This window comes from Pseudomonas sp. HLMP, from assembly GCF_046365545.1.
Taxonomy (GTDB): Bacteria; Pseudomonadota; Gammaproteobacteria; order Pseudomonadales; family Pseudomonadaceae; genus Aquipseudomonas; species Aquipseudomonas guariconensis_B.
Window position 1 is genome coordinate 4,459,057 of the sequence record NZ_JBDLLR010000001.1, and the last position, 56,084, is coordinate 4,515,140.

General features: G+C 65.4%; 52 protein-coding genes, 11 tRNA genes and 1 pseudogene (2 of these 64 only partly in view). 10 read left to right on the forward strand and 54 right to left on the reverse strand.

Annotated elements, in window-relative coordinates:
* A protein-coding gene (locus ABFA30_RS20535; protein ID WP_410046062.1) for an acetoacetate decarboxylase (ADC) crosses the window boundary here: on the forward strand, positions 1-802 show its 3' portion. Its footprint begins 167 nt before the window's first position; the window shows 802 of its 969 coding nt (coding positions 168-969); its start codon lies off the left edge, out of view; the stop codon is at positions 800-802.
* Between the two features lie 39 nt (positions 803-841).
* Here ABFA30_RS20535 and ABFA30_RS20540 read toward each other — a convergent pair whose 3' ends face one another.
* Complete coding sequence (locus tag ABFA30_RS20540) at positions 842-1,306, reverse strand: MerR family transcriptional regulator (protein ID WP_225787012.1); 465 nt, start codon at positions 1,304-1,306, stop codon at positions 842-844.
* A gap of 146 nt (positions 1,307-1,452) precedes the next feature.
* Between ABFA30_RS20540 and ABFA30_RS20545 the strand changes: the two are divergent.
* The 3 genes and pseudogenes from ABFA30_RS20545 to ABFA30_RS20555 all read left to right on the forward strand — a co-directional run.
* Positions 1,453-1,790, forward strand: a pseudogene (locus ABFA30_RS20545) (alpha/beta fold hydrolase); the annotation flags it as partial.
* 272 nt (positions 1,791-2,062) lie between these two features.
* Positions 2,063-3,184 carry a carbon-nitrogen hydrolase family protein gene (locus ABFA30_RS20550; RefSeq protein WP_225787013.1) on the forward strand — a complete coding sequence of 374 codons (1,122 nt, stop codon included), beginning with the start codon at positions 2,063-2,065 and terminating at the stop codon, positions 3,182-3,184.
* Positions 3,185-3,188: 4 nt separating this feature from the next.
* Positions 3,189-4,232 carry an AraC family transcriptional regulator gene (locus ABFA30_RS20555; RefSeq protein WP_253080974.1) on the forward strand — a complete coding sequence of 348 codons (1,044 nt, stop codon included), beginning with the start codon at positions 3,189-3,191 and terminating at the stop codon, positions 4,230-4,232.
* Positions 4,233-4,467: 235 nt separating this feature from the next.
* Here ABFA30_RS20555 and ABFA30_RS20560 read toward each other — a convergent pair whose 3' ends face one another.
* From ABFA30_RS20560 to leuC, 20 genes are all read right to left on the reverse strand, one after another.
* The gene (locus ABFA30_RS20560) at positions 4,468-5,388 is read right to left on the reverse strand and encodes a DUF2242 domain-containing protein (RefSeq protein ID WP_410045853.1); all 921 of its coding nucleotides are present in this window, start codon (positions 5,386-5,388) and stop codon (positions 4,468-4,470) included.
* 200 nt (positions 5,389-5,588) lie between these two features.
* A tRNA-Asp gene (locus tag ABFA30_RS20565) sits at positions 5,589-5,665 on the reverse strand.
* A gap of 139 nt (positions 5,666-5,804) precedes the next feature.
* Positions 5,805-5,881 (reverse strand) — tRNA-Asp (locus tag ABFA30_RS20570).
* Positions 5,882-5,983: 102 nt separating this feature from the next.
* Positions 5,984-6,060 (reverse strand) — tRNA-Asp (locus ABFA30_RS20575).
* 79 nt (positions 6,061-6,139) lie between these two features.
* A tRNA-Val gene (locus ABFA30_RS20580) sits at positions 6,140-6,215 on the reverse strand.
* A 198-nt stretch (positions 6,216-6,413) separates the two neighbouring features.
* Complete coding sequence (locus ABFA30_RS20585) at positions 6,414-7,187, reverse strand: SDR family oxidoreductase (protein WP_225787016.1); 774 nt, start codon at positions 7,185-7,187, stop codon at positions 6,414-6,416.
* Positions 7,184-8,395 (reverse strand): O-succinylhomoserine sulfhydrylase, encoded by a 1,212-nt coding sequence (locus tag ABFA30_RS20590; protein ID WP_253080972.1) that lies wholly within the window; start codon positions 8,393-8,395, stop codon positions 7,184-7,186. The genes ABFA30_RS20585 and ABFA30_RS20590 overlap by 4 nt, the downstream gene beginning before the upstream one ends.
* 15 nt (positions 8,396-8,410) lie before the next feature.
* Entirely contained in the window at positions 8,411-9,916 is a 1,506-nt protein-coding gene (gene purF, locus ABFA30_RS20595; RefSeq protein ID WP_253080971.1) for an amidophosphoribosyltransferase, read from the reverse strand.
* Between the two features lie 42 nt (positions 9,917-9,958).
* Positions 9,959-10,513 (reverse strand): CvpA family protein, encoded by a 555-nt coding sequence (locus ABFA30_RS20600; protein WP_225787019.1) that lies wholly within the window; start codon positions 10,511-10,513, stop codon positions 9,959-9,961.
* 172 nt (positions 10,514-10,685) lie between these two features.
* Entirely contained in the window at positions 10,686-11,339 is a 654-nt protein-coding gene (locus tag ABFA30_RS20605) for an SPOR domain-containing protein (RefSeq protein WP_225787020.1), read from the reverse strand.
* Positions 11,323-12,630 carry a bifunctional tetrahydrofolate synthase/dihydrofolate synthase gene (folC, locus tag ABFA30_RS20610; RefSeq protein ID WP_410045854.1) on the reverse strand — a complete coding sequence of 436 codons (1,308 nt, stop codon included), beginning with the start codon at positions 12,628-12,630 and terminating at the stop codon, positions 11,323-11,325. The genes ABFA30_RS20605 and folC overlap by 17 nt, the downstream gene beginning before the upstream one ends.
* Entirely contained in the window at positions 12,630-13,523 is an 894-nt protein-coding gene (accD, locus tag ABFA30_RS20615) for an acetyl-CoA carboxylase, carboxyltransferase subunit beta (protein WP_225787022.1), read from the reverse strand. The genes folC and accD overlap by 1 nt, the downstream gene beginning before the upstream one ends.
* A gap of 252 nt (positions 13,524-13,775) precedes the next feature.
* A complete protein-coding gene (locus tag ABFA30_RS20620) occupies positions 13,776-14,396 on the reverse strand; it encodes a phosphoribosylanthranilate isomerase (protein WP_225787023.1) in 621 nt (206 codons plus the stop codon).
* A 60-nt stretch (positions 14,397-14,456) separates the two neighbouring features.
* Positions 14,457-15,311, reverse strand: coding sequence for a tRNA pseudouridine(38-40) synthase TruA (gene truA, locus ABFA30_RS20625; protein WP_253080968.1), 855 nt, complete (start codon positions 15,309-15,311; stop codon positions 14,457-14,459).
* Positions 15,312-15,582: 271 nt separating this feature from the next.
* Entirely contained in the window at positions 15,583-18,249 is a 2,667-nt protein-coding gene (locus tag ABFA30_RS20630; RefSeq protein WP_253080967.1) for a FimV/HubP family polar landmark protein, read from the reverse strand.
* A gap of 70 nt (positions 18,250-18,319) precedes the next feature.
* On the reverse strand, positions 18,320-19,324 hold the full coding sequence (locus ABFA30_RS20635; protein WP_410045855.1) for an aspartate-semialdehyde dehydrogenase: 1,005 nt from the start codon (positions 19,322-19,324) through the stop codon (positions 18,320-18,322).
* A 138-nt stretch (positions 19,325-19,462) separates the two neighbouring features.
* A complete protein-coding gene (gene asd, locus ABFA30_RS20640) occupies positions 19,463-20,575 on the reverse strand; it encodes an aspartate-semialdehyde dehydrogenase (RefSeq protein WP_225787027.1) in 1,113 nt (370 codons plus the stop codon).
* A gap of 63 nt (positions 20,576-20,638) precedes the next feature.
* On the reverse strand, positions 20,639-21,721 hold the full coding sequence (leuB, locus tag ABFA30_RS20645; RefSeq protein ID WP_225787028.1) for a 3-isopropylmalate dehydrogenase: 1,083 nt from the start codon (positions 21,719-21,721) through the stop codon (positions 20,639-20,641).
* Between the two features lie 195 nt (positions 21,722-21,916).
* The gene (gene leuD, locus ABFA30_RS20650; RefSeq protein ID WP_225787029.1) at positions 21,917-22,561 is read right to left on the reverse strand and encodes a 3-isopropylmalate dehydratase small subunit; all 645 of its coding nucleotides are present in this window, start codon (positions 22,559-22,561) and stop codon (positions 21,917-21,919) included.
* Positions 22,558-23,991: a 3-isopropylmalate dehydratase large subunit gene (gene leuC / locus ABFA30_RS20655; protein ID WP_225787030.1), complete on the reverse strand. Its 1,434-nt coding sequence runs from the start codon at positions 23,989-23,991 to the stop codon at positions 22,558-22,560. The genes leuD and leuC overlap by 4 nt, the downstream gene beginning before the upstream one ends.
* Positions 23,992-24,124: 133 nt before the next feature.
* Between leuC and ABFA30_RS20660 the strand changes: the two genes are divergently transcribed.
* Both ABFA30_RS20660 and ABFA30_RS20665 read left to right on the forward strand, forming a co-directional pair.
* The gene (locus ABFA30_RS20660) at positions 24,125-25,003 is read left to right on the forward strand and encodes a LysR family transcriptional regulator (RefSeq protein WP_225787031.1); all 879 of its coding nucleotides are present in this window, start codon (positions 24,125-24,127) and stop codon (positions 25,001-25,003) included.
* A 61-nt stretch (positions 25,004-25,064) separates the two neighbouring features.
* Positions 25,065-28,361, forward strand: a complete 3,297-nt coding sequence (locus tag ABFA30_RS20665; RefSeq protein WP_225787032.1) for a PAS domain S-box protein — start codon at positions 25,065-25,067, stop codon at positions 28,359-28,361.
* 127 nt (positions 28,362-28,488) lie between these two features.
* Here the strand turns inward: ABFA30_RS20665 and ABFA30_RS20670 are convergent, their stop codons facing one another.
* From ABFA30_RS20670 to uvrB, 13 genes are all read right to left on the reverse strand, one after another.
* Entirely contained in the window at positions 28,489-28,932 is a 444-nt protein-coding gene (locus ABFA30_RS20670) for an Hsp20 family protein (RefSeq protein ID WP_225787033.1), read from the reverse strand.
* Positions 28,933-29,156: 224 nt separating this feature from the next.
* Positions 29,157-30,137 carry a tRNA dihydrouridine synthase gene (locus ABFA30_RS20675; protein WP_410045856.1) on the reverse strand — a complete coding sequence of 327 codons (981 nt, stop codon included), beginning with the start codon at positions 30,135-30,137 and terminating at the stop codon, positions 29,157-29,159.
* Between the two features lie 50 nt (positions 30,138-30,187).
* The gene (locus ABFA30_RS20680; RefSeq protein WP_225787035.1) at positions 30,188-30,622 is read right to left on the reverse strand and encodes an acyl-CoA thioesterase; all 435 of its coding nucleotides are present in this window, start codon (positions 30,620-30,622) and stop codon (positions 30,188-30,190) included.
* Positions 30,623-30,667: 45 nt separating this feature from the next.
* Positions 30,668-31,501, reverse strand: a complete 834-nt coding sequence (locus ABFA30_RS20685) for an alpha/beta fold hydrolase (RefSeq protein WP_410045857.1) — start codon at positions 31,499-31,501, stop codon at positions 30,668-30,670.
* A gap of 25 nt (positions 31,502-31,526) precedes the next feature.
* Entirely contained in the window at positions 31,527-32,066 is a 540-nt protein-coding gene (locus ABFA30_RS20690) for a TetR/AcrR family transcriptional regulator (protein WP_225787037.1), read from the reverse strand.
* A 164-nt stretch (positions 32,067-32,230) separates the two neighbouring features.
* A tRNA-Glu gene (locus ABFA30_RS20695) sits at positions 32,231-32,306 on the reverse strand.
* A 43-nt stretch (positions 32,307-32,349) separates the two neighbouring features.
* Positions 32,350-32,425: transfer RNA gene (locus tag ABFA30_RS20700), tRNA-Ala, on the reverse strand.
* A 69-nt stretch (positions 32,426-32,494) separates the two neighbouring features.
* A tRNA-Glu gene (locus ABFA30_RS20705) sits at positions 32,495-32,570 on the reverse strand.
* A gap of 42 nt (positions 32,571-32,612) precedes the next feature.
* A tRNA-Ala gene (locus tag ABFA30_RS20710) sits at positions 32,613-32,688 on the reverse strand.
* Positions 32,689-32,741: 53 nt separating this feature from the next.
* A tRNA-Glu gene (locus ABFA30_RS20715) sits at positions 32,742-32,817 on the reverse strand.
* A 79-nt stretch (positions 32,818-32,896) separates the two neighbouring features.
* Positions 32,897-32,972: transfer RNA gene (locus ABFA30_RS20720), tRNA-Ala, on the reverse strand.
* Between the two features lie 312 nt (positions 32,973-33,284).
* Entirely contained in the window at positions 33,285-34,766 is a 1,482-nt protein-coding gene (gene gltX, locus ABFA30_RS20725; protein ID WP_225787038.1) for a glutamate--tRNA ligase, read from the reverse strand.
* 146 nt (positions 34,767-34,912) lie between these two features.
* Complete coding sequence (gene uvrB, locus ABFA30_RS20730; RefSeq protein ID WP_410045858.1) at positions 34,913-36,928, reverse strand: excinuclease ABC subunit UvrB; 2,016 nt, start codon at positions 36,926-36,928, stop codon at positions 34,913-34,915.
* Between the two features lie 288 nt (positions 36,929-37,216).
* Here uvrB and ABFA30_RS20735 point away from each other — a divergent pair, with 288 nt between their 5' ends.
* Positions 37,217-38,413, forward strand: coding sequence for an amino acid aminotransferase (locus ABFA30_RS20735; RefSeq protein ID WP_225787040.1), 1,197 nt, complete (start codon positions 37,217-37,219; stop codon positions 38,411-38,413).
* A 61-nt stretch (positions 38,414-38,474) separates the two neighbouring features.
* A tRNA-Asn gene (locus ABFA30_RS20740) sits at positions 38,475-38,550 on the forward strand.
* 41 nt (positions 38,551-38,591) lie between these two features.
* Here the strand turns inward: ABFA30_RS20740 and ABFA30_RS20745 are convergent.
* The 5 genes from ABFA30_RS20745 to ABFA30_RS20765 form a co-directional block, all read right to left on the reverse strand.
* The gene (locus tag ABFA30_RS20745) at positions 38,592-39,005 is read right to left on the reverse strand and encodes a cupin domain-containing protein (RefSeq protein ID WP_410045859.1); all 414 of its coding nucleotides are present in this window, start codon (positions 39,003-39,005) and stop codon (positions 38,592-38,594) included.
* Between the two features lie 127 nt (positions 39,006-39,132).
* Positions 39,133-39,690 (reverse strand): DUF1285 domain-containing protein, encoded by a 558-nt coding sequence (locus tag ABFA30_RS20750; protein ID WP_368815727.1) that lies wholly within the window; start codon positions 39,688-39,690, stop codon positions 39,133-39,135.
* A 10-nt stretch (positions 39,691-39,700) separates the two neighbouring features.
* Positions 39,701-40,306: a DUF4823 domain-containing protein gene (locus ABFA30_RS20755; protein WP_225787043.1), complete on the reverse strand. Its 606-nt coding sequence runs from the start codon at positions 40,304-40,306 to the stop codon at positions 39,701-39,703.
* 65 nt (positions 40,307-40,371) lie between these two features.
* Positions 40,372-41,340, reverse strand: a complete 969-nt coding sequence (locus tag ABFA30_RS20760) for a GTP 3',8-cyclase MoaA (RefSeq protein WP_253103130.1) — start codon at positions 41,338-41,340, stop codon at positions 40,372-40,374.
* A 106-nt stretch (positions 41,341-41,446) separates the two neighbouring features.
* On the reverse strand, positions 41,447-42,082 hold the full coding sequence (locus ABFA30_RS20765; RefSeq protein ID WP_225787045.1) for a TetR/AcrR family transcriptional regulator: 636 nt from the start codon (positions 42,080-42,082) through the stop codon (positions 41,447-41,449).
* Between the two features lie 72 nt (positions 42,083-42,154).
* Between ABFA30_RS20765 and ABFA30_RS20770 the strand changes: the two genes are divergently transcribed.
* On the forward strand, positions 42,155-43,288 hold the full coding sequence (locus ABFA30_RS20770) for an aminotransferase class V-fold PLP-dependent enzyme (protein WP_253080436.1): 1,134 nt from the start codon (positions 42,155-42,157) through the stop codon (positions 43,286-43,288).
* 304 nt (positions 43,289-43,592) lie between these two features.
* Here ABFA30_RS20770 and ABFA30_RS20775 read toward each other — a convergent pair whose 3' ends face one another.
* From ABFA30_RS20775 to ABFA30_RS20830, 12 genes are all read right to left on the reverse strand, one after another.
* Entirely contained in the window at positions 43,593-44,378 is a 786-nt protein-coding gene (locus ABFA30_RS20775; protein ID WP_225787047.1) for a TatD family hydrolase, read from the reverse strand.
* 37 nt (positions 44,379-44,415) lie between these two features.
* A complete protein-coding gene (locus tag ABFA30_RS20780; protein WP_410045860.1) occupies positions 44,416-45,402 on the reverse strand; it encodes a DNA polymerase III subunit delta' in 987 nt (328 codons plus the stop codon).
* Positions 45,395-46,027, reverse strand: a complete 633-nt coding sequence (gene tmk / locus ABFA30_RS20785) for a dTMP kinase (RefSeq protein WP_225787049.1) — start codon at positions 46,025-46,027, stop codon at positions 45,395-45,397. The genes ABFA30_RS20780 and tmk overlap by 8 nt, the downstream gene beginning before the upstream one ends.
* A gap of 9 nt (positions 46,028-46,036) precedes the next feature.
* A complete protein-coding gene (mltG, locus tag ABFA30_RS20790; RefSeq protein ID WP_225787050.1) occupies positions 46,037-47,221 on the reverse strand; it encodes an endolytic transglycosylase MltG in 1,185 nt (394 codons plus the stop codon).
* A 4-nt stretch (positions 47,222-47,225) separates the two neighbouring features.
* Positions 47,226-48,047 carry an aminodeoxychorismate lyase gene (pabC, locus tag ABFA30_RS20795; RefSeq protein WP_225787051.1) on the reverse strand — a complete coding sequence of 274 codons (822 nt, stop codon included), beginning with the start codon at positions 48,045-48,047 and terminating at the stop codon, positions 47,226-47,228.
* Positions 48,047-49,291: a beta-ketoacyl-ACP synthase II gene (fabF, locus tag ABFA30_RS20800; protein WP_225787052.1), complete on the reverse strand. Its 1,245-nt coding sequence runs from the start codon at positions 49,289-49,291 to the stop codon at positions 48,047-48,049. The genes pabC and fabF overlap by 1 nt, the downstream gene beginning before the upstream one ends.
* Positions 49,292-49,445: 154 nt before the next feature.
* Positions 49,446-49,682 (reverse strand): acyl carrier protein, encoded by a 237-nt coding sequence (acpP, locus tag ABFA30_RS20805; RefSeq protein WP_043214413.1) that lies wholly within the window; start codon positions 49,680-49,682, stop codon positions 49,446-49,448.
* A 203-nt stretch (positions 49,683-49,885) separates the two neighbouring features.
* A complete protein-coding gene (gene fabG / locus ABFA30_RS20810; protein WP_225787053.1) occupies positions 49,886-50,626 on the reverse strand; it encodes a 3-oxoacyl-ACP reductase FabG in 741 nt (246 codons plus the stop codon).
* Between the two features lie 16 nt (positions 50,627-50,642).
* On the reverse strand, positions 50,643-51,581 hold the full coding sequence (gene fabD, locus ABFA30_RS20815) for an ACP S-malonyltransferase (protein ID WP_253080438.1): 939 nt from the start codon (positions 51,579-51,581) through the stop codon (positions 50,643-50,645).
* Between the two features lie 124 nt (positions 51,582-51,705).
* Entirely contained in the window at positions 51,706-52,716 is a 1,011-nt protein-coding gene (plsX, locus tag ABFA30_RS20820; RefSeq protein ID WP_262923643.1) for a phosphate acyltransferase PlsX, read from the reverse strand.
* 3 nt (positions 52,717-52,719) lie between these two features.
* A complete protein-coding gene (gene rpmF, locus ABFA30_RS20825) occupies positions 52,720-52,902 on the reverse strand; it encodes a 50S ribosomal protein L32 (RefSeq protein ID WP_008096416.1) in 183 nt (60 codons plus the stop codon).
* A 13-nt stretch (positions 52,903-52,915) separates the two neighbouring features.
* Positions 52,916-53,443, reverse strand: coding sequence for a YceD family protein (locus ABFA30_RS20830; RefSeq protein WP_225787055.1), 528 nt, complete (start codon positions 53,441-53,443; stop codon positions 52,916-52,918).
* A 95-nt stretch (positions 53,444-53,538) separates the two neighbouring features.
* Between ABFA30_RS20830 and ABFA30_RS20835 the strand changes: the two genes are divergently transcribed.
* Entirely contained in the window at positions 53,539-54,117 is a 579-nt protein-coding gene (locus tag ABFA30_RS20835) for a Maf family protein (RefSeq protein WP_225787056.1), read from the forward strand.
* Between the two features lie 89 nt (positions 54,118-54,206).
* Here ABFA30_RS20835 and ABFA30_RS20840 read toward each other — a convergent pair whose 3' ends face one another.
* The 3 genes in view from ABFA30_RS20840 to rluC are tightly spaced (at most 6 nt apart) and all read right to left on the reverse strand, a layout consistent with a single transcriptional unit that may run on beyond the window.
* Positions 54,207-55,190: a S49 family peptidase gene (locus ABFA30_RS20840; RefSeq protein ID WP_253080440.1), complete on the reverse strand. Its 984-nt coding sequence runs from the start codon at positions 55,188-55,190 to the stop codon at positions 54,207-54,209.
* On the reverse strand, positions 55,183-55,872 hold the full coding sequence (locus ABFA30_RS20845; protein ID WP_225787058.1) for an HAD family hydrolase: 690 nt from the start codon (positions 55,870-55,872) through the stop codon (positions 55,183-55,185). The genes ABFA30_RS20840 and ABFA30_RS20845 overlap by 8 nt, the downstream gene beginning before the upstream one ends.
* Before the next feature lie 6 nt (positions 55,873-55,878).
* Positions 55,879-56,084, reverse strand: the end of a protein-coding gene (gene rluC / locus ABFA30_RS20850) for a 23S rRNA pseudouridine(955/2504/2580) synthase RluC (protein WP_225787059.1). It continues 751 nt past the right edge of the window; the window shows 206 of its 957 coding nt (coding positions 752-957); its start codon lies off the right edge, out of view — the gene reads right to left on this strand; its stop codon occupies positions 55,879-55,881.

Below are 56,084 nucleotides of genomic sequence, written 5' to 3' on the forward strand. Positions count from 1 at the left end.
AGGCATGGACTTGAGCTGGTTCAAAGGCCTGGAAAGAACCAAGGTCGATATGGGGTTCGAGTCCTACTCGCCGAACTTCTACTACCAGAACAGCCGCGTGACCGCTGTCTACACGGCCGATCTCGAACGCCTGCGCGCATTGATACCGGCCCAGGTGCTGGAGCAGGTGCAGCCCCTGCAGGTATGGCCGGGGCGGGGCCTGGTGGCGTTCACGGCCTACACCTACGACTACTGCGACAACGACAGCTACAACGAAATCGCGCTGTCGATCATCACCAACAAACCTGGCAAAGCGAATCTCGGGCCCTTCACCCTGATCGGGCAGTCGCTGTCGAAAGACTTCTGGGGTTACGTACTCAAGCTCCCAGTGAACACGGAGCTCGCACGTGTGCGGGGTGTGGTGGGCTACAACCTGCCGAAATGGCTGACGGACATCAACCGCCGAGAGGAAGCCGCGACGGTCTCGTACGACCTCTTCGACGACCAGACCGGCAAGGTCGATGTGACCTTCAAGGCGAAGAAACTCGACGGCCTGTCCCATGAAGCCGACCTGGTGACGAACAGCTTCACCAACCTCGACCACGACGGCCAGTTGACCTACGGCTATGCAACGTCCAGGCAGACCCGCCATGCATCGAGCATGAGCGCGGACTCGGCAGAGCTGGTGCTCGGTGAAGGCAGCCTGTCGACCTACATCCGCTCGTTGAAGCTGGGCAAGCTGGTGAAATACGAATACGTGCCCGAGTTCCAGAGCGCCCTGTATGCGCCCAAGCCACTGGCAGCGCTGAACGCGGGCAAGTGATGACGATGCAGGCGGCGACAGCCCGCGTCGACGCCCGCCCTACTTCAGCGCCCTGCCAGCTTGCTCATGTGCAGGCGCAACGCTCGCCTTGCCCAGGGCGATCTCTTCGCGCAGCCGATTCAACACCCGCTGGGTATTGTCCACGCACGGCATGCCCTCGGGCTTGCTCTGGATGACATCGATCACCAGCAGCAGCTGCTCCTTGTTGTGTGCCAGGCGCTGTTGCAGCACTTCGATTTCCTCGACCTTGCGCTTGAGCCCCTGGAGCAGTTCGTCATGCTGCCAACCGTTCGAATCGACCGGCAACAGGTGGCGGATCTCTTCCAGGGAAAACCCGGCCGCCTGGGCACTGGTGATCATCTCCAGCACCCACACCGCGTCGGCCGAATAATCGCGGTAGCCGTTGGCCTTGCGCGCGACCGACTGGATCAGCCCGCTCGCCTCGTAGAAGCGGATGCGCGAAGGGGCCAGGCCGGTGATCCTGGCCAGCTCTCCGATTCTCATGGGACACACCTTCTGAAATGGATTGACCTTAAAGTGCACTTTAATCCTAGAGTCCTGCAGAGCCAAGGGGCGAAGTGGCTGAAGCCACCCACCCCCGACCCGCGCTGGACCACGCTGCACTTAGCTCATAACAAGGCTGTGGTCGCCCGTTCCATGGCTATAACCGCCCAGGCGCCAAAGCGGACCAGGGCGTGATCCTCAACTGGCGGCGCCAGGGCATGATGAGCTGTGCCATCGCGCACTACGACGGGATCGTCGCCTTCTCCCAGACCGACTTCACCGAAAGCCTGAAAAGCGTGACGGTGCCGGTGCTGGTGATGCATGGCGATGACGACCAGATCGTGCCCTATGACAACTCAGGCCCGCTCTGCGCCAAGCTGCTGCGTAACGGCACACTCAAGACCTACGCCGGCTTCCCCACGACATGCCGACCACTAACGCCGACGAGATAAACGCCGACCTGCTGGCCTTCATCCGTAGCTGAACCCTGCGGTGCGAGTGCAAGCCGCCCACTCCAGCCTTTTAAGCGCCCAGGCCACTGGCATTGACCCAGGTCCAAACCCTATCATCGACCAGGCTTATCCTTTACCCTTCCATAACCCTGCAGCCCCTGGTGCATCAGTCGTTTTCAGGTGTTGAACAGGGCCATCGTTCGAGATTCAATGCATCGAGCGCCCGAGGTTTCGTGGAAAAATGCCCAGTATCCGTTCGATTTTCCACGTGGCCATTCCCGTTCCCAGCGAAAACTAAAGCTTCATGCGAAAACTCCTGGCAGGCGCCCTGGCGCTGGTGATGATCGCCGCCCTCTGCGGCTATGGTTTCTGGACCCAGCAACGCCCGGAAGGCCATTACCTTTCCGACCTGCGCATCGAGCTGGCGCTCAACCACGGGGTGCCGGGCGAACAGGGCAACCTGCTGGGCATCGAGCCGTTGCTCTACCCCAGCGACTACCAGAACCTGCAACGCCTGCACCGCAAGCTTTCCGCCTACCTGGAACAGGCCCGCGCCCTGGGGCTGGTCGGCCCGCGCACCGTGGTGGTGCTGCCGGAGCATATCGGCACCTGGCTGTGGGCCCGGGGCGAGAAGAACGAGCTGTACCAGGTCACCCAGCGCCGCGAGGCGTGGCAGTGGCTGGAGCTGAGCAACCCGCTGCGCTACGGCCTGGCCATGCTCGGCGCCACCGGTGACGACCGCCGCTCCGACGCCCACCTGCGCATGAAGGCGCAGCAGATGGCCGCCGACTACCAGCAGTTGTTCGGCGGCCTGGCCAAGGAATTCGGCGTGACGTTGGTGGCCGGCTCCATCGTGCTGCCCGCCCCTCATGTCGAACACGGCGTGCTGCGCACCGGCAGAGGCCCGTTGTTCAACAGCAGCCTGGTCTTCGCCAGCGACGGCTCGGTGCTCGGCCAGCCGCAGCGCCAGCAGTACCCGGACAGCGAGATGCGCCGCTATGTCCAGGACGGACGCCAGCATCCCCTGCAAGTGCTGCAGACCCCCGCAGGGCGTCTCGGCGTGCTGGTGGGCAGCGACAGCTGGTATCCAGAAAACCATCGGCAGCTGGCCCGTCAGTCGGTGGAGCTGATCGCCAACCCGGCATTCCTCAGTGGCAAGGACAGCTGGAGCGCCCCCTGGCGTGGCAATCGCCACCAGCGAGCCGCGGCCGAGCTGCCGTTGCAGCGCGGCGAGGTCAGCGAGCAGACGGCCTGGCAGCAATTGACCCTGGGCGCCACCCATGCCGGGGCCACCAGCATGAGCGTGTTCCTGCGTGGCCAGTTCTGGGAGCTGGGCAGCGATGGGCAGGGCTTTGCCAACCATGCCGGCGAGCAGTTGGCCGGCAACCCGAGCCACGGCGCCCGCCTGCTCAACCTGTGGCTGTGACGCGATGCCACGCCCCCGCGTACGCCTGGGTGATCTCTCGGTAGGCTTCGTCCAGCCCTTGGACGAGGCGCTGCGCCAGCTCGGCCACGACCCGGCGCCCTTGCTGCTCCGCTATGGGCTGGATGCCGCGCGCCTGGGCGAGGCCGGCGCACGCCTGTCGATCCCGCGCTACATGCACCTGGGCCATGCCGCCATCGAGCGCTGTGGCGATCCGGCCCTGGGGCTACGCATGGGCAGCCTGAGCCGCCTGGCCCAAGCCGGCCTTGCCGGCGTCACCGCGGCCCAGGCGCCCTGCCTGGGCGAGGCGGCACGCACCCTGCTGCGCTTCGAACCGCTGTACGCGGCCAACTACCGAGGCCGTTCGAGCTTCATCGAAGACGCCCAGGGCGCCTGGCTGCGCTTTTATTCCATCAGCCCCTACAACGCCTACAACCGCTTCGTGGTCGACTCGCTGCTGGCCGGCTGGCTGGCGCAACTGTCGGGCCTGGCCGGCGTGCCGGTGCAGGCCGAGCGCATGGAAATCGAGTTCGAGGCGCCCGCCTATGCCGCCCAGTACCAGGCCTTGTGCTGCGCGCCGGTGCAGTTCGGCGCCGCCAACAACCAACTGCGCCTGAGCCGGGCCACCCTGGAACGCGCCAACCCGCAGCATTGCCCAAGCACGTGGCAGCACCTGTTGCAGCTGTGCGAAGCGGAACTGGCCCAGCGCACCCGCATCCGCAGCCTGGGCGAACGCATCACCCACCTGCTCGGCCCCTTGCTCAACGGCGGGCGGGAACCGAGCCTGGAAGAAGTGGCGCAGCGCCTGCAGTTACCGAGCTGGACCTTGCGCCGCAAGCTGGCCGAGGAAGGCACCCGCTTTCGCGACCTGCTCAACGACACGCGACGCGACCTGGCCGAGACCTACATCCGCGATACGGAGCTGGCCTTTGGCGAGATCGCCTATCTGTTGGGGTTCGCCTCGGCAGAGGCCTTCCAGCGCGCCTTCAAGCGCTGGACCGGCCTGACGCCGGGGGCGTTTCGCCGCAACCAGCGGCGGGCGGGCACTTAGAGCTCGGTGGCGTCGTCCGCCGGCTCGGGGGTATCCAGTTGGTATGCCTGGTCTTCGAGCAGCTCTTCCTGATACTCATCCATAGGCCTGCGTCCTCTTCACTCGTTTGCACTCTCGGGTCATGCCGCCACCCTAGGCTGGCCAGGTGAAGGAATCATGACAACTCCATGAGTGGTAAACGTAGCAGGCCTCCTGGAAGTTATCCCATCGCACCTGTAACAGCGGATGAGCGCAGCTACAGGGGATCAGGCGAGGCTTGCGGGGCGGGTTCCGCCTCGGTTGCCGGCAGCTCCTGCTGCACCTGGATCGGCGCCGGATCGCTGGGGGGTGCTATCGGCTGGGAGCCTTGGCTGTCGTCCACCGTGGGCGCCGTCGGCACCTCGCTGGCCGGCGCCGCGGCCTGTGCTTCAGCCGCGCCAGGTTCCACGGCCTCGCTCGCGCTGGGCTGGGCAGGCGCTGGCTCGGCCAGGGAAGGTGCGGCTGGTGCCGAGGGGACAGTCTGGGCTGCCACCGGCATGGCCGCCGGCGGGGCAACCGGGGCCTGCACCTGCTCCGGCAAGCCAAGGTCGGCAGCCGGCTTCTCGGCCTTGGGCGCCTCGGCCTTGGGCTTTGCCTTCTTCGCCAGTTTGGGTTTGGGCAGGTAGCTCTCCACCAGGGCGAAATAGCGATCGTAGAACTGCGGTGCCGTCACCGTCTCGCTGGCCACCTTGACCATGGAGTCGTCGGTCGAGCCGATCGGCATCGACACCGAACCGAGCACACCTACGCCCAGACTGGCCGAGGTATTGGATTTTTTCAGGGTGTAGCGGTCCTGCAGCGCGTTGGCGAACATGGTCGAACCCTGCTCGTCGTTGCTGTCGGGGGCGCAGGTGACGTTGAAGCTGATCTGCAGGTGGTTCTCGCTGTTCTGCTGGAAGCTCTTGTTGCCGTTGACCTGGTTGGCGCCACTGCTGGTGATGATGTAGCCCTGGCTCAGCAGGGCACGCCGGGCCGCCTCGCAGGAGCCGGCCTCGCTGACCGGGAAGCTGCGCGAGAAGGTGCCCGAGTCGTCGAAGTTCTCGTGCTCGTAGACTGCGGGTTTCTTCGAGGAACAACCGGATACGCCCGCCAGCACAAGGGCCAGCCCGAGCGCACCGAAGACGGATGATCTGGACATCGTGGATTCCGGGGGTAGGACAAACGGTGCTTATTGTGCAACACCTGGCGCATCACTGAAACCGCGACGCTCGTCTCACCAGGCAAAATTCATGATCGCTCGTCAGGTAGCCAGTGGAAGCTGCCTCGGAAAGCAAAAAAGCGACCCTGAGGTCGCTTTCTGGCGAGCTTCGAGGTGTTCAAGGGACCTCGAGGCGAAGATGGCGCAGCGGACGGGACTCGAACCCGCGACCCCCGGCGTGACAGGCCGGTATTCTAACCGACTGAACTACCGCTGCGTATCGCTCAGGCCTGCGCCTGATTGAAACTGGGATCTGACCTTCCAGGCGACGATCGCGCAAAAGGCAGGCACAAAAAAAGCGATGCTCGATCGCTTCTTGTGTTGCTTCGAGAAGTTCAAGGGCCTCGAAGCGAAGATGGCGCAGCGGACGGGACTCGAACCCGCGACCCCCGGCGTGACAGGCCGGTATTCTAACCGACTGAACTACCGCTGCGTATCGTTCAGGCTTGCGCCTGATTGAAACTGGGATCTGGCCTGAAGACCTTGCCGGTTCTTCAGACCCCAGACCGGTGACCAGCACCCATCTGAAGAAAAGTGGCGCAGCGGACGGGACTCGAACCCGCGACCCCCGGCGTGACAGGCCGGTATTCTAACCGACTGAACTACCGCTGCGCATTGTGGACTTGCGTCCGGTTCCTCTCAATTGGCTTCATCGTACGAATCGGCCTGGGTCAGGAACAATCTCAGGAAGTGGTGGGTGGTGACGGGATCGAACCGCCGACCCTCTGCTTGTAAGGCAGATGCTCTCCCGGCTGAGCTAACCACCCGTTGGTGCGTTTGCTTCGCTGAGGCCGCGAAATTTACGCAGGTACCGGAGCTAAGTCAATAGCCTCATTGAATTTTTTTTCAAACAAGCAGCAAGCGTCGAGCAGCAAGCGGCAAGAAAAAGCCCGCTGCCCTCCCCGTCGATGCTAGATCCATAAAAACGAAAAAGGGACCTTCTCGGTCCCTTCTTGCAGCTTGGCTCAGCTATAGATCATCTTGCGCGTCATACCGCCATCGACCACGAACTCCTGGCCGGTGACGAACCCCGCCTGGCGCGACAGCAGCCAGGCCACCAGGGCAGCGACGTCTTCCACGGTCCCTACCCTGCCCGCTGGATGCTGGGCATGGTCGGCCTCGCTCAAGGGTTCGGCGCGCCGCTCGGCAGGGTCGCGTGCATCGATCCAACCCGGGCTGACGGCGTTGACGCGAATCTCCGGGCCCAGGCTCATGGCCAGGGCATGGGTCAGCGCCACCAGGCCACCCTTGCTCGCGGCATAGGCCTCGGTGTCCGGCTCCGATTGCCTGGCACGGGTCGAGGCAAGGTTGACGATGGCCCCGCCATGGGCGCGCAAATACGGCGCACAGTGCTTGGCCAACAGCATCGGGCCGCTGAGATTGACCGCCAGCACCCGGTTCCACTGGGCCAGCGACAGGCTTTCGAGCGTCTGGTTGTGCGGATTGGCGATCGCCGCGTTGCACACCAGCGCATCCAGGCGGCCGAACTGCCCCAGCACCTCGGCCACGCCGGCACTGACCTGGGCCTCGTCTGCGACGTCCATGGTCACGAACCAGGCGTTGTCGCCAAGGGCCTTGGCCACCTTCGCGCCACGCTGGCGATCCAGGTCGCTGAGCACCACCTGCCAACCTTCGCAGATCAGCCAGGCGGCGATGCCCAGGCCAATGCCGCGCGCGGCACCGGTGACCAGGGCTACCCGACCGTTATGGTCCGGTTCGCCGCCCTTCCAGTCGATCACAGCGCCGCCAGCCCACGCGCCAGGTCGGCTTGCAGGTCGGCGACGTCTTCCAGGCCGACGGCAACGCGGATCAGGCTGTCGCGGATACCCGCCGCCTCACGCTCCTGCGGTGTCAGGCGACCGTGGGAGGTGCTGGCCGGGTGGGCGATGGTGGTCTTGCTGTCACCCAGGTTGGTGGTGATGGAGATCATCCGGGTGGCGTCGATGAAGCGCCAGGCGCCCTCCTTGCCGCCCTTGACCTCGAAGCTCACCACCGCGCCGAAGCCGCTCATCTGGCGCTTGGCCAGTTCGTGCTGCGGGTGGCTTGGCAGGCCGGCGTAATGGACCTTCTCCACGCCCTCCTGCTGCTCCAGCCATTCGGCGAGCGCCTGGGCGCTTTCGCAGTGCGCACGCATACGCAGCTTGAGGGTTTCCAGGCCCTTGGTGAAGATCCAGGCGTTGAATGGGCTGAGGGTCGGCCCTGCGGTACGCAGGAAGCCCACCACTTCTTTCATCTGCTCGCTGCGCCCGGCCACCACGCCGCCCATGCAACGGCCCTGGCCGTCGATGAACTTGGTCGCCGAGTGGAACACGATGTCAGCGCCGAGCTTGAGCGGCTGCTGCAGCGCCGGGGTACTGAAGCAGTTGTCCACCACCAGCATGGCGCCGCGGGCGTGGGCGATCTCGGCCAGCGCGGCGATATCCACCAGTTCCGCCAGCGGGTTGGATGGCGACTCGACGATCAGCAGCTTGGTATTGGCCTTGATGGCCTTTTCCCAACCGGCCAGGTCGACCAGTGGCACGTAGTCCACCTGCACGCCGAAACGCTTGAAGTACTTCTCGAACAGGCTGATGGTCGAACCGAACACGCTCTGCGACACCAACACATGGTCGCCGGCGCTGCACAGCGACATGACCACGGAAAGGATCGCCGCCATGCCGGTGGAGGTGCCCACGGCCTGCTCGGCGCCTTCCATCGCCGCCAGGCGCTCCTCGAAGACGCGCACGGACGGGTTGGTGTAGCGCGAGTAGACGTTGCCCGGCGTCTCGCCAGCAAAGCGCGCGGCCGCATCGGCGGCGGTGCGGAAGACATAGCTGGAGGTCAGGAACAGCGCTTCGCTGTGCTCTGCCTCCGGTGTACGGTTCTGACCGGCGCGCACCGCCAGGGTGTCGAAACCGACACCCTCGAGGTCGCTGTCCAGTCGCCCGGCATCCCATTGATCCGTCATGCCGTCGCTCCCAAATCAGTTGTTGTAGAGGTCGATGATCGCGCTGACGGCCTGGTTCTTCACCTTGGCCGCGTCGTTGCGCGATTGCTCGATGCGCTCCAGGTAGGCTTCGTCGATGTCGCCGGTGACGTATTCACCGTCGAACACCGCGCAATCGAAATGCTCGATCTTGATCTTGCCGCCCCCGACCGATTCGATCAGGTCAGGCAGGTCCTGGTAGACCAGCCAGTCGGCGCCGATCAACTCGGCCACCTGGTCGGTGGTACGGTTGTGGGCGATCAGTTCGTGAGCGCTCGGCATGTCGATGCCGTAGACGTTGGGGTAACGCACCGCAGGGGCCGCGGAGCAGAAGTAGACGTTCTTCGCCCCGGCTTCGCGGGCCATCTGGATGATCTGCTTGCAGGTGGTGCCGCGCACGATCGAGTCGTCCACCAGCATCACGTTCTTGCCGCGGAACTCCAGCTCGATGGCATTGAGCTTCTGGCGTACGGACTTCTTGCGCGCGGCCTGGCCGGGCATGATGAAGGTACGGCCGATGTAGCGGTTCTTGACGAAACCTTCGCGGAACTTGACGCCCAGGTGGTTGGCCAGCTCCAGCGCCGCGGTGCGGCTGGTGTCGGGGATCGGGATGACCACGTCGATGTCGTGGTCCGGACGCTCGCGGCGGATCTTCTCGGCCAGCTTCTCGCCCATGCGCAGGCGCGCCTTGTACACCGAGACGCCGTCCATGATCGAGTCCGGGCGGGCCAGGTAGACGTGCTCGAAGATGCACGGCGAAAGCTTCGGATTGTTCGCGCACTGGCGGGTGTGCATCTGCCCTTCCTCGGTGATGTACACCGCTTCGCCCGGCGCCAGGTCGCGGATCAGGGTGAAGCCGAGGACGTCCAGTGCGACGCTTTCCGAGGCGATCATGTACTCGACGCCTTCGTCGGTGTGGCGCTGGCCGAAGACGATCGGGCGGATGCCATTGGGGTCGCGGAAGCCGACGATGCCGTAGCCGGTGATCATCGCCACCACGGCATAGCCACCGACACAGCGGCTGTGCACGTGGGAAACCGCGGCGAACACGTCTTCCTCGGTCGGCTGCAGCTTGCCGCGCACGGCCAGCTCATGGGCGAACACGTTCAGCAGCACTTCCGAGTCGGAGTTGGTGTTGACGTGGCGCAGGTCCGACTCGTAGATCTCCTTGGCCAACTGCTCGACGTTGGTCAGGTTGCCGTTGTGCGCCAGGGTGATGCCATAGGGCGAGTTGACGTAGAACGGCTGGGCCTCGGCCGAGGTGGAGCTGCCCGCGGTCGGGTAGCGCACGTGGCCGATGCCCATGTGGCCGACCAGGCGCTGCATGTGGCGCTGCTGGAAGACGTCGCGCACCAGGCCGTTGTCCTTGCGCAGGAATAACCGGCCGTCGTGGCTGGTCACGATACCGGCAGCGTCCTGGCCGCGGTGCTGGAGCACGGTTAGCGCGTCATACAGCGCCTGATTGACGTTCGACTTACCGACGATACCGACGATGCCACACATGCGACGCAACCCCTACTTTGATGAAACTTGAGTGAAAAGCGCTCAGGGCTTGCTGGGCCCGAGCAACTGTTCCTGGAACGGAAGATCAGCCGGTGCGCTGATCCCACTGGACATCCACTGGCTGGTGAACCCCAGGATCAGGTTCTTCGACCAGTCAGCGACCAATAGAAATTGTGGTATCAGGCGCGATTCCTGCCACCACGGGTCCTGTTGTACCGGCCCCAGGCTCAACAGCCCGATGGCCACCACCACCAGCAAGGCCCCCCGCGCGGCGCCGAAGGCCATGCCGAGGAAACGATCGGTGCCGGACAGCCCGGTCACGCGGATCAGCTCGCCGATGAGGAAGTTGATCATGGCCCCCACCAGCAGGGTGGCGACGAAAAGAATGGCACAGCCGGCGATGATGCGCGCCGAGGGTGTCTGGATGTAGCTTTCCAGGTACTGCGACAGCGACCCGCCGAACATCCAGGCGACCGCACCGGCAATGATCCAGATGAGCAGGGACAAGGCTTCCTTGACGAAGCCGCGCTTGAGACTGATCAGTGAGGAAATGGCGATGATCGCGATGATCGCCCAATCAACCCAGGTAAATGCCACGGTGTTGCCTACAGACGTTTGAGGCGGCGCATTTTACCAGAGCGGCGGGCTGGGGGTAAGCGGAATGTCGGGTTTACGCGAACCCTTGTAGGAGCGGCCTTGCCGGTCCGGTGCCCCGGAAAGGCCGCTCCTACAAGGGGCAGTGCGCCCTGCAGGGCAGTTGTCGTGCAGCTCAGCTGCGCTCCGGCTGGAAGCGCACCACGAAGCCCTTGAGGTTGTGCTGGCGGTTGATCACATCGCGCAGGCGCTCGGCCTCGGCGCGCTCGACCAGCGGCCCGACGAACACCCGGTTCATGCCATCGACGGAACGGATGTAGGCGTTGTAGCCCTGGCTGCGCAAGGTCTTCTGCAGGTTGTCGGCGCCAGCGCGGTTGGACAGGCTGGCCAGCTGGATCGACCAGCTCACCGGCAGGCCGTTGGCGTCGATCCTGGAGGGCGTGGCCGGCTTGGGGGCAGTGGCCGTTGCCGCAGGTGCCGGACGGTTCTCGGTCTTCGGCGCCGGGGCTGGCGACTTGGCGACCGGCGCTTGTGCGGACGGGGCCGGCGCGATCGGCTGGCTTGGCGTCGTCATTGGCCCGGTAGACTCGTCGATGACCACCGGCGGTTGCTCCGGCGCCTCCGGCAACGGCTGGGGCTCCGGCACCGCAACCGGCTCGACCTGCACCTGGGGCAGGCTTGGCATGGCCGGCGCCTCGGGCGCCTCGACGCGCACCTGGCGCATCTCATCCTCGCGGGTGAACAGCATCGGCAGGAAGATCACCGCCAGCGCCACCAGCACCAGCGCACCGACCATGCGCTGCTTCATCCCTTTATCCAGCACTGCCATCTACTCCACCCTCCGGGGCCTGCCGCTCGAGCCATTCCAGGGCCTGGCCGACACAGAAAAACGAACCGAACAGCAGGATCTGGTCATCCGCCGTCGCCTGCGCGCACTGCCCTTCCAGGGCAGCATCGACGCTGGCATAAGACTTCACCGAGGCACCCAGGTTCGTCAAGGCTGCCGCCAGCTCCGCAGCCGGCCGGCTGCGCGGGGTATCCAACGGCGCCACCGCCCAGTGGTCGACCAGCCCCTCAAGCGGCGCGACGACGCCTTCGAGATCCTTGTCGGCGAGCAGACCGAACACCGCCAGGCGCCGCCCGCCGACGGGCCGTGCGGCCAAGCGCTGGGCCAGGTACTGCGCGGCATGGGGGTTGTGCCCCACATCCAGCAGCAGCTCCAGGCGCTTGCCCTGCCAGTGCAGCACACGGCGATCCAGGCGACCGGTGACGCGGGTCGCCAGCAAGGCCTGGCGAATCTGCCCGGCCTCCCAGGGCAGATCCATCAGCAGGTAGGCCTGCAGGGCCAAGGCTGCATTTTCCATCGGCAGGTCGAGCAGCGGCAGGTCGTGCAGCTCCACGACACGGCCATCGGCCTTGCTGCCGCGCCATTGCCAGTGCTGGTCGGTGCTGGCCAGGTCGAAATCACGGCCGCGCAGGAAGAACGGGCAGGCCAGTTCGCGGGCCTTGTCCAGCAGCGGTTGCGGCGGCTCCAGGTCTCCGCACAGGGCCGGCTTGCCCTGGCGGAAGATCCCGGCCTTCTCGAAGGCCACGGATTCGCGGCTGTCGCCCAGGTAGTCGGCGTGATCGACCCCGATGCTGGTGACCAGCGCCAGGTCCGCATCCACCAGGTTCACGGCATCCAGCCGCCCGCCCAGGCCGACCTCGAGCACCACGGCATCCAACGCCGACTGCTGGAACAGCCAGAACGCCGCCAGGGTCCCCATCTCGAAGTACGTGAGGGAGATCTCGCCACGCGCGGCCTCGACCGCGGCGAACGCCTGGCACAGCTGCTCATCGCCGGCCTCGACGCCATCGATGCGCACCCGCTCGTTGTAGCGCAGCAGGTGCGGCGAGGCATAGACGCCGACCTTGAGACCCTGGGCCTGGAGCAACGCGGCGACGAAGGCGCAGGTCGAGCCCTTGCCGTTGGTGCCGGTGACCGTCACCACCCGGGGTGCCAGCCTGCCCAGCCCGAGCCGCGCAGCCACCTGTTGCGAACGCTCCAGGCCCATGTCGATGGCCGAGGGGTGCAACTGCTCGAGGTAGGCGAGCCAGTCGCCCAGAGTACGTGGGCTCATCACGCGACGGCAGCCGCCTCGAGGGCTTCTGCCGGCGTCGGCTGACCGGTCATCTGCGCCAGCAGGCGAGCCAGGCGCGGACGCAGTTCACCGCGCGAGATGATCAGGTCGATGGCACCGTGCTCGAGGAGGAACTCGCTGCGCTGGAAGCCTTCCGGCAGTTTCTCGCGCACGGTCTGCTCGATCACTCGCGGGCCGGCGAAGCCGATCAGCGCCTTGGGCTCGCCGACGATGACGTCGCCGAGCATCGCCAGGCTGGCGGACACACCGCCATAGACCGGATCGGTGAGCACCGAGATGAACGGAATGCCTTCTTCGCGCAGGCGTGCCAGCACGGCCGAGGTCTTGGCCATCTGCATCAGCGAGATCAGCGCTTCCTGCATGCGCGCACCGCCAGAGGCGGAGAAGCAGACCATCGGGCAGCGATGCTCCAGGGCATAGTTGGCCGCACGCACGAAGCGCTCGCCGACGATGGCGCCCATGGAGCCCCCCATGAAGGAGAATTCGAAGGCGCTGACCACGATCGGCATGCCCATCAGGGTACCGCTCATCGACACCAGGGCGTCCTTCTCGCCGGTCTGCTTCTGGGCAGCGACCAGGCGGTCCTTGTACTTCTTGCCATCACGGAACTTCAGGCGGTCGACCGGCTCCAGGTCGGCGCCCAGCTCGGCACGGCCTTCGGCATCGAGGAAGATGTCGATGCGCGCGCGTGCGCCGATGCGCATGTGGTGGTTGCACTTGGGGCAGACATCCAGGGTCTTTTCCAGCTCCGGACGATACAGCACGGCCTCGCAGGCCGGGCACTTGTGCCACAGGCCTTCAGGCACCGAGCTCTTCTTCACCTCGGAACGCATGATCGAAGGGATCAGTTTGTCGACTAACCAGTTGCTCATGCTTTCTTTCTCCAGTATCGGCGGGCGGGGACCGGTCTGGCCGGCCATGCCCTGCCCTTGAGCTCATGTTCTTCAATGAAACGATGATGGACCGGCTCCGGGGCCCGCACGGGGCGGGGCCGGCCAGGCAGCCGGGCCATCGTCAATCTGTCATGCCGGCGCCCTGCAAAAGCCCGCCGCAAGGGCGGGCCTGGCAGCACCGGGCTGCGAAAGCTATGGACGATGGCGCGCGCCCCGCCGTCACATCCGTTGTCACGCCTGCTTCACCGCACGCAGGAAGGCCTCGATCTTCGCCGCATCCTTGATGCCCTTGGCCTGCTCGACACCACCGCTGACATCCACCGCGAACGGGCGCACCTGGGCGATGGCCTGGCCGACGTTGTCCGGCGACAGCCCGCCGGCGAGGATGATCGGCTTGCTCAGGGAAGCAGGCACCAGCGACCAGTCGAACGCCTCGCCGGTGCCGCCGGGCACGCCGGGCACATAGGTATCCAGGAGGATGCCGCGGGCGCCGGCATACTGCCGGCAAGCGGCCTCGAGATCGTCACCGGGGCGCACCCGCAAGGCCTTGATCCAGGGGCGCTGGTAGCCTTCGCAGTCGGCCGGGGTTTCGTCGCCGTGGAACTGTAGCAGGTCCAGCGACACCGCTTCGAGAATCTCGTTGAGTTCGCAGCGGGTGGCATTGACGAACAGCCCGACCGTGGTCACGAAAGGCGGCAACGCGGCGATGATCGCCCGCGCCTGACGCACGTCCACCGCGCGTGGGCTCTTGGCGTAGAAGACCAGGCCGATGGCGTCGGCGCCGGCCTCGGCCGCGGCCAGGGCGTCCTCGACGCGGGTGATTCCGCAGATCTTGCTGCGAACGTTGCTCATGGAAAGCGAACCCTGAGTGATCGGTGAAAGGCCGGATGTTAGCAAATGACGTTTCGCCCGTCAGTCGGCCAGCGCTTCGAAGCCGGTGAGAAAGTGTGGGCCGATGTAACGTTGCGGCAGGACGAACGTCTCCGGGTACTCCACCTGCACCAGGTACAGGCCGTAGGGATGGGCGGTCACCCCACCTTCGCGGCGGTTGCGCCCTTCCAGTACCTCGCGGGCCCAGGTGGCCGGGCGCTCGCCGGCGCCGATGGTCATCAGCACGCCGGCGATGTTGCGCACCATGTGGTGCAGGAAAGCGGTGGCGCGCACGTCCAGCACGATCATCCGGCCATGGCGGGTGACGCGCAGGTGATGGATGTGCTTGACCGGCGACTTGGCCTGGCATTGGCTGGCGCGGAACGCGCTGAAATCATGGGTGCCCAGCAGAAAGCCGGCGGCCTCGGCCATGGGCGCGATGTCCAGCGGGCGATGGTTCCAGGTCACCTCCTCGGCCAGGTGCGCGGGGCGAATCGGGTCGTTGTAGATGACATAGCGGTAGCGCCGCGCCGTGGCCTTGAAGCGGGCATGGAAGTCCGCGGGCATGGGCCGTGCCCAGGTGACGCTGATGTCGTGGGGCAGGTTGAAGTTGGTGCCCATGGTCCAGGCGCGCTCGTCGCGCACGGCCCGGGTATCGAAATGCACCACCTGGCCACAGGCATGCACACCTGCATCGGTGCGCCCGGCGCAGACCACAGAGACCGGCGAGTCGGCCACCTTCGACAGCGCCTGCTCCAGGGCCTGCTGGACGCTGGGCACGCCACTGGCCTGGCGCTGCCAGCCGCGGTAGCGCGAGCCTTTGTATTCCACGCCCAGGGCGATGCGGGAGTAGCCTTCGGCCGCCGATTCGGCCGTGTCGTTGTCGTTGATGTCCAAGGAAGCGAAACCTGTGGGTGAAACGGGAAGGCGGGCATTATAGCGGCAACGGCGGTGCCTGGGCGGACATTGCCGGCAAGCCCCACAGGGGCCGGCGGTGTTCACACATCAGGTGTTCCGCAGAAGACCCTGTGGGAGATCACCGAGCCCTTCGGGCTGCGCTGTCGCGCAGGGAACAGAGGCCGAAAAGGCAACGCCCCCCTGTGGGAGCGGGCTTGCCCGCGATCGGCTGCGCAGCAGCCACAAGGCCGCTACACGCAACCAGCAGGCGTCACACCAAACGCGAGAGCATCTCCTCGGCTTCCTGACGCTGGTCGTCGCTACCGTCCTTGACCACTTCATCGAGGATGTCGCGGGCACCCTGGTGGTCGCCCATGTCGATGTAGGCGCGGGCCAGGTCGAGCTTGGTGGCGACCTCGTCGGTGCCGGAGAAGAAGTCGAAGTCCAGGTCGTCCAGCGGCTCGGGTTCGCGCGCCGCGTCCTCGGCGGTGAAGTGCGGCTCCAGCGAAGGCGACTCGAGGTTCTGCGACAGCTTGTCCAGCTCGGCGTTGACATCGTCCAGCTCCGAGGCGAAGTGCTTGGCCGCCTGGGAGTCGTCGTCCAGCGACAGGGACAGGTCGAAGTCCTCCGGCAGCTCCAGCTCGGAGATCGGGTCGAACTCGGGGATCTCGTCGAAGGCAGCCAGTTCCGCGGCCACATCCACCGGCTCATCCTCGGTGGGCGCCGCAGCGGCAGGCTCACCGACGTCGAGGTCGAAATCGGCCAGGTCGTCCTGGGTCTGCGGCTCGACCTGGGCCTGGGCCAGCAGCGCCTCGAAATCGGCATCGGCGTCGGCATCGGTCTCGCTGGCCACTGACTCAGGCTCGGGCTCGGCAGCCTCTTGTGCCTGTTGCTCATCGACCTGCGCCGCTGCCGTGTCCAGCATCGGTGGATCCAGCGGATCCTCCACCGGCAGGTCGTCACCCAGGCTCAGGTCGAAGGCGCTGTCCAGGTCGTCCTCTTCGGTCGCCGGCGCTTCATCGACCACCTCTGGCTCCGCCTCGGGCTCAGGGGATGGCGCTGCCTCGGCGACGGGCTCCGGCTCCTCGACAGTCGGCTTCAGGTCGCTGTCCTGCAGCAGTTCCTGGACATACTGCTCATCCATCTCGGCCGCCAGCGCCGCAGCGCCAAGGCCAGCGGCGGCAATGCCGAGCATCGCCGGGAAACGCTCCTTGAGCGAATCGACCACCGCCTTGTTCTGCTCGGAAGACGGCAGTTGGCGTTCCTGCTCGGCGAAGGCGGTCTGGTCGCCTTGGCGAGCGTAGACTTCCATCAGCTTCAGGCGCAGATCACTGCGCTGGGGCTCGGCGGCCACCGCTGGCTCCAGCAGATCGGCGGCATGATTCAAGCGGCCACGGGCCAGGCTCTGCTCGACCTCGGTCAGCAGTTGGCCAGTCAGGTCCTGCTCGGCCGGCGCAACCACTGGCGCAGCGGCCTGCACCGTCTGTGCGGCAGGCTTCTCGGCAGCCGCCGCGGCGGCTGCCGACGCCGCCACCACGGCCGGCGCCAGCTTCACGCTCGGCGCCGACACATCCAGCCCGTCGAAGCTGCCCGCAGGCAGGTCCAGGTCTGGGCTGCGCTCGCTTTCCTCAGCCAGCGCCCGAGCCATGCGCAGGTGCTTCTCGGCCTCCTGCTGGGCCTTGCGCTTGCGTGCCAGGAGCAGCAACAGCAACAACAGGACGAGGAACGCCGAACCGGCCAGCAGCCCCAGCAGCACCGGGTTGCCGAGCAGCTCGTCGAGCACGCCCTGCTGCTGCCCGGCCTCACGCTCGGCAGCCGCCTGCGGCGCAGGTTCGCCTTCTGGCTCGGCTGGGGGCAGTTGGGCCTCGGCGGGCGGCTGCGCGGGTGCAGGTTCGCCAGGCAACGCAGCCGGCGGCGGGGTCTGCCCGGCCCCACCTTGCGCCTCGAGGCGGGCCAGCTGGTCGTTCTTCAGCTCGATCAGGCGCTGCAGCTTGTCCAACTGGCTCTGCAGGTCGGCCATGCGGCTCTTGAGTTCTTCGTTGTCGCGGCGGCTGGTGTCCAGGCTCTCCTGGGCCACGGCCAGCTGGTCGCTGAGGGCCTTGGCATCCTGCGCACCGGCCTGGTTGCCTGGGCTGACCAGGCGCAGGTTATCGCCCTGGGCGATACGCGCCGGCGCCGCCTCGGCCGCGCCGCGCCGGGTCGCGTCCAGCTGGCGGGCGGGTGGGCCCAGGCGCCGGCCCTCGCGCCAGGCGGCATACTGCTCGGCCACCTCGCTGATCGCCTCGCCCTGGGGAATGCCCTGGATCTGCTGCTGGTCGGGCAGGCGCAGGACCTGCCCGACCTTGAGCTGGTTGATGTTGTTGCCGATGAAGGCGTCCGGGTTCAGGGCCTGGATCGCCAGCATGGTCTGCTGGACCGAGCCCCCTTGTGTATGACGCGCGGCGATCTGCCAGAGCGTGTCGCGGCGCTTGGTGGTGTAGCTGCCCGCCCCGCTCAGCGCAGGCGCGATGCTGTCTGCCCCCGCCTGTTCGCCCTGTGCCTGGGCCTGGTCCAGGAGCACGTTGTAGTCGCGCAGCAGACGGCCCTGGGGCCACATCACCTGGACCAGGAACTTGACCACCGGGGCTGGCAGCGGCTGGCTGGAGGTCACCCGTAGCACGCTCTTGCCATTGGGGTTGATCACCGGGGTGAAGGTCAGATCCTCGAGATAGGACGGATAGGCCACCCCCGCCTTGGCGAATTCTTCAGGTGGCGCCAGGCTCGGTGCGACTTCGGCGGCGGTAAGGTCGCGCACGTCGAGCAGCTCGATCTCGGCATCCAACGGCTGGTTCTGCGCCGACTTGAGGGTCAGCTCACCCAACCCGAGGGCATTCGCCATGCCGGACGACAGCGCCGAGGCTGCCGCCATGGCCAGAACCAGTTTGCGAATTCGAAGCATGACCTCTTCCCTTGTAAGAATCGTCCCGAAACCTGCGAATGGCGCAGGACAAAGTGCTCGCCAGTATCTTTTACGCCATATGTTTTATCAACAATCGGGCCACCTGCACGGCGTTGAGCGCCGCTCCCTTGCGCAGGTTGTCGGTGGTCAGCCAGAGGTTGAGTTGCTGATCTTCGTCGATGCCATGGCGTACACGACCAACATAGACCACGTCCTGCCCCACTGCGTCGCCAACGGGCGTCGGATAATCGTCCGGCTCGACCAGCTCGACGCTCTCGGCCGCCTCCAGGGCCGCGTTGACCGCCGCCAGGTCGACCGCGCGGCGGCTCTGCAACGCCACACTGAAGCTATCGCCGAAAAACACCGGGACTTGAACGCAGCTCACGGAAATCTTCAGCGCCGGCATGCCCAGCAGCACGCGCAGCTCACCGACCAGACGGCGTTCCAGGGCCGTATGGCCCTGCTCATCGGCGCCGCCGACGCGGCCCAGCAGGTTGAACGCCATCTGCCGATCGAAGAAGCGCGACTCCAGCGGGCGGGCATTGAGCAGCTCGGCGGTCTGCCGGGCCAGTTCACTGACCGCTTCCCGGCCCTGGGACGAAACCGCCAGGCAGGCCATCACCTGGACCCGTTCGATGTCGAGCAGGCCCTTGAGCGGCGCCAGGGCCACGGCCAGGGCCACGGCAGCGGCGCTGGGGCTGGCGAGCAGCACGGGCAGCGGCTGTTGCGCCAGCTGCTCGCCGTTGGCCTCGGGCACCAGCGCCAGGGCCTGGTCCAGGCCGCCGGACAGGTCGATGACCGAGCACCCCGCCTGCCGCGCCTTCTCGGCGAAACTGCGGCTGACGGCCGGACCTGCGGCGAAGAACGCCAGCCTGACCTGAGCGAAGTCGAAGCTGTCGACCTCGCGCACGCGCAGCTTCCTGCCGGCGAACATCACACTGCTGCCCGCCGACTCCATGCTGGCCAGCAGGTGCAGGGTGCCTACCGGGAAATCGAGTTCCTCGAGGATCTGCACGAGGGTTTCGCCGACGCTGCCGGTGGCGCCGACGATGGCGATATCTATGGGCTGGGTCATGGAAGGATCCTTCTGGTGGAACTTCAGGGTGCGGCACTTTACTCGGCTTGGGGGTTTAGATCGAGTGTCCGTACCTAAGCGGCCCCCAAATAGAAAACCCGCGCAAGGCGCGGGCTCTCCGTAAAGCGCAAGGCGCGATCAACGCTCCAGCAGGATCCGCAGCATACGCCGCAGCGGCTCGGCAGCGCCCCACAGCAACTGGTCGCCGACGGTGAAGGCCCCCAGGTACTGGGACCCCATGTTCAGCTTGCGCAAACGGCCTACCGGGATGTTCAGGGTACCGGTGACCTTGGTCGGGCTCAGCTCCTGCATGCTGATCTCGCGCTGGTTCGGCACCAGCTTCACCCAAGGGTTGTGCTGGCTGATCATGCCTTCGATGTCGGCCAGCGGCACGTCCTTGTTCAGCTTGATGGTCAGCGCCTGGCTGTGGCAGCGCATGGCACCGATGCGCACGCAGATGCCATCGACCGGGATCGGGCTCTTGAAACGGCCGAGGATCTTGTTGGTCTCGGCCTGGGCCTTCCACTCCTCGCGGCTCTGGCCGTTGGGCAGCTCCTTGTCGATCCACGGGATCAGGCTGCCGGCCAGCGGCACGCCGAAGTGCTCGGTGGGGAACGCCTCGCCACGCATGGTTTCGGCGACCTTGCGGTCGATGTCGAGGATGGCGCTGGCCGGGTTGGCCAGGTCATCGGCCACCGCCGCGTGGATGCCGCCCATCTGGCGGATCAGCTCGCGCATGTTCTGGGCGCCGGCACCGGAGGCAGCCTGGTAGGTCATGGCGCTCATCCACTCGACCAGGCCAGCCTCGAACAGGCCGCCCAAGCCCATCAGCATCAGGCTGACGGTGCAGTTACCGCCGATGTAGTTCTTGGTCCCGGCATCGAGCTGCTGGTCGATCACCTTGCGGTTGACCGGGTCGAGGACGATCACCGCGTCATCCTGCATGCGCAGGGACGAAGCGGCGTCGATCCAGTAACCCTGCCAGCCGGCCTCACGCAACTTGGGGAAGACCTCGTTGGTGTAGTCGCCGCCCTGGCAGGTCAGAATGACGTCGAGGGTCTTGAGCTCTTCGATGCTGTAGGCGTCCTTGAGCGGAGCAATGTCCTTGCCCACGTTCGGCCCCTGGCCACCGACATTGGAGGTGGTGAAGAACACCGGCTCGATGAGGTCGAAATCCTGCTCCTCCAGCATCCGCTGCATGAGCACGGAACCGACCATACCGCGCCAACCGATCAGACCTACACGTTTCATCGCAACTACACCTTTGCTAAAAGTGGGCCGCCATCGCAGGAAAGCGACGGCGGGCCAGAGAGATTACAGATTCCGCAGCGCTGCGACTACTGCGTCGCCCATTTCCTGCGTACCTACCTTGCTGCAGCCGGCCGACCAGATGTCACCGGTACGCAAGCCCTGATCCAGCACCAGGCTGACGGCCTTCTCGATGGCGTCGGCGGCGGCCTGCTGGTTGAAGCTGTAGCGCAGCATCATCGACACCGACAGGATGGTCGCCAGCGGGTTGGCGATGCCCTGCCCGGCGATGTCCGGGGCCGAGCCATGGCAAGGCTCGTACATGCCCTTGTTGTCGGCATCCAAGGATGCCGATGGCAGCATGCCGATGGATCCGGTCAACATGGAAGCCTCATCCGACAGGATGTCACCGAACATGTTGTCGGTCACCATCACGTCGAACTGCTTGGGTGCGCGCACCAGTTGCATGGCGGCGTTGTCGACGTACATGTGGCTGAGCTCGACGTCCGGGTAGTCCTTGGCCACGTCCTCGACCACTTCGCGCCACAGCTGGCTGGACGCCAGGACGTTGGCCTTGTCCACCGAGCACAGGCGCTTGCCGCGCACGCGGGCCATGTCGAAGCCGACGCGGGCGATGCGGCGGATCTCGCTTTCGCTGTACGGCAGGGTGTCGTAGGCCTGGCGCTCGCCACCGTCCAGCTCGCGCTGGCCACGTGGCGCACCGAAGTAGATGCCGCCGGTCAGCTCGCGGACGATGAGGATGTCCAGGCCGGCGACGACCTCGGGCTTGAGCGAGGACGCATCGGCCAGTTGCGGGTAGAGGATCGCTGGGCGCAGGTTGGCGAACAGGCCCAGTTGCGAACGGATCTTCAGCAGGCCGCGCTCGGGGCGGATGTCACGCTCGATCTTGTCCCACTTCGGCCCGCCGACCGCGCCGAGCAGCACCGCGTCGGCCTGGCGCGCGCGCTCCAGGGTCTCGTCAGCCAGTGGCACGCCGTGCTTGTCGATGGCCGCGCCGCCGATCACGTCGTGCTCCAGGGTGAAGCCGAGCTGGAACTTGTCGTTGGCCAGCTCCAGCACCTTGACCGCCTCGGCCATGATTTCCGGGCCGATGCCATCACCTGGGAGAATCAGAATCTGCTTGCTCATGCTTTCCTCTATCCATTCAGACGGCGCGCCTGCGGCACGCCGGAAAAAACCAATGTTCGGCCCACGATACCAGCACATCCGGGCGTTTGCGTGGTTGCCTCGAGCCCGTTGACGCGCAAGCCCGCTCCCACCGGTACCGCACTGCGGCTATCCCCGTGGGAGCGGGCTTGCCCGCCAAAGGCTCAGCGCGGCCGATCAGGCGTCACGGAACAGCCAGGGCTGGCTCGCCCGGTGCTGCTGTTCGAACGCGCGGATGGCATCGCTGTCCTGCAGGGTCAGGCCGATATCGTCGAGGCCGTTGAGCAGGCAATGCTTGCGGAAGGCGTCGATCTCGAACGGCAGCACCTTGCCGTCGGGGCGGGTCACGGCCTGGGCCTGCAGGTCGATGGTCAGCTGGTAGCCCGGGTTGGCCTCGACCTGCCTGAACAGCTCGTCGACTTCCTCGTCGGCGAGGATGATCGGCAGCAGGCCGTTCTTGAAGCTGTTGTTGAAGAAGATGTCGGCGAAGCTCGGCGCGATGATGCAGCGGAAGCCGTACTCGTCCAGGGCCCACGGTGCATGCTCGCGGCTCGAGCCACAGCCGAAGTTCTCGCGGGCCAGCAGCACGCTGGCACCCTGGTAGCGCTCATGGTTGAGCACGAACTCGGGGTTCAGCGGACGCTTGCTGTTGTCCTGGTAGGGCTGGCCCACGTCCAGGTAGCGCCACTCGTCGAACAGGTTGGGGCCGAAGCCGGTGCGCTTGATCGACTTGAGGAACTGCTTGGGGATGATCTGGTCGGTGTCGACGTTGGCGCGATCCAATGGCGCGACAAGACCGGTGTGCTGGGTGAAGGCTTTCATGCTGCGCTCCCTTGGATCAACTCGCGGACATCGATGAAGTGGCCGGTCACCGCGGCGGCGGCAGCCATGGCCGGGCTGACCAGGTGGGTACGGCCACCGGCGCCCTGACGGCCCTCGAAGTTGCGGTTGGAGGTCGAGGCGCAATGCTCGCCGCTCTCCAGGCGGTCCGGGTTCATCGCCAGGCACATGGAGCAGCCCGGTTCACGCCATTCGAAGCCCGCCTCGAGGAAAATCTTGTCCAGGCCTTCGCGCTCGGCCTGGGCCTTGACCAGGCCCGAGCCCGGCACCACCAGCGCCTGCTTGACGTTGGCGGCGACCTTGCGGCCCTTGGCGATCTCGGCCGCGGCACGCAGGTCCTCGATCCGCGAGTTGGTGCAGGAGCCGATGAACACGCGGTCGAGCTTGATGTCGGTGATCGCCTGGTTGGCGCTCAGGCCCATGTACTTGAGGGCGCGCTCGATGGAGCCACGCTTGATCAGGTCGGGCTCGGCGGCCGGGTCCGGCACACGCTGGTCGACAGCCAGGACCATCTCCGGCGAGGTGCCCCAGCTGACCTGCGGCTTGATCTGCGAGGCGTCCAGCTCGACCACGGTGTCGAACACCGCATCGGCATCGGAAACCAGGCCCTTCCAGGCCTCGACCGCCTGCTTCCACTGCTCGCCCTTGGGCGCGTACGGGCGGCCTTCGACATAGGCGACGGTGGTGTCGTCGACCGCCACCAGGCCCACGCGGGCACCGGCTTCGATGGACATGTTGCAGATGGTCATGCGGCCTTCCATGGACAGCTCGCGGATGGCGCTGCCGGCGAACTCCATGGCATGGCCGTTGCCACCGGCGGTACCGATCTTGCCGATCACGGCGAGGACGATGTCCTTGGCAGTGACACCCGCGGGCAACTGGCCCTCGACGCGCACCAGCATGTTCTTCATTTTCTTGGCCACCAGGCACTGGGTGGCGAGCACGTGCTCCACCTCGGAGGTGCCGATACCGTGGGCCAAGGCGCCGAAGGCACCGTGGGTCGAGGTGTGCGAGTCGCCGCAGACCACGGTCATGCCCGGCAAGGTAGCGCCCTGCTCCGGGCTGATGACATGGACGATGCCCTGGCGCTCGTCGTTCATCTTGAATTCGACGATGCCGTATTCGTCACAGTTCTCGTCGAGGGTCTGCACCTGCAGGCGCGACACCTGGTCGACGATGGCCTCGATGCCGCCCTTGCGCTCTGGCGTGGTCGGTACGTTGTGGTCCGGGGTGGCAATGTTGGCATCGATGCGCCATGGCTTGCGGTTGGCCAGGCGCAGGCCTTCGAAGGCCTGGGGCGAAGTCACTTCGTGGATGATGTGACGGTCGATGTAGATCAAGGACGAACCATCGTCGCGTCGCTTGACTTCATGCGCATCCCAGAGTTTGTCGTAGAGCGTTTTGCCAGCCATCAGACTGTTCCTCATCAGCGTCTTTCTATGCCAATAACCCCTTGGCTTGTACGGACGATGCTATGGCGTTAGATTGAATAACTCAAATTCATATTTTTTATGCTTTGAATAACCAACAGGAATCCGAAAAACCGTGGACCTGGCCAACCTCAGCGCCTTCATCGCCATCGCCGAAACCGGCAGTTTCTCGGGGGCCGGCGAGCGCCTGCACCTGACCCAGCCGGCCGTCAGCAAGCGTATCGCCGGGCTCGAGCAGCAGCTGGACGTGCGCCTGTTCGACCGCCTCGGCCGCGAGGTGACCCTGACCGAGGCCGGCCGCGCGCTGCTGCCACGCGCCTACCAGATCCTCAATGTGCTGGACGATACCCGGCGCGCCCTGAGCAACCTGACCGGCGAAGTGAGCGGCCGCCTGACCCTGGCCACCAGCCATCACATCGGCCTGCACCGGTTGCCCCCGCTGCTGCGGGCGTTCACCCGCCAGCACCCGGCGGTGGCGCTGGATATCCAGTTCCTCGACTCGGAAGCGGCCTACGATGAGATCCTTCATGGCCGAGCGGAAATAGCGGTCATTACCCTCGCCCCCGAACCGCATCACCTGGTTCGCGCCGTTGCGGTGTGGGACGATGCGCTGGATTTCGTCGCCGCTCCGGAACACCCCCTGGCCAGCATCGACCCCGTCAGCCTCGCCGACGTGGCCCGCCACCCGGCGGTCTTCCCAGGCGGCAACACCTTCACCCACCATATCGTCCAGCGCCTGTTCGAAAGCCAGGGCCTGACACCGAACATCGCCATGAGCACCAACTACATGGAAACCATCAAGATGATGGTGTCCATCGGCCTGGCGTGGAGCGTACTGCCGCGTACTATGCTCGATGAGCAGGTTGCCCGCATCGCCTTGCCCGGCATTCAGCTGTCGCGCCAGCTAGGCTACATTCTGCATACGGAGCGAACGCTATCGAACGCGGCCAGGGCCTTCATGGCCCTGCTCGACAGCCACGCAGGGCCCGCCTGACCGGTCGTCAGCACGGCACTTCAACTCCAAGGACGCGCCATCCGCCAAAGGTCTGGTATCGATGCCCAAATCAGCAAACCGCTTTCCGCGCCTGCCGCGCATCTTCGCGGCCGATCCCCAGGAATCGGAACAGGCCTGGCAGAGCGCCCCACAGTTGCTGGCCGCCCTCAACGGCGCCCACCTGGGCGCCTGGCTGTGGGATATAGAAAGCGGCCGGATCAGCTGGTCGCGGGCCACCCAGGCACTGTTCGGCTTCGACCCGCAGCGGCCCCTGCCCAACGACATCGACTACCTCGACCTGCTGCCCGAGGAAGACCGTGCCCGCACACGCCAGGCATTCCAGGCCGTGGTCGACGGCGAGCCGGTGGAACAGGCCATGCGCCATCGCATCCGCTGGCCGGACGGCAGCCTGCACTGGCTGGAGATCAACGGCAGCCTGACCCACGATCGCCACGGCCGACCGCAGATGATCGGGGTGATCCGCGAGATCACCCGCCAGCGCGAGCGGGAGACCGCGCTGATCAATTCGGAGAAGCGCTTCGCCACGCTGTTCCACCTGAGCCCCAACGCCATCCTCCTGACCCGCCGCCACGACGGCATGATCTTCGAGGTCAACCGCCATTTCGAAGACATGTTCGGCTGGCCCGGCCCACAGGTGATCGGCAAGACCAGCCTGGAACTGGGGCTGTGGGTTAATCCCGAGCAACGTCACCAGGTGCTGGAGTCGACCCGCGCCAACGGTGGCCCGCTGATCATGGAGGTGCAGTTCCGCGCCAGCAGCGGCAAGGTGCATGACGGCATCCTGTGCACCCAGGGCATCGAGATGGAGGGGGTGACCTACCTGATCAGCACCTTCGTCGACACCACCGAGCGCAAGCGCGCCGAACAGGCCCTCAAGGACAGCCAGGAGCGCCTGGACCTGGCCCTGGACTCGGCCCAGCTGGGCACCTGGGACTGGCACATTCCCAGCGGCATGCTCTATGGCTCGGCCCGCGCCGCCCAGTTGCACGGCCTGGATCCGGTGCCCTTCCACGAATCCTTCGAGGCCTTCTTCGAAGGCGTGCCGGAGCAGGAACGCAACGTCATGCGCCAGGCCTACCGCAGCCTGCGCGAAGGCCCGGCGGGCAACTACCAGATCACCTACCGGGTGCAACTGGAGAATGGCACCTCCCGCTACATCGAAAGCCGCGCGCGCCTGTACCGCGACGAGCAGGGCAATCCGCTGCGCATGGCCGGCACCCTGCTCGACATCACCGACCAGGTGGAGCGTGAGCAGCGCCTGAGCGCCTCGGAGGAGAAATTCGCCAGCCTGTTCCAGGTCAGCCCCGACCCGATCTGCGTGACCCGCCAGGACAGCGGCCAGTTCATCGAGATCAACCCGGCCTTCACCCAGACCTTCGGCTGGAGCGCCGAACAGGTGATCGGCCGCACCGCCGAGCAGATCGGCCTGTGGGCCGAATCGGCCAAGCGCGCCCAGCGCATCGAACGGGTGATCCGCGAACAGGCCCTGAGCAACGTGGCGGTGGTGGTCAACCATCGCAATGGCACGGCCTTGACCTGCGTGATCTCCAGCCGCCTGATCACGGTCGACAACCAGCCGTGCAGCGTCACCACCCTGCGCGACATCACCCAGCAACAGCGCGCCGAGGCGGCGCTCAAGGCCAGCGAGGAGAAGTTCGCCAAGGCCTTCCACTCCAGCCCCGACGCCATCACCCTGACCGAGCGCAAGAGCGGCCGCTACCTGGAGGTCAACGACGGCTTCTGCCGGCTGACCGGCTACAGCGCCGCCGAGGTGATCGGCCGCAGCGTCTACGAGATCGGCATCTGGGCCGACGACAAGCAACGCAGCGCCCTGCTCACCGAGCTCAAGGAGCATGGCCGGGTCCATCACCGGGAAATGCTCGGGCGCAACAAGCGTGGCGACATTCTCACCGTGGAGGTCTCGGTCGAGCCGATCAGCCTCAACGAGGCCGACTGCCTGCTGCTCACCGCACGCGATGTCAGCCAGTTGAGGAACGCCCAGGCGCAGATCCGCCACCTGGCCTATCACGACCCGCTGACCAACCTGCCCAACCGCGCCCTGCTGATGGACCGCCTGAGCCAGCAGATCGCCCTGCTCAAACGCCACAACCTGCGCGGCGCCCTGCTGTTCCTCGACCTGGATCACTTCAAGCACATCAACGACTCCCTCGGTCACCCCGTGGGCGACACGGTGCTCAAGATCATCACCGCACGCCTGGAGGCCAGCGTGCGCCTGGAAGACACCGTGGCGCGCCTGGGCGGCGACGAGTTCGTGGTGCTGCTCAGCGGCCTGGAGGGTAGCCGCGAGCAGGTGGAGAACAAGGTTCGCGAACTGGCCGACACCCTGCGCGAGCTGCTGGCCGAGCCCATGTCCCTGGACGGCCAGCGCCTGCAGGTGACGCCGAGCATCGGCGTGGCGCTGATCCCCGACCATGGCGCGACACCGGCCGACTTGCTCAAGCGCGCCGACATCGCCCTGTACCGGGCCAAGGACTCCGGGCGCAACACCACGCAACTGTTCCATACCACCATGCAGAAGGCCGCCAGCGAGCGCCTGCGCATGGAGAACGACCTGCGCCTGGCCCTGGCCCGGGGCGAGCTGGCCCTGCACTTCCAGCCCCAGGTGGATGCCCGCGACAACCGCATCGTCGGCGCCGAGGTGCTGCTGCGTTGGCATCATCCGCAGCTGGGCCAGCAGCCGCCGGCGCAGTTCATCCAGGTGCTGGAGGAAAGCGGGCTGATCCTCGAGGTGGGCAGTTGGATCCTCGACGAAGCCTGCGACGCCTGCGCGCACATGCTGCAGGACGGGCTGATCGACGCCGACGACTTCAGCCTGTGCGTCAACATCAGCCCACGGCAGTTCCGCCAGAACGACTTCGTCGAACGGGTGCTGCGCAGCCTCGACGACTACCGGCTGCCAAGGCGCATGCTCAAGCTGGAGATCACCGAAGGCATCGTCATCCAGAACCTCGAGGACACCATCAGCAAGATGCGCGAGCTCAAGCGCTACGGCGTGAGCTTCGCCATGGACGACTTCGGCACCGGGTATTCGTCGCTAACCTACCTCAAGCGCCTGCCGGTGGATGCCCTGAAGATCGACCAGACCTTCGTCCGCGACGCCCCGGTCGACCCCAACGATGCGGAGATCGTCCGTGCCATCGTGGCCATGGCGCGCAGCCTGGAACTGGCGGTGATTGCCGAGGGGGTCGAGCAGAGCGAGCAGTTGGCGTTCCTCGAACGCCAGGGTTGCCACCTATATCAGGGGTACTTGCATAGCCGGCCGCTGCCGTTGGCGGAGTTTCGTCAGATGCTGATGGAGGCGCCGGCGGATTATTAGCGCTTCTCAAGGACAAACGCTGGGGGCCGCTTTGCAGCCCCAATGGTCTCGAACACCCTGAAAAGGTTGTCAAAAACACAAAAAAGGGGCACTTCTAAGAAGTGCCCCTTTTTGCAGGTTGCCGAACTCAGTTCAGCGCCGGCGTCTCGCCGTTGATCGGGATACGCTTGGGCTTGGCCTCTTCCGGCACGATGCGCAGCAGGTCGATGCTGAGCAGGCCGTTGGCCAGACCGGCGGACTTGACCTCGATATGGTCAGCCAGGCGGAAGGACAGCTTGAACGCCCGCTGGGCAATGCCCTGGTGCAAGTAGGTAACGTCTGCGGCGCTGGTGTCGCGCTTGCCGCCGGTGACGGTCAGGACACCTTTCTCGACCTGCAGGTCGAGGTCCTGCTCCTGGAAACCGGCTGCGGCAACCACGATGCGATAGTGGTCATCGCCATGCTTTTCCACGTTGTAGGGAGGGTAGCTGCTACCCGCCTCGTTACGTGCCGCAGACTCGAACAGATCGTTGAAACGGTCGAAGCCAACGGAATGGCGGAACAGTGGAGCGAGAGAGAATGCAGTGGTCATGGTCATAAACTCCTGAGATTCAGCAAGTAAGTCACTACGCGACCCGACTTCGGCATCGCGTACTCAAGAGATAAGGTCCGGCAAAAGGTTTTCAAGAGGCGGGCAAAAAATTTTTTGCAGGTCACAGAGCAGGGGCAACCCGCTGCCACAGGTCCGGGTCGACCACAGCTGATGTGGTTTACAGAGCCACCCTGTGGGAGCGGGCTTGCCCGCGAACGGCCCGTTCAGGCAACGCATTCCTCGAAGCTCACGCCGGCTGCCTGCTCAACACCCAGCAACCCGCTGATTCGCTGGCAGTCATCCTCCCGCCGCAACTGCGCGAACAACGCCACGGCCTCGGGGTAACTGCGGGTCAGCATGGCCAGCCACTGCTTCATCCGCCCCGGCGCATAGCGGGGCGACAACTTGGCCTGGGCCTGGCGCCAGAACTCACGCAGCAACGGCAGCAGGGCCTGCCAATCCATGGGCTGGTATTCCCGGTCATCGCGGGCCGCCGCGATCTGCAGGGCCAGGTCTGGCCGCGACACCAGCCCACGACCGAGCATGATGTCCTCGGCGCCGCTGACCTCGCGGCAGCGCCGCCAGTCATCGACCGTCCAGATCTCGCCGTTGGCGAACACCGGCACCTGCACCACCTCCTGCACCCGCGCCACCCACTCCCAATGGGCCGGCGGCTTGTAGCCCTCGACCTTGGTACGGGCATGCACCACCAGGTGCGCGGCGCCACCCTCGGCCAGGGCCGTGGCGCACTCCAGGGCAGCGTCCGGGCTGTCGAAACCCAGGCGCATCTTGGCGGTCACCGGAATCTGCGCCGGCACCGCCCGCCGCACCTCGCGGACGATCGCATGCAGCAACTGCGGCTCCTTGAGCAGCACCGCCCCGCCCCGGGACTTGTTCACCGTCTTGGCCGGGCAGCCGAAGTTCAGGTCGATCACCGGTGCACCCAACTCACAGGCCAATACCGCGTTGTCGGCCAGGCAGGCCGGATCGGAGCCCAGCAGTTGCACACGCATCGGCACCCCAGCCGCGGTCCGCGCGCCGTGGCGCAGCTCTGGGGCCAGCTTGTCGAACGACGACGCCGGCAACAGGCGGTCGCAGACGCGGATGAACTCGGTGACGCACCAATCGATGCCACCCACCCGGGTCAGGACGTCGCGCAGGATGTTGTCGACCAGCCCTTCCATGGGGGCCAGGGCAATTTGCATGTCAGGCTCTCGGCGGAAAAAGGCGCCAGTCTAGCAAAAACGTCACCGCTTCAGGCGCCGATCAGCGCCGGACCATACCCTTCGAGAAACTCCGCCGGCATGCGCCTGGGCTTGCCGCTGGACAGCTCGATACAGGCGAAGGTGGTCTGCGCCCGCAACAGGGTGGCGCCATCGCTCGGGCGCTTGAGCTGGAAACGCCGAGTCATGCGCAGGCGCTGGTCCCAGTCGATGATCCAGGTGGCCAACTGCAGCTCGTCGTCCTCATAGGCCGCGGCCAGGTAGTCGATCTCGTGGCGCACCACAGCCATGGCCCGGTCCAGGCGCCGGTACTCGGCCAGGTCCAGGCCCAGGCGTTGGGAGTGGCGCCAGGCGCAGCGCTCCAGCCACGTCACGTAGACGGCGTTGTTGGCGTGGCCGAGGCCGTCGATGTCCTCGGTGGCGACGCGAAGGTCGATGATGAATGGCGATGCCAGGTCCCAGCTCATGCCCGCTCCCCCTTGGTCAGTGATCGGGCAGAGTGTACCGGATGCTCAGGCGCTTTGCCGCGCCGGTCGTGGCGCACGCGCCAGCAGTTCGAGCACCGCTTCGCCCAGGCGTGGGTCGGCCAGTACGCGCTGGTGGCCGCCCTCCTCCAGCACCATCAGGCGGCTGTCGAACCAGGCCTTGTGGATGAGCTGGGCCTCGCTGGCCGGCACCAACCGGTCATCGCTGGCGTGCACCACCAACCCGGGCAGCTCGAGTTGGTAGCCGCTGACGTCCAGGCGCGCGATCTGCACGCCGACATCCTGCTCGACCTGGCGGATGAACGCTGCCCGGGCCCGCGCCGGCAACCCCAGGCGCCGGGCGAAGCCGCGCAGCACCCCAAGCAGCTGCGCGGGTGCGGCGATGCTCACCGCCGCCTCCGTGCGCAAGCCCCACTGCAAGGCCAGCAGCACGCTGGCACCGCCCATGGAATGGCCGATCACTGCGCGCAGCGGTGGCAATTCAGCGGCCGCCTCCAGCAAGGCGCGGGCGAACAGCACCACATGGGCCTGCTGGCCGGGCGAACGGCCATGGGCCGGCCCCTCCAGGGACACCACGGTATGGCCGGCCCGCACCAGGGTATCGATCAGCGCGGCGAACTGGGTCGGCCGCCCTTCCCAACCGTGCATCAGCAGCACCGTCGGCCCCTTGCCCCAGCGCAGCGCCGACAAGCCGAAGCGCAAGATGATGCGCTCGGCCGTGGCCAGCAGCGGCAGCTCCCACTGCCTGGGCGGCAGGTTGCGCGGGGTCATGAAGGCCCGGCGCATCCGGCCAGCGACGGTTTCAGGGGCCAGGTGGCCCAGGGTGCCGTTGACGCCTCGAATCCAGCTCAGGGTTGTCATCACCTTGCTCCAGGGGTCAGGTTGTTCAGAGCACCGCCGACTTGGCGGCACGCAGGATCCGATCGGACAGCTCGCCATCGCCCAAGGCACGGGCCAGGGTCAGGCCGCCGATCATCAGGGCAAGGTCGGCGAAGGCCTTGTCGATATCTTCGGGACGATCGACCATCTGCGCGGTCATCAACTCGATGTGTTCGGCCAGCACCTCGCGAAACGCCTCCGGCAGGCGCTGCATCTCGCCCAGAGCATTGGGCAGCGGGCAGGCATGTTCCTGGGCATCACGGTGCTTGCGCGACAGGTAGAAGGCCGCCGCCAGGGCCCGTCGCCCCGCGCCATCAAGGCTGGGGTCGACCTGGGCGAGCAAGGCCCGACGCTCGCCGAGCAGATGACGGAACGCCTCCAGCATCAGTTCGTCCTTGCTGTCGAAGTGCGCGTAGAAACCGCCCACCGTCAGCCCAGCGGCGCCCATCACCTGGCTGACGCTCGGTTCGGCCGGGCCATGCTGGATCAAGGCGTTGCAGGCGGCCTCGAGAATGCGCTCACGGGTCTTGCTCTTCCTGTCGTTCATCGCTCACCTCGAAAATATTATGATCGAAATATTATCAGCGTAATATTTTCTGGCAAGCGAAATCCGCGACCATCGATCGAGCAGAAAATAAGGGCGTGGAAAAAACAAAAGGCCCATTCAATATGCGAATGAGCCTTTCAACTCCCGCAAAACGCGGGTAAAAATGGCGTCCCCTAGGGGACTCGAACCCCTGTTACCGCCGTGAAAGGGCGGTGTCCTAGGCCACTAGACGAAGGGGACGTTGACCTTCGTGCAGATCCGCATTCACGGACCCTGGCGGAATTGGTGGAGCTAAGCGGGATCGAACCGCTGACCTCCTGCATGCCATGCAGGCGCTCTCCCAGCTGAGCTATAGCCCCGAGGTGAAAACAAAAGGCCCATCCAATATGCGAATGAGCCTTTCAACTCCCGCAAGACGCGGGTAAAAGTGGCGTCCCCTAGGGGACTCGAACCCCTGTTACCGCCGTGAAAGGGCGGTGTCCTAGGCCACTAGACGAAGGGGACAACAACCTTCGTACCGATCCGCTTGCGCGAACCCGGCAAAATTGGTGGAGCTAAGCGGGATCGAACCGCTGACCTCCTGCATGCCATGCAGGCGCTCTCCCAGCTGAGCTATAGCCCCGGATTTCTAGCCTCTCGGCCCAGCGACATCCTGAAACGTCGCTTGTGTAAAACTGGCGTCCCCTAGGGGACTCGAACCCCTGTTACCGCCGTGAAAGGGCGGTGTCCTAGGCCACTAGACGAAGGGGACGAACCTTCTACCTTCAAGACCGGACCGCTGAAATCCGATCTTGCCTCCCGATCAACGAATGTGATCGTGAAGCGGAATTTGGTGGAGCTAAGCGGGATCGAACCGCTGACCTCCTGCATGCCATGCAGGCGCTCTCCCAGCTGAGCTATAGCCCCACAATGTCGCGCTGAACGGAATCGCTGGCTGGGTGCCTGGCGTTTCGTAGTCGCTCATCGCTGTGGACGGGGCGCATATTAAGATCGGATTGCAGGGCTGTCAAACAAATTTTTGAAAAAAACCAAAAGTTTTTTTCGAGATAACAATCACTTACCGCCCTGCCGAGAAAAACCACCCGAAATGCGGCGGGGTATTCACCCGCGCCTTCGCGGACAGGCCCACTCCCACAAGGCTGGCGCCGCCCTGGCAGCGGCGCCGTATGGGTGGGGCGATGGGCTGCGAAGCAGCCCTACAGGCCATGCTCGAAGCGATCAGGCGATGTTCGCCAGCAGCTTCTCCCACTCCTTGTTTTCCTTCTTCGACACGCCACCGAGCAGGTCCAGGGCCTGGCGCAGGCGATAGCGGGTCAGGTCCGGGCCGAGGATTTCCATGGCGTCGAGCACCGAGACCGAACTGGCCTGGCCAGTGATGGCGGCGAACATCAGCGGCATGGCATCGCGCAGCTTCAGCTCCAGGGCCTCGACCACGGCCTGGATGCAGCCGGTGATGCGCTCCTTCTCCCACTGGCGCAGGCTTTCCAGCTTCCACAGGATCAGTTGCATGACCTGGCGCACCTGGTCGGGCGACAGCTTCTTGTGTTCGAACAGCTTGGCGTCGAGCTTCAACGCGCCCTCGAAGAAGAACCCGCCCAGCGGCGCGATCTGGCTGAAGGTCTCGACCCGGCTCTGCACGTGCGGGGCGATCTTCATCAGGTAGTCGCTGTTGAAGGCCCATTTCTGCACCCGCGTAGCGAACTCCTCCAGCGGCAGGTCACGCAGCCACTGGCCGTTGAGCCAGGACAGCTTCTCGATGTCGAAGATCGGGCCGCCCAGCGAGACGCGCGACAGGTCGAAATGCTCGACCATCTCGGCCAGGGAGAACTTCTCGCGCTCGTCCGGCATGGACCAGCCCATGCGGCCCAGGTAGTTGAGCATGGCCTCGGGGAGGAAGCCCATGCGCTCGTAGAAGGTCACCGAGGTCGGGTTCTTGCGCTTGGACAGCTTGCTCTTGTCAGGATTGCGCAGCAGCGGCATGTAGCACAGCTTCGGCTGCTCCCAACCGAAGTATTCGTATAGCTTGATCAGCTTGGGCGCCGACGGCAGCCACTCCTCGCCCCGCAGGACGTGGGTGATGCCCATCAGGTGGTCGTCGACCACGTTGGCCAGGAAGTAGGTCGGCAGGCCGTCGTTCTTCATCAGCACCTGCATGTCCATGCGGTCCCATGGAATCTCGACGTCACCACGGAGCATGTCCGGCACCACGCAGACGCCCTCGCTGGGCACCTTCATGCGGATCACGTGGGGCTCGCCGGCATCCAGGCGGCGCTGCACTTCTTCGGCGCTCAGCTTCAGGGCGCGGCCGTCGTAGCGCGGGGTTTCACCGCGGGCCATCTGCTCGGCACGCATCTGCTCCAACTCCTCGGCGGTGCAGAAGCAATAGAAGGCGTGGCCGGCATCCACCAGTTGCTTGGCGTACTTGGCGTAGATTTCACCCCGCTCGCTCTGCCGGTACGGACCATGGGGGCCGCCGACGTCCGGGCCTTCGTTCCACTCGATGCCGAGCCAGCGCAGGGCGTCGAAGATCTGCTGCTCCGACTCGCGGGTCGAGCGCAGTTGGTCGGTATCTTCGATACGCAGGATGAACTCACCGCCGTGCTGCTTGGCGAAGCAGTAGTTGAACAGGGCGATGTAGGCGGTGCCGACATGGGGATCGCCGGTGGGCGATGGCGCGATACGCGTGCGAACGGTGGTCATGGACAGTCTCGGACGAAAGATGAAACAAAGGCCGGATGTTAGCAGGGAGCGGGTATCGGGCTCCAGCAGTGAACATCCGGCAGGGGAAGAGCTGAGCGCATTGGGGCCGCGTCAAAACACCTCGAGGCCGCAACCGCCCTCCCCGGTCAACTGGCGATCAACCGCTCGCGCAATTGGGCGATCTCGTCGCGCAGTTGCGCCGCGGCCTCGAACTCCAGGTCGCGGGCGAGCTGGAACATCTTCTCTTCCAGTTGCTTGATGCGCCGGGTGATCTCGGCCGGGGTCTGCAGTTCGGCCTCGTAGCGGGCGCTTTCTTGCGCCGCCTTGGCCATGCCCTTGCGCTTCTTGCTGCGGCCACCCGGGACGCTGGCGCCCTCCATGATGTCGGTGATGTCCTTGACCACGCCCTTGGGCACGATGCCATGGGCCTCGTTGAAGGCGATCTGCTTGGCCCGGCGCCGCTCGGTCTCGTCGATGGCCCGACGCATGGAGCCGGTGACCTGGTCGGCGTAGAGGATCGCCTTGCCATTGAGGTTGCGCGCAGCTCGGCCGATGGTCTGAATCAGCGAGCGCTCGGAGCGCAGGAAGCCCTCCTTGTCGGCATCGAGGATGGCCACCAGGGACACCTCTGGCATGTCCAGGCCTTCACGCAACAGGTTGATGCCCACCAGCACGTCGAAGGTACCCAGGCGCAGGTCGCGGATGATCTCGACCCGCTCGACGGTGTCGATGTCCGAGTGCAGGTAGCGCACCCGCACCTCGTGGTCGGCCAGGTAGTCGGTAAGGTCCTCGGCCATGCGCTTGGTCAGGGTCGTGGCCAGCACCCGCTCGCCGACCGCCACGCGCTTGCCGATCTCCGAGAGCAGGTCGTCGACCTGGGTCAGCGCCGGGCGCACTTCCACCTGCGGGTCGACCAGGCCAGTGGGGCGTACCACCTGCTCGATCACCCGCCCCGCATGCTCGTCCTCGTAGGGGCCCGGGGTCGCCGAGACGAAGATGGTCTGCGGGCTGACCGCCTCCCACTCGTCGAAGCGCATGGGCCGGTTGTCCAGCGCCGAGGGCAGGCGGAAGCCATACTCCACCAGCGTCTCCTTGCGCGAGCGGTCGCCCTTGTACATGGCGCCGACCTGGGGAACGCTGACGTGGGACTCGTCGATCACCAGCAGCGCGTCGGGCGGCAGGTAGTCGTACAGGGTCGGTGGCGGCGCGCCGGCCGGGCGTCCGGAGAGGTAGCGCGAGTAGTTCTCGATGCCGTTGCAGTAGCCGAGCTCGAGGATCATCTCCAGGTCGAAGCGGGTGCGCTGCTCCAGACGCTGGGCCTCCACCAGCTTGTTGGCCTTGTGCAGGTACGCCAGGCGATCCTTGAGCTCCTCCTTGATCCCCTCCACCGCCTCGAGCAGGGTCTCGCGCGGGGTGACGTAGTGGCTCTTGGGGTAGAAGGTGAAACGTGGCAGCTTGCGGATCACCTCGCCGGTGAGCGGGTCGAAGGCGGCGATGTTCTCCACCTCGTCGTCGAACAACTCGATGCGAATGGCCTCCAGGTCCGATTCGGCCGGGAAGATATCGACCACGTCGCCGCGCACGCGGAAAGTGGCGCGGGCGAAGTCCATCTCGTTGCGGGTGTACTGCAGGTCTGCCAGGCGGCGCAGCAAGGCGCGCTGGTCGAGCTTGTCGCCACGGTCGACGTGCAGGACCATCTTCAGGTAGGTCTCGGGGCTGCCCAGGCCGTAGATGCAGGACACCGTGGTGACGATGATGGCGTCGCGCCGCTCCAGCAGCGCCTTGGTCGCCGACAGGCGCATCTGCTCGATGTGGTCGTTGATCGAGGCGTCCTTCTCGATGAAGGTGTCCGACGACGGCACGTAGGCTTCCGGCTGGTAGTAGTCGTAGTAGGAAACGAAATACTCCACCGCGTTGTTGGGGAAGAACGCCTTGAACTCGCCGTAGAGCTGGGCGGCCAGGGTCTTGTTGGGCGCCAGCACCAGGGTCGGGCGCTGGACCTGCTGGATGACGTTGGCGATGCTGAAGGTCTTGCCCGAGCCGGTCACCCCGAGCAGGGTCTGGTGCGAAAGCCCGGCCTCGATGCCATCGACCATCTGGCGGATGGCCTCGGGCTGGTCGCCGGCCGGCTGGAAACGGGTGACGAGCTGGAACTCGGACATGACGGACCTCGATGGTGTCGCGGCAACTGTAAATTTAGCCAGTAGTCTATACCCAAATGAGCGTGCCAGGCGCCCCTTTCAAGGCAAGCGGACGGGCATTTTCTCCAATGGACCTGGCAATACGACCAATGGTTGAAAAATATTCGCGCAAAACCCCGGAAAAGCCGCGCCAGGCTGTCGCCGTGACCGGCCGGTATCACTATACTGACTCCCCGTTTGCGCACCGCTTCAGTGCACTCGGCCGGAGCGTGCGCGTCCTATCACACTCCATTCAGAGCCAAGGTAACAATGAGCCTGTTTTCCGCTGTCGAGCTGGCACCCCGCGACCCCATCCTGGGCCTCAACGAAGCATTCAACGCCGATACCCGTACCGACAAGGTCAACCTGGGCGTGGGCGTGTACTGCAATGAGGAAGGCCGTATCCCGCTGCTGCGCGCGGTCATCGAGGCCGAGACCCAGCGTGCCGCCCAGCACGCCTCCCGCGGCTACCTGCCGATCGACGGCATCGCCACCTACGACCAGGCCGTGCAGAAGCTGCTGTTCGGCGCCGAGTCGCCGCTGCTGGCCGAAGGCCGCGTGGTGACCGTGCAGGCGGTCGGTGGCACCGGCGCCCTGAAGATCGGCGCCGACTTCCTCAAGCGCCTGTCGCCCAACGCCGTGGTGGCGATCAGCGACCCGAGCTGGGAGAACCACCGTGCCCTGTTCGAGAGTGCCGGCTTCCCGGTGCAGAACTACCGTTACTACGACGCACCGAGCAACGACGTGAACCGCGCCGGCATGCTCGAAGACCTGAACGCCCTGCCCGCCGGCTCGATCATCGTTCTGCACGCCTGCTGCCATAACCCGACCGGCGTCGACCTGGGCCTGGACGACTGGAAGAACGTCCTGGACGTGGTCAAGGCCAAGGGCCATGTGCCGTTCCTCGACATGGCCTACCAGGGCTTTGGCGACGGCATCGCCGAAGACGCCTTCGCCGTACGCCTGTTCGCCGAGTCGGGCCTGGACTTCTTCGTCTCCAGCTCGTTCTCCAAGTCGTTCTCGCTGTATGGCGAGCGTGTCGGCGCCCTGTCGATCGTCACCGGCTCCCGCGACGAGAGCACCCGCGTGCTGTCGCAGGTCAAGCGCGTCATCCGCACCACCTACTCCAACCCGCCGACCCACGGCGCCAGCATCGTCTGCGCCGTGCTCAACAACGCCGAGCTGCGCCAGATGTGGGAAGCCGAGCTGGGCGAGATGCGTGGCCGCATCCACGGCATGCGCAAGCAGATGGTCGAGCTGCTGGCCGAATACGGCGCCTCGCGTGACTTCAGCTTCGTCGGCCGCCAGCGCGGCATGTTCTCCTACTCGGGCCTGAGCGCCGCGCAGGTCGCCCGCCTGAAGGACGAGTTCGGCATCTATGCCCTGGACACCGGCCGCATCTGCGTCGCCGCGCTGAACCAGGGCAACATCCACGTGGTCACCAAGGCCATCGTCGAGGTGCTGTAACGCGCCGATTGCCAAGGAGGAGCTTGACTTCTCCTTGGCAATCAGTAAGATACGCCCAGATTCCGCGATAGCTCAGTCGGTAGAGCAAATGACTGTTAATCATTGGGTCCCTGGTTCGAGTCCAGGTCGCGGAGCCAGACATTGAAAACCTCCAGATGCGCATGCACTGGAGGTTTTTTCATTCCAGCGGTTCGGTGACCGCCCTGCCCTCGTCCACCAGGCTCCAGACCAGCAACCTGGCCGGCTCGGCCTCGCTGGCATTGCGCGACACGCTGTGCACGGTGCCTGGCGCCTCGTACCAGTATTCGCCGGCCTTGTAGGTCTTCTCCTGGCCATCGCCGAGCTTCGACACCACTGCCCCTTCCAGCACGTAGGCCATCACGGCGCCCGGATGCCGATGGGCGGGCGATGCCTGCCCGGGTGCATAGCTGACGGTGAGCATCACCGCTTGCTGGCCGGGGGCATTGCTGGGGCGCTGCTGCTGCAGGACCTTGACCTGGCCGTGCTCCTCGCCGTGGGCCCAGGCGGATGCCTGGGCGGCGAGTAGACCTGCGGCAGTGAGCAAGGCCAGGGATAGAGGGATGGGTCTCATGGGGCATCTCCTGATGGGTGGCTGCCAGCAGGTTAGGCCCTACGCCGTGGGAGAAAAACAGCCAATCTGAAGGAAAAGCAGGGGGCCGCTTCGCGCAATGCCGGTCAGTCAAGCAGCCCCCAAAACCCTAGGGCCGCCCGATCGGATAGAACTCGCCATGGCTCCAGACCCCGAGCCACTCCTCCCCCGCGATCTCGCGCGGCACCGCCAGTTCGACCAGCTGGTAGAACACATTGCGATGGATCAGCGCCTCGAGGTTGCTGCGCATGAGGATGTAGGGCGAAGGCTCCTGGGTGCGAGGGTCGATCTCGACCCGCAGCGGATGGTCGGGGCCCGCCTCGGCCTGGTCGTCGACATTGCTGGTCAAGCGCAGCACCTGTTGCTCGCCACTGCCCTCCACCTCCAGCAACACCGCGACGAAGGGCGCGTCATCGACGCGGATCCCCACCTTCTCCACCGGCGTGACCAGGAAATAGTCGTCGCCGTCGCGGCGGATGATGGTGGAGAACAAGCGCACCATCGGCTTGCGCCCGATCGGTGTCCCCAGGTAGTACCAGGTGCCATCGCGGGCGATGCGCATGTCGATGTCGCCGCAAAAATCCGGGTTCCACAGGTGCACCGGCGGCAGGCCCTTCTCCTTGGGGATCTGCGCCAGAAGATCATTGGCCTTGCCGGTAGCTGTCATCACCCTCTCCTCAACGACTCATGCCCAACAAGCTACGAGCGTAATCGCGCATGGGCGGCCCAAGCAAATCTTCCGGCGCCTTGTCGTGGAACGTCAACAAACCGCCACGGCTCTTGATGCGTGCCGTGTCGATCAGGTAGCGGGTACTGGTTTCGATCAGCATCATCTGTACCACGCCGGTGTCCACACCCAGGCGATCGACCGCCTGCTCGTCGTACCATTCATCGCCATTGCCGATCCGGTCGTCGGTCCGCGCGAAACGCGTGTACAACACATAGTGAGCCCCCACCGAGCGGGCCTCGGCAATCGCCTCCTCCAGCCCCAGTGGCCCCTGGGCACGACGTACCAAGGGGAAATACTCGACGAAACTCTTGAATGCTTGCTCGGCCACCACGTTCGGCCGGGGCGCAGGCCCCTTGCCCGGCGGCACGAAGGCCCCCTGGCCGATGAAGATGAACGAATCGGGTTGCAGGCGCACCGACAGGCTGCGGCGCGTATCGCTGTGATCCAGCAATCCGGCATCGCTCATGTGGTAGCGAACACCTTCGCCCATATCGCTGACATTCATGCAGCCGCCCAGCGCCATCAGCGCCAGCAGCAAGACCAGGCTACGCATCTTTCCTCCAGAACCGGTGACGAAAAACCGGCGAACAGCCGCCAGATGCAGCTTTTGCGCCAGAGTCAGCCGCCGATCACCTTCATGATCGTCGCGCCCCCGGAAAACGCCAGGTCCTGCTTGTCCGCCAGGGCTTTGACCAGCAGCCGCTGCAAGGCGGGAAGCGCCTGGTGGCGAGGTTTGTCGAGCAAATCACCGATGAAATGACGGTTGCCCGACGACAGGCAGCCATGCAGCCAGCCGGTGGACGACAAGCGCAGGCGCGAACAGCTCCGGCAGAACGGCATGCTTTCGTTGGCGATCACACCGAAATGGCCCTTGCCGGGAATCCGGTAGCGCAGCGCCGTCGCGTCCGGTGCCGCGCTGGCCGGCTGGTAGTCGTGGGCCTGGCCGATCATCTCCAGCAAGTGCTGCAGGCCCACGAACTGCTGCAGGAAGGCGTTGGTATCACGCGCCAGGTGGCCCATGCGCATGAGCTCGATGAAGCGTAGCTCGTAGCCCCGCGCCAGGCAGTAGTCGAGCATCGGCAAGACCTGGTCGAGGTTCTGCCCACGCATCGGCACCATGTTCACCTTGATGCGCATACCGGCGGCACTGGCCTGCTCCATGCCGGCCAGCACGCAGGCCAAGTCGCCGCCACGGGCGATGCGGCGAAAGGCCTGGGCATCGAGGGTATCGAGGGAAACGTTCAGACGACGGATGCCGGCAGCGCGCAGCAGCGCCAGCTTGCGCGACAGCAACTGGCCATTGGTGGTCAGGCCGATATCCACCAGGCCCAGCCCTGCCACGGTCTGCAGAAACGCCTCGAGGCGGGGGCTGACCAGTGGCTCGCCACCGGTGATGCGCAGCCGCTCGATGCCCGCGGCTTCGATCAGGTACGCCACGCCGCGGGCCAGGGCATCGGCCGGCAGCTCATCCTGCGCCGCCACCAGGCGCTTGCCGTCGGGCACGCAATAGCTGCAGGCATAGTTGCAAGCAGCCGTCAGGCTGACACGCAGGTTGCGAAAGCGCCTGCCTTGACGATCGACGATCATGGATGACTCCGGCATGGAAGAATCGGGCCTGCAAAACCTGACTCAAAAATCAGGTTTTTGCAAGCCTGCATGTCGGACGGTACCGGGAAAAACCCGGTGGCGTGCTTCAGTTCGCGGGTTCCGGGTCGCGCTTGCGCTTGTTGCCCATGCGTACACCGATGTCCATGAGGAACTGGAAAAAGCCCTCCTGGTCTTCCAGCACGTTGCTCCAGAATGGCGAGTGGTACAGCGCCACGGCACCGTGCACCAGGGCCCAGGCCGCGCAGTAGTGGAAGTACGGTGGCACGTCCTCGAGCTTGCCCTCGCTGATGCGCCCCTTGATCAGCAGGGTCAGGCGATCGAAGTTGGAGGCGCGGATACGGTGCAGCTCCTCGACCATCTCCGGCACCTGGTTGCCCTTGACCACTTTCTCTTCCAGGCGGTCGAACAGCCGGTAGCGCTGCGGGTCACGCATGCGAAACTCGAAGTAGGCGCGCGACAGGGCTTCCTTGTCGCGGTCGACGTCGTCCGAGTGCAACAGGGCGTTCAGGTCGCGCTCGTAGTCGAGCATCAGGCGCAGGTAGATCTCCGCCTTGGACTTGAAGTGCTTGTAGATCGTACCTTTGCCGATACCCACGGCGTCGGCGATCATCTCGACGGTGACGCTGTCTTCACCCTGTTCGAGGAACAGCTTGAGCGCGGTGTCGAGGATCTCTTGTTCGCGGCGGCGAAACTCACGGACCTTACGAGGTTCTTTCTGCATAGGAAGGACTGGATGACAATCGAAGCGGTTTATTATGCCTAACTTGCAGCAAATTGCACGGATCATCCAAGCATGTCTATGTTTCACGATGAGTTCGACCTGGCGCCGGGCCTGCGCTACCTGAATCACGCCGCCGTCGCCCCCTGGCCACGGCGGGCCGGCGAGGCGGTGGCCCGTTTCGCCCGCGACAGCGTGCAGCTGGGCGCCAGCCAGTACCCACGCTGGCTGGATACCGAGCGGCGCCTGCGCGAACGCCTGGCCCGCCTGGTCAATGCGCCGTCGCGCGCGGACATCGCCCTGGTCAAGAGCACGTCCGAGGCGCTCTCCCTGGTGGCCTTCGGCCTCGACTGGCAGGTGGGCGACCAGGTGGTGATCAGCGACGAGGAGTTCCCCTCCAACCGAGTGGTCTGGGAAGCCTTGGCCGACCGCGGCGTACAGGTGATCCCGGTGAGCCTCGCCGGCACCGACCCGGAGGCCGCCCTGCTTGCCGCCTGCGGCGAGCGGGCCCGGCTGCTGGCGGTCAGCGCCGTGCAGTTCGCCAGCGGCCTGCGCCTGGACCTGGCCCGGCTCGGCCAGGCCTGTCGGGCAAGGGGTGTGCTGTTCTGCGTCGATGCCATCCAGCAGGTCGGCGCCCTGCCCTTCGACGTGCAGCGCTACCAGTGCGACTTCGCCATGGCCGATGGCCACAAGTGGATGCTCGGCCCCGAGGGCCTGGGGATGTTCTACTGCCGCGCCGAACTGCGCCCGCGCCTGAAGCTCAACGCCTATGGCTGGCACATGCTCGAGCACCTGGGCGATTTCGAGCGCCGTCAGTGGCAACCGGCGCGCAGCGCCCGGCGGTTCGAGTGCGGCAGCCCGAACATGCTGGGCGCCTGTGCGCTGGAGGCGAGCCTGTCGCTGCTGGAAGACGTCGGCATGGACGTGGTGGCGCGCCACCTGGAGCAACGCATCGAGCAATTGCACCAAGGGTTGGCAGCGATTCCTGGCGTGCGCCTGCACAGCCCGGCAAACCCGGCGCGACGGGCCGGTATCGTGACCTTCAGCCTGGATGGGCACGACAGTGAGGATATCTACCGGGCACTCACCGCCGAGCGGACGATCTGTGCGCTGCGCGGGTCGGGTGTGCGTTTTTCGCCGCATTTCCATACAGAAGAGCGCTCGATCGACGAAGCGATCCAGCAAGTCCGCGCGCTGGCCATGCGTTGATGGCCGGATGTATCTCAGGCGTATTCCAAATCTGTTTAAAAAACGACCAGTTGTCGCTGGCACTGTGCCAAAGCTGACCAATACTTGGAGTGTTGGCGTGGCGCATCCCCCAAGTGGCACGCCAATAAAGGTGCCCAGGGACCGCGGTACCTTTGTTTTACTCCTAATGGTCTTAACCCGGATTCCCCCCCCCAGAACCCGGGTTTTTTTTGCCTGCGATCAGGCCACTGCGTCGGGTTACACCGTTGGGGCGCGAAGCGGCCCGAGTAATGGCTATACCGCTCACACAGAGCGGCCTGCAAACTCAGCCGGCAACCCGCGCCAGCGGAAACAGCCGCTTGAAGTTGGCGGTGGTCTGCTGCGCCAACTGCTCATAGCTGACGCCGCGCAGCGAGGCCACGTACTCGGCCACTTCGCGCACGTACTGCGGCAGGTTCGGCTTGCCACGGTACGGGATGGGCGCCAGGTAGGGCGAATCGGTTTCCACCAGCAGGCGGTCGGCCGGCACCTGGCGGGCGACATCGCGCAGGGCATCGGCGTTGCGGAAGGTGACGATGCCCGACAGCGAGATGTAGTAGCCCAGGTCCAGCGCCGCGCGGGCCATGTCCCAGTCCTCGGTGAAGCAGTGCAGCACCCCGGCCTGGGGCAGGCTGGCCTCGCGCAGCAGCGCCAAGGTGTCGGCCCGCGCTGCGCGAGTATGGACGATCACCGGCTTGCCGGTCTGCCGCGACGCCTCCAGGTGCAGGCGGAAGGAGGCCTGCTGCAACTCGGCGGCCTCCGGCTCGTAGTGATAGTCCAGCCCGGTCTCGCCGATCGCCACCACGTGAGGATGGGCGAGCTCGCCCAGCAGCCACGCCAGCGCCGGTGTCTCGCCCGGCGCCAGGTCCAGCGGATGCACGCCCACCGAGCAGTCGACATCGGCATAGCGCTCGCTCAGCGCCTTGACCGCATCGGCGTTATCGGCGCTCACGCCGATGCACAGGAAATGCCCGACGCCCCGCTCACGGGCGGCCTGCAGGGCGGCATCGAGGGAGCCCTGGTGGGCACTCAGGTCAAGACGGTCGAGGTGGCAATGGGAATCTACGAGCATGGGATGACGACACACGTGAAGGAAACGAAAGGAAAGATCAACGGGAGCCCGGCAACTGCAGCCAATGGGCCAGCAAGGCTTCCAGCAACAGCACGCGATTGAGGTTGGCCTTGGCCAGCACCTTCTGGCGCTGCTCGAGGATCCACGCCTGGACCTCCAGCACCCGGCCCTGCCGGCTCTTCTGCGCCAGGTATTGCAGGACCTTGCGCATATCGGCCAAGCCTAGCCCCTGTTCATCCTGGGTCAATTGATAACGCAGGATCAGGTGCGACCAGTCGCAGAACCAGTCGAACAGCAGCAACAACGGGACGCTGCTCCAGGCTTCGGCCAACTGGCTGGGCGATTGCTGCTGCTTGAGCAACTTCTTGACGCCCTCGGTGACCAGCGCCCGCTGCTCGCGTATGCCCTGGGCCTGCAAGCTCACGGCCATCAGCGGCGAGCCTGCGGCCAAGGTCAGCAACTCGTCACGCTCGGCCTCGTCGCTCTCGGGCAAGGCATCCGCCAGCCAGGCCTTGCTCTGGGCCAGGCTGGGCTGCGGGCAGGCAACCTGCTGGCAGCGGCTCTTGATAGTCGGCAACAAGCGGCTAGGCTGGTGGCTGACCAGCAGCAGCACGGTATCGCCGGAGGGCTCCTCCAGGCTCTTGAGCAGGGCGTTGGAGGCATTGACGTTCATGGCCTCGACCGGCTCGATCAGGACCACCTTGCGCCCGCCCAACTGGGCCGTCTGCACCACGAAGGACACCAGCTCACGGACCTGGTCGATCTTGATCGGCTTGTCGGTGTCTTCCGGCTCCAGCACGAAGTTGTCCGGATGGCTGCCCGCCTTGAGCAACAGGCAGGACTTGCACTGCCCGCAGGCATCCACCCCCTGGGGTTGCTGGCACAGCAGCCGGGCCATCAGGCGCTCGGCCAGGGCACGCTTGCCGATCCCCTTGGGCCCGTGCAGCAGGTAGGCATGGGCGTGCCGGGCACGGCCGGCCAACTGTTGCCAGAGCGCCTGCTGCCAGGGATAGGCGTCAGCCACGGCAGCGCTCCAGGATCCCCGGCAGCAGGCCATCGATGGCGCGCTGCACGGCCTCCAACGGCTGCGCGGCGTCCAGCAGGCTGTAGCGCTGGGGTTCACGGCGGGCACGCGCGAGGTAGGCCTGGCGCACCGCCTCGAAGAAGGCCTGGCCTTCCTGCTCGAACCGGTCCAGGCGCCCCCGCGCGGCGGCACGGGCCAGGCCGACTTCGACCGGCAGGTCGAAGACCAGGGTCAGGTCGGGGCGCAGTTCGCCCTGGACGAAGTGCTCCAGGGTGGCGATACGCGCCTGCGGCAGGCCGCGGCCACCGCCCTGGTAGGCGTAGGTGGCATCGGTGAAACGATCGCACAGCACCACGGCACCACGGGCCAGCGCCGGGCGAATGACCTCGGCCAGGTGCTGGGCGCGGGCAGCGAAGACCAGCAGCAGCTCGGTGTCGGCAGCCATGCATTCGTCGCTCGGCGCCAGCAGCAGCTCGCGGATTCGCTCGGCCAGCGGCGTGCCGCCGGGCTCACGGGTCAGCACCACGTCCACGCCCTGCTCGCGCAGGCGCTCGGCCAGGTACTCGCGATTGGTGCTCTTGCCCGCGCCTTCGGGGCCTTCCAGGGTAATAAACAAACCGCTCACGGGCAGTCCTTACTGTTGTTCGTCAGGTGCCGGCGGCTCGGCCGGCGCGGATTCGGTGGCAGGCTCGTCGCCCGCGTCCGCCGGGCCGGTGGCCGGGGGCTCGCCGGTCTCGGCCGGCGGCTCGGAGGGCGCGACCTGCCCGCCCTCCTCCGGCTGCGCCTGGGGCGCCGGGCTGGAACGGTAGTCCGCACGACGCTTGAGCTGGTATTCACGTACCGCCGTATTGTGGTCGTCCAGGTCGTCGGAGAACACATGGCTGCCGTCACCACGGGCGACGAAGTACAGGCTGCTGCCATCGGCCGGGTTCAGCGCGGCATGGATGGCCTCGCGACCGACCATGGCGATCGGCGTCGGCGGCAGGCCGGTCATGGTGTAGGTGTTGTAGGGCGTCGGCTCGCGCAGGTCGGCACGGGTGATCCTGCCGTTGTAGCGCTCGCCCATGCCGTAGATCACCGTCGGGTCGGTCTGCAGCATCATGCCAAGGCGCAGGCGGCGCACGAACACGCCGGCGATCTGCCCACGCTCCTGGGGAATACCGGTTTCCTTCTCCACCAGCGAGGCCATGATCAGCGCCTGGTACGGATCGCGATACGGCAAGCCGCTGGCCCGTGCGGCCCACTCCTTGGCCAGCACCTCTTCCAGGCGCATGTAGGCTTGCTGCAACAGCTCGACGTCGCTCATGCCCCGCACGAAACGGTAGGTGTCGGGGAAGAAGCGGCCCTCGGGAAACACGCCGGTGTGGCCGAGCCGATCCATCACTTCCGAGTCGGACAAGCCGCCGAGGGTATGCTTGATCTTTTCATGCTTGGCGACGGCCGCGCGCACCTGGCGGAAGGTCCAGCCCTCGACCAGGGTCAGGTTGTACTGCACCACGTCGCCCCGGCGCCAGGCCTCGAACAGGTCGTGCACGGTCATGCCCGGCGTGAGGCGGTACTCGCCGGTGTGCAATGGGGTACCGGCCATGTTGAAGCGCCAGTACAGGCGCAGCCAGAGGGCATCCTCGAGCAGGCCTTCGCCCTGCATGCGATAGAACATGCGATTGGGGGTGGTGCCACTGGGCACGTCGAGCAGGCGCTCCTGCGTCACGTGCAGGGGCTGCTCCAGGACGGTGTAGACCTTCCAGGCCCCCCAGCCCAAGGCCAGACCGGCGAGGATCAGGCCCATTTCCAGCAGCAGCAGGAATTTGCGTCTCACGAATTCAGATATCCAGTAACGTACGGGCAACGGCCTGCAGTTTACGGGTGAGCGGGCCTGGCGACCAGCCGAGCTTCAGCGCGGCGAACTCGCGCACCGGCCACACGCCATAGACGCTGTTGCACAGAAACACTTCGTCGGCTCGCGCAAGCTCCGCCAGCTCGAGGTCGCGCACCTGCACCGGGATGCCGAGCGCCGTCGCCTGCTCCAGCAACGCCGCGCGCATGACGCCCGCCACGCCGCAGCGGCTCAGGTCGGCCGTCAGCAACACGCCGTCGTGCACCAGGAACAGGTTGCTGTACACCCCTTCGATCAGCCGCCCGCGCATGTCGCGCATCAACCCTTCGGCATGCTCGCCATCCTGCCATTCGCCACGGGCCAGCACCTGTTCCAGGCGGTTCAGGTGTTTGAGCCCAGCCAGCAACGGTTGTTCCGCCAGACGAGTCTGGCAGGCGAACAGGCGCACGCCGTGTTCGGCATGCTCACGGGGATAGGCCGGCAGAGGGCTGCCCTGGAGGATACGCCGGGGCATGGCGCCCACGGCAGGTGCGTAGCCACGCAGGCTATCGCCACGGGTGAGGATCAGCTTGGCCACGCCGTCGCCGAGCAGGCTGGCATAGCGCACGACTTCGTCACGCACCAGCGCCAGGTCGAGCTCGATCGCCAGGCGCTGGCAACCCAGCGCCAGGCGATCGAGATGCTGGGTGAGCAGGCTCGGCCTGCCGCCACGCACGGCGATGGTCTCGAACAGGCCATCGCCATAGGCCAGGCCGCGGTTCTGCAGGTTGACCGCAGTCGCCTCCTGGCCGTCGATCCAGCTGTGCATCAGCCAACGAACCGGCGGAATACCAGCGAACCGTTGGTCCCACCGAAGCCGAAGGAGTTGGACAGCACCACGTCGATCGGCATGCTGCGTGCCTCGTGCGGTACGAAGTCCAGGTCACAGCCTTCGTCCGGCTCGTCCAGGTTGATGGTCGGTGGCGCCATCTGGCTGTTGATCGCCAGCACGCTGAAGATCGCCTCCACCGCGCCGGCTGCGCCCAGCAGGTGGCCGGTCATCGACTTGGTGGAGCTGACCGCCAGCTTGTAGGCATGTTCGCCGAACACCTGCTTGATCGCCGCCACTTCGGCCAAATCGCCCGCAGGCGTCGAGGTGCCGTGGGCATTGATGTAGCTGACCGCTTCCGGCGCAAGGCCAGCATCGCGCAGGGCGTTGGCCATGCAACGGGCAGCGCCGGCACCGTCCTCGGGCGGCGAGGTCATGTGGAAGGCATCGCCGCTCATGCCGAAACCGACCAGCTCGGCATAGATGGTCGCGCCACGGGCCTTGGCATGCTCGAGTTCCTCGAGCACCAGGGCACCGGCGCCATCGGACAGCACGAAGCCATCACGGCCCTTGTCCCACGGACGGCTGGCGCGGGCCGGCTCGTCATTGCGGGTCGACAGCGCACGGGAAGCGCCGAAGCCCCCCATGCCCAGGCCACAGGCGGCCATCTCGGCGCCACCGGCGATCATCACATCGGCCTCGCCATGGGCGATATTGCGCGCGGCCATGCCGATGCAGTGGGTGCCAGTGGTGCAAGCGGTGGAAATGGCGTAGTTGGGCCCCTGCAGACCCAGGTGGATCGACAGGAAGCCGGAGATCATGTTGATGATCGAACCCGGTACGAAGAACGGCGAGATCCGCCGCGGGCCCTGCTCGTGCAAGGTCCGGCTGGTGTCCTCGATGTTGGTCAGGCCGCCGATGCCCGAGCCCATGGCCACGCCGATGCGCTCACGGTTGGCGTCGGAGATTTCCAGGCCGGCGTTGCGCACCGCCTGGAAACCGGCCGCCAGGCCGTACTGGATGAACAGGTCGAGCTTGCGGGCTTCCTTGGCCGACAGGTATTGCTCGACATCGAAGCCCTTCACCGAGCCGCCAAAACGGGTGGAGTAGGCAGACAGGTCCGTATGCTCGATCGGACCGATGCCACTGCGGCCAGCCAGAATGCCTTGCCAAGTGCTCGGTACATCGGTACCCAGTGGCGACAACATACCCATACCGGTGACCACGACGCGTCTACGCGACACAGTACTCTCCTCTTCTAATAACTAGAGTCTCTTGCCATTGCATTCACGTTGAGGGAATGAAATGGCAACAGGCCCTCGGCGCTCGCAAAGAAAAAACCGCACGCCGGCAAAGGCAGTGCGGTTTTTCCCGACAAGAAGCGTCGACTACTGCGTCTTAGGCCTGGTGGCTTTTGACGTAGTCGATAGCAGCTTGAACGGTAGTGATCTTCTCGGCTTCTTCGTCAGGGATTTCGGTCTCGAATTCCTCTTCCAGAGCCATCACCAGCTCAACGGTGTCAAGCGAATCGGCACCCAGGTCATCGACGAAGGACTTCTCGGCAGTCACTTCCTCTTCCTTGACGCCCAGTTGCTCGGCGACGATTTTCTTGACGCGTTCTTCGATGGTGCTCATACCTAGTTTTCACTCCTAATGGACATATGTCAGGCAGCTGGCCGGTGACCAAGTTTATAGGAAGACGCCTGCTTTTCAAGCGGAACGCGCCTTCCACCAAGTCACCCGACCCTCTGCCCGGAATCTGGTTGCAGCTTTATAACGGATTTTAGGCTCCGTGTATGACTCTTTTTTGAAGCAATCCGTCACATTGAGTTGCAGTTTTACATGTACATCCCGCCGTTCACCGGCACGGTGGCGCCGGTGACGTAGGCTGCACCGTCGGATGCCAGGAAGGAAACCACCTTGGCGATCTCCTCGGCCTGGCCCAGGCGGCCCAGCGGAATCTGGCTCAACAGGCCCTCGCGGTGCGCTTCTGGCAGCTCGCGGGTCATGTCGGTGTCGATGAAGCCCGGGGCCACCGAGTTGACGGTGATGCCACGCGAGCCGACTTCACGCGCCAGGGCGCGGCTGAAGCCTTCCAGGCCGGCCTTGGCGGCGGCGTAGTTGACCTGGCCGACGTTGCCCATGGCACCGACCACGGAGCCGATGCTGATGATACGGCCCCAACGCGCCTTGGTCATGCCACGCAGCACGCCCTTGGACAGACGGTAGAGGCTGTTGAGGTTGGTGTCGACCACGTCGAACCACTCGTCATCCTTCATGCGCAGCATCAGGTTGTCGCGGGTGATACCGGCGTTGTTGACCAGGATGGCCGGCGCGCCGAACTGTTCCTGGATCGCATTGAGGACCGCGGTGACCGACTCGTCGCTGGTCACGTTCAGCGCCATACCGGTACCGGCGATGCCGTGCTCCTTGAGGGTGGCAGCGATGCGCTCGGCACCCGAGGCCGAGGTGGCGGTGCCGATCACGGTCGCGCCCTGGCGGCCCAGTTCGAGGGCGATGGCCTGGCCGATGCCACGGCTCGCGCCAGTGACCAATGCAACTTTACCTTGCAGGCTCATGCAAGCTTCTCCTAGTTCAGGCCAGCGCCGCACGGGTGGCGGCGACAGCGTCAGGGGTATTGAGGTTGTAGGTGGTCACGCCGTCGGCGCAACGCTTGTTCAGGCCAGCCAGGACCTTGCCCGGGCCGCACTCGACCAGGTTGAGCGCACCGTTGGCGGCCAGGGTCTGCACGCATTCCACCCAACGCACCGGCTGGTACAGCTGCGCCAGCAGGTCTTGCTTGAGGGCGTCGAGGCTGGCGGCGACCGCGGCGGTGACGTTCTGCACCACCGGGATCTGCGGAGCCTTCCACTCGATGGCGTTGACCGCCTCGGCGAAGCGCTCGGCGGCCGGCTTCATCAAGGCACAGTGCGACGGCACGCTGACCGCCAGCGGCAGCGCGCGCTTGGCGCCCTTGGCCTTGCACAGCTCGATGGCACGGTCCACCGCAGCCTTGTTGCCGGCGATGACCACCTGGCCAGGGGAGTTGAAATTGACCGCGCTGACCACTTCGTCCTCGGCCGCTTCGGCACAGATGGCCACCACGTCGGCGTCGTCCAGGCCCAGGATCGCCGCCATGGCGCCATGGCCTGCCGGTACGGCTTCCTGCATCAGCTGACCACGGCGCTCGACCAGGCGAACGGCGTCCTTCAGGCTCAGGCTGCCAGCGGCAACCAGCGCACTGTATTCACCCAGGCTGTGGCCGGAGACGAATGCCGGGCGTGCGCCGCCCTCCTCCAGCCACAGGCGCCACAGGGCGATGGAGGCGGTGAGGATCGCCGGCTGGGTCTTGTCGGTTTGGTTGAGTTGTTCTTCCGGACCTTGCTGGACCAGCTTCCACAGGTCGTAGCCCAGGGCCTCGGAGGCTTCCTTGAAGGTCTCGACGATTACCGGCTTCTCTGCGCCGAGTTCGGCGAGCATGCCCAGCGACTGGGAACCTTGACCGGGAAAGACGAATGCGAGGGATGCAGACATTGAACAAGCCCTTATGATCTTGTCGTCGGATAGGGTGCGTCGAGCCCGGGGCTGGACGCGGAAACTGAACACTTGGATGGGAAAAGGGACCAAGCGGTCACATTTAACCACTTCACGGCGGGAATTAAAGCAAGAGATCTTCCAGGCGACCATGCAGCCGTTGCGGCAGGTTCTCCTGGATCTCGATCAGCGCCCGCTGGATGGCGCTCTGGAAACCCTGCACCCCCGCCGAGCCATGGCTCTTGATGACGATACCCTGCAGGCCGAGAAAACTCGCGCCATTGTGTCGCGCCGGCGCCAGGTCGGCCTGCAGGCGCTTGAGCAGCGGCATGGCCAGCGCACCGGCGGCACGGGCGAGCAGCCCGCTCCTGAACAGCGCCTCGATACGCACACCGATCATGGTCGCCAGGCCTTCGCTGGACTTGAGCAGGATATTGCCGACGAACCCATCGCAGACCACCACGTCCGCCTCGCCGCGATACAGGCCGTCGCCCTCGACGAAGCCTATATAGTTGAGGCCACGGGCATTCTGCAGGAGGCTGGCGGCCAGCTTGACCTGCTGGTTGCCCTTGATGTCCTCGGTACCGACATTGAGCAGCGCCACGCGCGGACGATGGATACCCAGGGCCTGCGCGGCCACCGAGCCCATCACGGCGAACTGGTAGAGGTTCTCGGCACTGCAATCGACGTTGGCACCCAGGTCGAGCAGCTGGCAGTAGCCTGCCTGGGTCGGGATCGCGGCCACCATGGCCGGCCGGTCGATGCCCGGCAGGGTCTTGAGCACGAAGCGCGACAGGGCCATCAGCGCACCGGTATTGCCGGCGCTCACGCAGGCCTGCGCCTTGCCGTCACGCACCAACTCCAGAGCGACGCGCATCGACGAGTCAGGCTTGCCGCGCAACGCCTGGGACGGCCGCTCGTCCATACCCACCACCTCGCTCGCCCCAACGATTTGCAGGCGCGCACGATCCGCAGCCGGTAGGCCGCTGACGAGCTCTTCGAGAAAGGAAGGTTGACCGACGAGGGTCAGGTGCAGCGAGGGGGTAGCCGAAAGGCAGGCAATGCTTGCCTGGACAATGCTGCGGGGACCGAAGTCCCCGCCCATTGCGTCGATCGCGATGATCTGAGCGGACAAGGATTACTCGTCGGCGCCCTTGTCGATCACTTTGCGACCACGGTATACGCCTTCTGGCGAAACGTGGTGGCGCAGGTGTACTTCACCGGTGCTCTTCTCTACCGACAGCGCGTTTTCCGACAGGGCGTCGTGGGAACGGCGCATGTCGCGGGCAGAGCGGGATTTTTTGTTCTGCTGAACAGCCATAATTGATTAACTCCTAAACGTTTGGGTCACGCTTTAACTGCGCCAAGACACTGAACGGGTTGGACCGCGATACCTCGTCCTTGCTCGGTTCGGGCTCGTCGGCGCCCGCCGGCTGCTGGCATTCTTCCGGATGATGAGCAGGCACGATGGGCAAGGCGAGCAAGAGCTCCTCCTCGATCAGTGCCTGCAGATCCAAAGGATCTTCGCCCAGTTCCAGCACGTCATAGCCTTTCGGCAACGACTGGGTATTCGCACCCTCCTTCACCACAGCGTAGGTACACTCGCTGTGAATCGGCAGGGTGACCAGCTCAAGACAACGCTGGCAAACCATCTTGACTTCGACATCGAGTTCGCTGTGGAACACCACAACGCCTTGCTCGTCTCGCTCAAAATCGAACTTCGCCTGCACCGTACCGACATCGTCGGACAGCGGGTCGCAGAGTCTTTCCAAATCAGCGAGTTGCAGCGAACCCTGGAGGGTTACGCCACGATCGGCCAATTTGCGCGGGTCAACGTGAGGTGGAATCGGGTCATTCAACATAGGCGCAGCATTCTAGGGATGCCCCCCGCCCCTGTCAAAGGAAATTCGGCGGCATCTGCCATGTTAGAATCGGCTCATCTGACCAGGAGTCTACCATGCTTCCCCTGTTACTGGCTTCCAGCTCCCCTTACCGGCGCGAACTGCTCGAGCGCCTGCGCCTGCCTTTTACCTGGGCAACCCCCGACATAGACGAGCGCCGCCTGGATGACGAGCCCGCCGTGGAACTGGTGCGCCGGCTGGCCAGGCAAAAAGCCGAGGCGCTGGCGGGCAGTCACCCCGGGCACCTGATCATCGGCTCCGACCAGGTGGCGGTGCTCGGCGAGCAGATCCTCGGCAAGCCTCATACCTTCGAGCGCGCCTGCGAGCAATTGTTGGAATGCAGCGGGCAGCAGGTGAGCTTTTTGACCGGACTGGCACTGCTGAACAGCGCCACCGGGGAATGCCAGGTCGACTGCGTGCCGTTTACCGTGACACTGCGTGAACTGGACCGGGAGCGGGTGGAGCGCTATGTGACGGCGGAGCAGCCGCTGGACTGCGCTGGCAGTTTCAAGGCGGAGGGTCTGGGGGTGAGCTTGTTCCGGAGCACCCATGGGTGTGATGCGACCAGCCTGATTGGCCTGCCACTGATCAGGTTGGTGGATATGCTGACCAAGGAAGGCGTGGTGATTCCCTAGCCTGGCTCAGGATCTCTGGCGCCTGTGAGATCGAGCACAGCGCGGACGGCACTCGATCTCACAGGCACAGTAAGGCCAGCGACGCGCCCTCAGCGCAACGAAGGCCCCTGGAACCCCATCCACATGGCCAGGCGTTCAGCCACGCTGGCGCCCAGGCGCTTGGAGAAGCGGTCGAACGGCGACTCCTGGACGGTGAAGTCCACCAGCTCCTTCTCGCCCACCACTTCACGCGCCACATAACTGGCACTGCCCAGGCCATCCACCAACCCCAGCGCCTTGGCCTGCTCGCCCGACCAGATCAGCCCACTGAACAGCTCTGGGTGCTCCTTGTCCTTGAGCCGCTCGCCCCGCCCCTGCTTGACCATGGCGATGAACTGGCGATGGGTGGTGTCGAGCACCCCCTGCCAGAACTCGGTCTCTTCCGGCTTCTGCGGCGAGAAGGGGTCGAGGAAGGCCTTGTGCTCGCCAGCGGTATAGGTACGCCGCTCCACACCGAGCTTTTCCATGGCGCCGACGAAACCGTACCCGGCCGCGGTGACGCCGATGGAGCCGACCAGGCTGGCCTTGTCGGCATAGATGTCGTCCGCCGCACTGGCGATGTAGTAGGCGCCCGAAGCCCCCAGGTCGGCGATCACCGCGTAGAGCTTGATCGCCGGATACTCGGCCCGCAGGCGCCGGATCTCGTCATAGACATAGCCCGCCTGCACCGGGCTGCCACCCGGGCTGTTGACACGCATGACCACGGCCTTGGTCTTGGGATCCTTGAACGCTGCGCGCAGGCTCTTGATGATGTTGTCCGCGCTGGCAGGCTCCTGGTCGGCGATCATCCCGCGCACCTCGACCAGCGCCGTATGGCTGGCACTGCGCGAAGTAGCCTTGTCCATGTCCATCAGCGGCGTGAACAGCACCAGCACACCGAACAGGTAGACGAAGGTCAGCAGTTTGAAGAAGATGCCCCAGCGCCGCGCCCGACGCTGTTCCTGGACGCCTGCCAGCAGGGTCTTCTCCAGCAGTTTCCAGCTCTTGCGCTCCTCGCCGTCATCGGGCTCGGGCGCTTTCCACTCGTCAGCCATGCTCACCTACCTTGGAAGTGGCGCTGCGCGTAGCGGCCAGCCACTCGCGCAACTGTGAAAAATGATCGATGCACACCTGCGGCCCGAACTCGCTCAGGGCCTGCAGCGACATCGCGCCATAGCCCACCGCGACCGAGTGCATGCCAGCATTGCTGGCCATCTGCAGGTCGAATGCCGAATCTCCGACCATCAGCGCCTGCCGCGGTTCGACCCGGCAGTGGGCGAGGATCTCCTCCAACATCAGTGGATGGGGCTTGCCACGGGTCTCGTCGGCGGCGCGAGTAATGTCGAAGTAGCCTTCCCAGCCGTTGGCCTTGAGCACACGATCCAGGCCGCGGCGCGCCTTGCCGGTGGCCACCGCCAGGCGATAGCCCTCGGCACGGAAGGCCTCCAGCGACTCGACCACGCCGTCGAACAGCGGCGACGGCTGCTGGTCCAGGGCCATGTAGATGTCAGCGTAGTGCTGGCGAAACACCTCGACCTGGACAGCATCGAGGTGCGGATAGAGGGTGGCGATGGCCTCGCCCAGGGCCAGGCCGATGATGCCCTTGATCGCCCGCTCGTCGCTCGGCGCCTCCCCGGCGCGCTCGGCCGCGGCGTTCATGGCCAGGACGATGCGCCCGATGGAGTCGGCCAGGGTTCCGTCCCAGTCGAAGATCAACAGCTCGTAGCTCTTTTTCATGAAAAGTCAGGTCGCACTCAGGCGCTCCACGGTCCTGGCCCACATGTCGTCCACCGGGGCCTCGAGCTTGAGCTCGCCGCCGTCAGGCAGCGGCACGGTCAGCGCATAAGCATGCAGGAACAAGCGCTTGCCGCCCAGATCGCGCAGTTCCCGGGTGAAATCCTCGTCGCCGTACTTGCTGTCACCGGCGATGCTGTGCCCGGCATGCAGGG

Coding starts and splice junctions, on each gene's coding strand:
- ABFA30_RS20555 (WP_253080974.1), top strand. CDS start 3,189: ATGCCACGCCCCCGCGTACGCCTGGGTGATCTCTCGGTAGGCTTCGTC.
- ABFA30_RS20830 (WP_225787055.1), bottom strand. CDS start 53,443: ATGTTGAATGACCCGATTCCACCTCACGTTGACCCGCGCAAATTGGCC.
- ABFA30_RS20735 (WP_225787040.1), top strand. CDS start 37,217: ATGAGCCTGTTTTCCGCTGTCGAGCTGGCACCCCGCGACCCCATCCTG.
- ABFA30_RS20775 (WP_225787047.1), bottom strand. CDS start 44,378: ATGCTCGTAGATTCCCATTGCCACCTCGACCGTCTTGACCTGAGTGCC.
- ABFA30_RS20770 (WP_253080436.1), top strand. CDS start 42,155: ATGTCTATGTTTCACGATGAGTTCGACCTGGCGCCGGGCCTGCGCTAC.
- ABFA30_RS20690 (WP_225787037.1), bottom strand. CDS start 32,066: ATGAACGACAGGAAGAGCAAGACCCGTGAGCGCATTCTCGAGGCCGCC.
- ABFA30_RS20670 (WP_225787033.1), bottom strand. CDS start 28,932: ATGACCACTGCATTCTCTCTCGCTCCACTGTTCCGCCATTCCGTTGGC.
- ABFA30_RS20590 (WP_253080972.1), bottom strand. CDS start 8,395: ATGACGGATCAATGGGATGCCGGGCGACTGGACAGCGACCTCGAGGGT.
- fabG (WP_225787053.1), bottom strand. CDS start 50,626: ATGAGCCTGCAAGGTAAAGTTGCATTGGTCACTGGCGCGAGCCGTGGC.
- ABFA30_RS20630 (WP_253080967.1), bottom strand. CDS start 18,249: ATGCTTCGAATTCGCAAACTGGTTCTGGCCATGGCGGCAGCCTCGGCG.
- ABFA30_RS20620 (WP_225787023.1), bottom strand. CDS start 14,396: ATGAGCAACGTTCGCAGCAAGATCTGCGGAATCACCCGCGTCGAGGAC.
- accD (WP_225787022.1), bottom strand. CDS start 13,523: ATGAGCAACTGGTTAGTCGACAAACTGATCCCTTCGATCATGCGTTCC.
- folC (WP_410045854.1), bottom strand. CDS start 12,630: ATGAGCCCACGTACTCTGGGCGACTGGCTCGCCTACCTCGAGCAGTTG.
- purF (WP_253080971.1), bottom strand. CDS start 9,916: ATGTGTGGCATCGTCGGTATCGTCGGTAAGTCGAACGTCAATCAGGCG.
- pabC (WP_225787051.1), bottom strand. CDS start 48,047: ATGCACAGCTGGATCGACGGCCAGGAGGCGACTGCGGTCAACCTGCAG.
- ABFA30_RS20540 (WP_225787012.1), bottom strand. CDS start 1,306: ATGAGAATCGGAGAGCTGGCCAGGATCACCGGCCTGGCCCCTTCGCGC.
- gltX (WP_225787038.1), bottom strand. CDS start 34,766: ATGACCACCGTTCGCACGCGTATCGCGCCATCGCCCACCGGCGATCCC.
- ABFA30_RS20745 (WP_410045859.1), bottom strand. CDS start 39,005: ATGAGACCCATCCCTCTATCCCTGGCCTTGCTCACTGCCGCAGGTCTA.
- leuC (WP_225787030.1), bottom strand. CDS start 23,991: ATGGCTGGCAAAACGCTCTACGACAAACTCTGGGATGCGCATGAAGTC.
- ABFA30_RS20835 (WP_225787056.1), top strand. CDS start 53,539: ATGCTTCCCCTGTTACTGGCTTCCAGCTCCCCTTACCGGCGCGAACTG.
- fabD (WP_253080438.1), bottom strand. CDS start 51,581: ATGTCTGCATCCCTCGCATTCGTCTTTCCCGGTCAAGGTTCCCAGTCG.
- leuD (WP_225787029.1), bottom strand. CDS start 22,561: ATGAAAGCCTTCACCCAGCACACCGGTCTTGTCGCGCCATTGGATCGC.
- acpP (WP_043214413.1), bottom strand. CDS start 49,682: ATGAGCACCATCGAAGAACGCGTCAAGAAAATCGTCGCCGAGCAACTG.
- ABFA30_RS20550 (WP_225787013.1), top strand. CDS start 2,063: ATGCGAAAACTCCTGGCAGGCGCCCTGGCGCTGGTGATGATCGCCGCC.
- ABFA30_RS20840 (WP_253080440.1), bottom strand. CDS start 55,190: ATGGCTGACGAGTGGAAAGCGCCCGAGCCCGATGACGGCGAGGAGCGC.
- ABFA30_RS20665 (WP_225787032.1), top strand. CDS start 25,065: ATGCCCAAATCAGCAAACCGCTTTCCGCGCCTGCCGCGCATCTTCGCG.
- ABFA30_RS20635 (WP_410045855.1), bottom strand. CDS start 19,324: ATGACCCAGCCCATAGATATCGCCATCGTCGGCGCCACCGGCAGCGTC.
- ABFA30_RS20675 (WP_410045856.1), bottom strand. CDS start 30,137: ATGCAAATTGCCCTGGCCCCCATGGAAGGGCTGGTCGACAACATCCTG.
- ABFA30_RS20685 (WP_410045857.1), bottom strand. CDS start 31,501: ATGACAACCCTGAGCTGGATTCGAGGCGTCAACGGCACCCTGGGCCAC.
- ABFA30_RS20605 (WP_225787020.1), bottom strand. CDS start 11,339: ATGGCAGTGCTGGATAAAGGGATGAAGCAGCGCATGGTCGGTGCGCTG.
- ABFA30_RS20765 (WP_225787045.1), bottom strand. CDS start 42,082: ATGCAGAAAGAACCTCGTAAGGTCCGTGAGTTTCGCCGCCGCGAACAA.
- ABFA30_RS20560 (WP_410045853.1), bottom strand. CDS start 5,388: ATGTCCAGATCATCCGTCTTCGGTGCGCTCGGGCTGGCCCTTGTGCTG.
- ABFA30_RS20680 (WP_225787035.1), bottom strand. CDS start 30,622: ATGAGCTGGGACCTGGCATCGCCATTCATCATCGACCTTCGCGTCGCC.
- rpmF (WP_008096416.1), bottom strand. CDS start 52,902: ATGGCTGTTCAGCAGAACAAAAAATCCCGCTCTGCCCGCGACATGCGC.
- ABFA30_RS20750 (WP_368815727.1), bottom strand. CDS start 39,690: ATGACAGCTACCGGCAAGGCCAATGATCTTCTGGCGCAGATCCCCAAG.
- uvrB (WP_410045858.1), bottom strand. CDS start 36,928: ATGTCCGAGTTCCAGCTCGTCACCCGTTTCCAGCCGGCCGGCGACCAG.
- ABFA30_RS20845 (WP_225787058.1), bottom strand. CDS start 55,872: ATGAAAAAGAGCTACGAGCTGTTGATCTTCGACTGGGACGGAACCCTG.
- ABFA30_RS20755 (WP_225787043.1), bottom strand. CDS start 40,306: ATGCGTAGCCTGGTCTTGCTGCTGGCGCTGATGGCGCTGGGCGGCTGC.
- leuB (WP_225787028.1), bottom strand. CDS start 21,721: ATGAGCAAGCAGATTCTGATTCTCCCAGGTGATGGCATCGGCCCGGAA.
- ABFA30_RS20760 (WP_253103130.1), bottom strand. CDS start 41,340: ATGATCGTCGATCGTCAAGGCAGGCGCTTTCGCAACCTGCGTGTCAGC.
- asd (WP_225787027.1), bottom strand. CDS start 20,575: ATGAAACGTGTAGGTCTGATCGGTTGGCGCGGTATGGTCGGTTCCGTG.